General features: G+C 69.1%; 46 protein-coding genes (1 of these 46 only partly in view). 26 read left to right on the top strand and 20 right to left on the bottom strand.

The features are described from left to right. Window positions 1-937: helix-turn-helix domain-containing protein (locus tag OZ671_RS22895; protein ID WP_268862870.1), on the bottom strand; the 937-nt coding region annotated here is incomplete at its 3' end. A gap of 558 nt (window positions 938-1,495) precedes the next feature. Between OZ671_RS22895 and OZ671_RS22900 the strand changes: the two genes are divergently transcribed. From OZ671_RS22900 to OZ671_RS22910, 3 genes are read left to right on the top strand one after another with little or no spacing between them, the layout of a single operon-like run. After that, window positions 1,496-1,714, top strand: a complete 219-nt coding sequence (locus OZ671_RS22900; RefSeq protein WP_038314382.1) for a XapX domain-containing protein — start codon at window positions 1,496-1,498, stop codon at window positions 1,712-1,714. Then, a complete protein-coding gene (locus OZ671_RS22905; protein WP_038314381.1) occupies window positions 1,707-1,901 on the top strand; it encodes a DUF1427 family protein in 195 nt (64 codons plus the stop codon). Before OZ671_RS22900 ends, OZ671_RS22905 begins: the two co-directional genes overlap by 8 nt. Before the next feature lie 41 nt (window positions 1,902-1,942). Next, on the top strand, window positions 1,943-2,998 hold the full coding sequence (locus tag OZ671_RS22910) for an acetamidase/formamidase family protein (RefSeq protein WP_268862871.1): 1,056 nt from the start codon (window positions 1,943-1,945) through the stop codon (window positions 2,996-2,998). Between the two features lie 145 nt (window positions 2,999-3,143). Here OZ671_RS22910 and OZ671_RS22915 read toward each other — a convergent pair whose 3' ends face one another. From OZ671_RS22915 to OZ671_RS22935, 5 genes are all read right to left on the bottom strand, one after another. Next, window positions 3,144-3,914, bottom strand: coding sequence for a class I SAM-dependent methyltransferase (locus tag OZ671_RS22915; RefSeq protein ID WP_268862872.1), 771 nt, complete (start codon window positions 3,912-3,914; stop codon window positions 3,144-3,146). A gap of 283 nt (window positions 3,915-4,197) precedes the next feature. Next, entirely contained in the window at window positions 4,198-5,361 is a 1,164-nt protein-coding gene (locus OZ671_RS22920; RefSeq protein ID WP_442957119.1) for an ABC transporter substrate-binding protein, read from the bottom strand. Window positions 5,362-5,647: 286 nt separating this feature from the next. Next, complete coding sequence (locus tag OZ671_RS22925) at window positions 5,648-6,859, bottom strand: ABC transporter substrate-binding protein (protein ID WP_442957117.1); 1,212 nt, start codon at window positions 6,857-6,859, stop codon at window positions 5,648-5,650. A 121-nt stretch (window positions 6,860-6,980) separates the two neighbouring features. Then, window positions 6,981-9,407: a patatin-like protein gene (locus OZ671_RS22930; RefSeq protein ID WP_268862874.1), complete on the bottom strand. Its 2,427-nt coding sequence runs from the start codon at window positions 9,405-9,407 to the stop codon at window positions 6,981-6,983. Window positions 9,408-9,602: 195 nt separating this feature from the next. Then, a complete protein-coding gene (locus OZ671_RS22935; protein WP_268862875.1) occupies window positions 9,603-10,424 on the bottom strand; it encodes an AraC family ligand binding domain-containing protein in 822 nt (273 codons plus the stop codon). Window positions 10,425-10,540: 116 nt separating this feature from the next. Between OZ671_RS22935 and OZ671_RS22940 the strand changes: the two genes are divergently transcribed. Together OZ671_RS22940 and OZ671_RS22945 are read left to right on the top strand one after the other, a co-directional pair. Then, a complete protein-coding gene (locus tag OZ671_RS22940; protein WP_268862876.1) occupies window positions 10,541-11,731 on the top strand; it encodes an amidohydrolase in 1,191 nt (396 codons plus the stop codon). After that, window positions 11,728-12,846, top strand: a complete 1,119-nt coding sequence (locus OZ671_RS22945) for an aminotransferase class I/II-fold pyridoxal phosphate-dependent enzyme (RefSeq protein ID WP_268862877.1) — start codon at window positions 11,728-11,730, stop codon at window positions 12,844-12,846. Before OZ671_RS22940 ends, OZ671_RS22945 begins: the two co-directional genes overlap by 4 nt. 18 nt (window positions 12,847-12,864) lie before the next feature. Here the strand turns inward: OZ671_RS22945 and OZ671_RS22950 are convergent, their stop codons facing one another. Next, a complete protein-coding gene (locus OZ671_RS22950) occupies window positions 12,865-13,995 on the bottom strand; it encodes a mandelate racemase/muconate lactonizing enzyme family protein (RefSeq protein WP_268862878.1) in 1,131 nt (376 codons plus the stop codon). Between the two features lie 83 nt (window positions 13,996-14,078). Next, a complete protein-coding gene (locus OZ671_RS22955) occupies window positions 14,079-14,933 on the bottom strand; it encodes a LysR family transcriptional regulator (RefSeq protein ID WP_268862879.1) in 855 nt (284 codons plus the stop codon). Between the two features lie 105 nt (window positions 14,934-15,038). Here OZ671_RS22955 and OZ671_RS22960 point away from each other — a divergent pair, with 105 nt between their 5' ends. The 3 genes from OZ671_RS22960 to OZ671_RS22970 are packed head-to-tail and all read left to right on the top strand — an operon-like array spanning window position 15,039 to window position 17,475. Continuing rightward, window positions 15,039-15,716, top strand: coding sequence for an ankyrin repeat domain-containing protein (locus OZ671_RS22960; protein WP_442957118.1), 678 nt, complete (start codon window positions 15,039-15,041; stop codon window positions 15,714-15,716). A 12-nt stretch (window positions 15,717-15,728) separates the two neighbouring features. Continuing rightward, window positions 15,729-16,202, top strand: a complete 474-nt coding sequence (locus OZ671_RS22965; protein ID WP_268862880.1) for a nucleoside deaminase — start codon at window positions 15,729-15,731, stop codon at window positions 16,200-16,202. A 10-nt stretch (window positions 16,203-16,212) separates the two neighbouring features. Further along, window positions 16,213-17,475: a cyanate transporter gene (locus OZ671_RS22970; RefSeq protein ID WP_268862881.1), complete on the top strand. Its 1,263-nt coding sequence runs from the start codon at window positions 16,213-16,215 to the stop codon at window positions 17,473-17,475. On the opposite strand, the gene OZ671_RS22975 is transcribed toward OZ671_RS22970, so the two are convergent. Further along, window positions 17,459-18,022, bottom strand: a complete 564-nt coding sequence (locus OZ671_RS22975; protein ID WP_268862882.1) for a putative glycolipid-binding domain-containing protein — start codon at window positions 18,020-18,022, stop codon at window positions 17,459-17,461. The two genes, OZ671_RS22970 and OZ671_RS22975, sit on opposite strands and share 17 nt — an antisense overlap. A 197-nt stretch (window positions 18,023-18,219) precedes the next feature. Between OZ671_RS22975 and OZ671_RS22980 the strand changes: the two genes are divergently transcribed. The 3 genes from OZ671_RS22980 to OZ671_RS22990 all read left to right on the top strand — a co-directional run bounded on the left by OZ671_RS22980 (window position 18,220) and on the right by OZ671_RS22990 (window position 22,524). After that, window positions 18,220-19,416 carry an amidohydrolase family protein gene (locus tag OZ671_RS22980; RefSeq protein WP_268862883.1) on the top strand — a complete coding sequence of 399 codons (1,197 nt, stop codon included), beginning with the start codon at window positions 18,220-18,222 and terminating at the stop codon, window positions 19,414-19,416. A gap of 496 nt (window positions 19,417-19,912) precedes the next feature. After that, a complete protein-coding gene (locus OZ671_RS22985) occupies window positions 19,913-20,542 on the top strand; it encodes a TRAP transporter small permease subunit (protein WP_268862884.1) in 630 nt (209 codons plus the stop codon). Window positions 20,543-20,694: 152 nt separating this feature from the next. Next, window positions 20,695-22,524 (top strand): TRAP transporter large permease, encoded by a 1,830-nt coding sequence (locus OZ671_RS22990; protein WP_268862916.1) that lies wholly within the window; start codon window positions 20,695-20,697, stop codon window positions 22,522-22,524. A 73-nt stretch (window positions 22,525-22,597) separates the two neighbouring features. On the opposite strand, the gene OZ671_RS22995 is transcribed toward OZ671_RS22990, so the two are convergent. Next, window positions 22,598-22,843: a hypothetical protein gene (locus OZ671_RS22995; RefSeq protein ID WP_268862885.1), complete on the bottom strand. Its 246-nt coding sequence runs from the start codon at window positions 22,841-22,843 to the stop codon at window positions 22,598-22,600. Between the two features lie 155 nt (window positions 22,844-22,998). Further along, window positions 22,999-23,274 (bottom strand): Blp family class II bacteriocin, encoded by a 276-nt coding sequence (locus tag OZ671_RS23000; RefSeq protein ID WP_268862886.1) that lies wholly within the window; start codon window positions 23,272-23,274, stop codon window positions 22,999-23,001. A gap of 598 nt (window positions 23,275-23,872) precedes the next feature. On the opposite strand from OZ671_RS23000, the gene OZ671_RS23005 reads away from it, so the two are divergent. From OZ671_RS23005 to OZ671_RS23035, 7 genes are all read left to right on the top strand, one after another. Continuing rightward, entirely contained in the window at window positions 23,873-24,631 is a 759-nt protein-coding gene (locus OZ671_RS23005) for a LuxR C-terminal-related transcriptional regulator (RefSeq protein ID WP_268862887.1), read from the top strand. Between the two features lie 168 nt (window positions 24,632-24,799). Continuing rightward, window positions 24,800-26,014 (top strand): glycosyltransferase, encoded by a 1,215-nt coding sequence (locus OZ671_RS23010; protein WP_268862888.1) that lies wholly within the window; start codon window positions 24,800-24,802, stop codon window positions 26,012-26,014. After that, window positions 26,014-27,309, top strand: a complete 1,296-nt coding sequence (locus tag OZ671_RS23015) for an O-antigen ligase family protein (protein ID WP_268862889.1) — start codon at window positions 26,014-26,016, stop codon at window positions 27,307-27,309. The genes OZ671_RS23010 and OZ671_RS23015 overlap by 1 nt, the downstream gene beginning before the upstream one ends. After that, window positions 27,297-29,288, top strand: coding sequence for an asparagine synthase (glutamine-hydrolyzing) (gene asnB / locus OZ671_RS23020; RefSeq protein WP_268862890.1), 1,992 nt, complete (start codon window positions 27,297-27,299; stop codon window positions 29,286-29,288). Before OZ671_RS23015 ends, asnB (OZ671_RS23020) begins: the two co-directional genes overlap by 13 nt. A 2-nt stretch (window positions 29,289-29,290) precedes the next feature. After that, a complete protein-coding gene (locus tag OZ671_RS23025; protein ID WP_268862891.1) occupies window positions 29,291-31,450 on the top strand; it encodes a GumC family protein in 2,160 nt (719 codons plus the stop codon). Between the two features lies 1 nt (window position 31,451). Further along, the gene (locus OZ671_RS23030) at window positions 31,452-33,605 is read left to right on the top strand and encodes a polysaccharide biosynthesis C-terminal domain-containing protein (RefSeq protein ID WP_268862892.1); all 2,154 of its coding nucleotides are present in this window, start codon (window positions 31,452-31,454) and stop codon (window positions 33,603-33,605) included. 108 nt (window positions 33,606-33,713) lie between these two features. Further along, window positions 33,714-36,506 (top strand): non-ribosomal peptide synthetase, encoded by a 2,793-nt coding sequence (locus tag OZ671_RS23035; RefSeq protein WP_268862893.1) that lies wholly within the window; start codon window positions 33,714-33,716, stop codon window positions 36,504-36,506. A gap of 52 nt (window positions 36,507-36,558) precedes the next feature. On the opposite strand, the gene OZ671_RS23040 is transcribed toward OZ671_RS23035, so the two are convergent. Genes OZ671_RS23040 through OZ671_RS23065 form a run of 6 tightly spaced genes read right to left on the bottom strand, consistent with a single transcriptional unit; the run spans window position 36,559 to window position 42,734 of the window. After that, window positions 36,559-37,932: a polysaccharide biosynthesis/export family protein gene (locus OZ671_RS23040; protein ID WP_268862894.1), complete on the bottom strand. Its 1,374-nt coding sequence runs from the start codon at window positions 37,930-37,932 to the stop codon at window positions 36,559-36,561. Continuing rightward, on the bottom strand, window positions 37,821-39,110 hold the full coding sequence (locus OZ671_RS23045) for a hypothetical protein (protein WP_268862895.1): 1,290 nt from the start codon (window positions 39,108-39,110) through the stop codon (window positions 37,821-37,823). The genes OZ671_RS23040 and OZ671_RS23045 overlap by 112 nt, the downstream gene beginning before the upstream one ends. Continuing rightward, entirely contained in the window at window positions 39,107-40,114 is a 1,008-nt protein-coding gene (locus OZ671_RS23050; RefSeq protein ID WP_328286398.1) for an SDR family NAD(P)-dependent oxidoreductase, read from the bottom strand. Before OZ671_RS23050 ends, OZ671_RS23045 begins: the two co-directional genes overlap by 4 nt. Next, complete coding sequence (locus OZ671_RS23055; RefSeq protein ID WP_268862896.1) at window positions 40,111-40,857, bottom strand: sugar transferase; 747 nt, start codon at window positions 40,855-40,857, stop codon at window positions 40,111-40,113. Before OZ671_RS23055 ends, OZ671_RS23050 begins: the two co-directional genes overlap by 4 nt. Beyond that, window positions 40,854-41,990 carry a DegT/DnrJ/EryC1/StrS family aminotransferase gene (locus tag OZ671_RS23060; protein WP_268862897.1) on the bottom strand — a complete coding sequence of 379 codons (1,137 nt, stop codon included), beginning with the start codon at window positions 41,988-41,990 and terminating at the stop codon, window positions 40,854-40,856. The genes OZ671_RS23055 and OZ671_RS23060 overlap by 4 nt, the downstream gene beginning before the upstream one ends. Before the next feature lie 27 nt (window positions 41,991-42,017). Further along, window positions 42,018-42,734 (bottom strand): nucleotidyltransferase family protein, encoded by a 717-nt coding sequence (locus tag OZ671_RS23065; protein WP_268862898.1) that lies wholly within the window; start codon window positions 42,732-42,734, stop codon window positions 42,018-42,020. Between the two features lie 696 nt (window positions 42,735-43,430). Here OZ671_RS23065 and OZ671_RS23070 point away from each other — a divergent pair. The 3 genes from OZ671_RS23070 to OZ671_RS23080 are packed head-to-tail and all read left to right on the top strand — an operon-like array spanning window position 43,431 to window position 46,580. After that, complete coding sequence (locus OZ671_RS23070) at window positions 43,431-44,099, top strand: helix-turn-helix transcriptional regulator (RefSeq protein ID WP_268862899.1); 669 nt, start codon at window positions 43,431-43,433, stop codon at window positions 44,097-44,099. 37 nt (window positions 44,100-44,136) lie between these two features. Next, window positions 44,137-45,555, top strand: coding sequence for a UDP-glucose dehydrogenase family protein (locus OZ671_RS23075; RefSeq protein WP_268862900.1), 1,419 nt, complete (start codon window positions 44,137-44,139; stop codon window positions 45,553-45,555). After that, on the top strand, window positions 45,552-46,580 hold the full coding sequence (locus OZ671_RS23080; protein WP_268862901.1) for an NAD-dependent epimerase/dehydratase family protein: 1,029 nt from the start codon (window positions 45,552-45,554) through the stop codon (window positions 46,578-46,580). The genes OZ671_RS23075 and OZ671_RS23080 overlap by 4 nt, the downstream gene beginning before the upstream one ends. 28 nt (window positions 46,581-46,608) lie before the next feature. Here OZ671_RS23080 and OZ671_RS23085 read toward each other — a convergent pair whose 3' ends face one another. The 3 genes from OZ671_RS23085 to OZ671_RS23095 all read right to left on the bottom strand — a co-directional run bounded on the left by OZ671_RS23085 (window position 46,609) and on the right by OZ671_RS23095 (window position 51,279). Further along, window positions 46,609-48,009, bottom strand: a complete 1,401-nt coding sequence (locus OZ671_RS23085) for an HlyD family type I secretion periplasmic adaptor subunit (protein WP_268862902.1) — start codon at window positions 48,007-48,009, stop codon at window positions 46,609-46,611. Further along, window positions 48,006-49,736: a type I secretion system permease/ATPase gene (locus OZ671_RS23090; RefSeq protein ID WP_268862903.1), complete on the bottom strand. Its 1,731-nt coding sequence runs from the start codon at window positions 49,734-49,736 to the stop codon at window positions 48,006-48,008. Before OZ671_RS23090 ends, OZ671_RS23085 begins: the two co-directional genes overlap by 4 nt. Before the next feature lie 337 nt (window positions 49,737-50,073). Beyond that, window positions 50,074-51,279 (bottom strand): calcium-binding protein, encoded by a 1,206-nt coding sequence (locus tag OZ671_RS23095; protein ID WP_268862904.1) that lies wholly within the window; start codon window positions 51,277-51,279, stop codon window positions 50,074-50,076. Window positions 51,280-51,708: 429 nt separating this feature from the next. Between OZ671_RS23095 and OZ671_RS23100 the strand changes: the two genes are divergently transcribed. The 5 genes from OZ671_RS23100 to OZ671_RS23120 form a co-directional block, all read left to right on the top strand. After that, a complete protein-coding gene (locus OZ671_RS23100; RefSeq protein ID WP_268862905.1) occupies window positions 51,709-52,404 on the top strand; it encodes a N5-glutamine methyltransferase family protein in 696 nt (231 codons plus the stop codon). 218 nt (window positions 52,405-52,622) lie between these two features. Beyond that, the gene (locus OZ671_RS23105; RefSeq protein WP_268862906.1) at window positions 52,623-53,438 is read left to right on the top strand and encodes an alpha/beta fold hydrolase; all 816 of its coding nucleotides are present in this window, start codon (window positions 52,623-52,625) and stop codon (window positions 53,436-53,438) included. Continuing rightward, on the top strand, window positions 53,435-54,442 hold the full coding sequence (gene nadE / locus OZ671_RS23110) for an NAD(+) synthase (protein ID WP_268862907.1): 1,008 nt from the start codon (window positions 53,435-53,437) through the stop codon (window positions 54,440-54,442). The genes OZ671_RS23105 and nadE overlap by 4 nt, the downstream gene beginning before the upstream one ends. Before the next feature lie 4 nt (window positions 54,443-54,446). Beyond that, complete coding sequence (asnB, locus tag OZ671_RS23115) at window positions 54,447-56,462, top strand: asparagine synthase (glutamine-hydrolyzing) (protein WP_268862908.1); 2,016 nt, start codon at window positions 54,447-54,449, stop codon at window positions 56,460-56,462. Next, window positions 56,462-57,162: the 5' portion of a class I adenylate-forming enzyme family protein gene (locus OZ671_RS23120; protein ID WP_268862918.1), read on the top strand. The gene runs 850 nt beyond the window's last position; only the first 701 of its 1,551 coding nucleotides appear in the window; the start codon lies at window positions 56,462-56,464; the stop codon falls past the right edge of the window. The genes asnB (OZ671_RS23115) and OZ671_RS23120 overlap by 1 nt, the downstream gene beginning before the upstream one ends.

The following is a 57,162-nucleotide window of genomic DNA, read 5'->3' on the forward strand; positions in this document are numbered from 1 at the left end:
CCTCGGCCGCGCCCTGGCCGGCGCTGCGGCAGGCGCGCGGGGTCACGCCGAAGGCGAGACGGAAGGCCCGGCTGAAATGGCCCTGATCGCGGAAGCCCCAGCTATAGGCGATCTCGGCAATGCTGCGGCTGTCGTGCCAGGGCGCGGCAAGGTCGAGCCTTGCCCGGTCCAGGCGCCGGTTGCGCAGATAGTCGGAAAAGGTCGTGCGCTGCAGCTCGAACAGCTTCTGCAGGTAGCGCTGCGACATGGCTTCGCGCTGTGCGATGTCGCGCATCGACAGGTCGGGTTCCGACAGGCGCGCCTCGATCGCCGCCGTCACGCGCTGAAAATGCGCGGCCTGCACCTGGGTGACGCTGGAATGCTCGGCGCGGACCATCGCCGGCAGCGCCGCGGCGACGAGCTCGGCAATGGCTATTTCCGCCGACACCAGGTCGGCGCGGCTCAGATTGTCGAAATCGACCGCCAGCGTGCGCATCACGCCTTGCGCGGCGGTCGCCGAGATGGCGGGTCCCAGGACCAGTGGCAGCAGCAATCCGCCGCGACCGAGGCGCTCCACCAGCCGCTGGCGCGGCACCTCCAGGGCGAGCAGCTCGAAATCGTCGTCGAAATGCATCGTCCAGGCCGCGCCGCGGTCGCAGAGCGAAATGTCGCCTTCCTCGAACCGCGCGCCGCCGGCAAACCGACCCGCGCCGAAATGGTGGAACACGACGAGCAGCATGTCCGCGCCCGGCGTGCCCCTGCCGCGGGCATCCTGGGCGAGGGCCGGCGCGGCGGCGCGCAGGCGCATCAGGGCAGTGCCGCCCGGCGAGAGCAGGACGTCGATCGCGCTGGCGCGATCCCGTGCCATGGCCTCGCAGCGCAGTGAAAACGCGGCCAGCGTCTCGTCGGGGCGCCCGGCGTCCGGGGGCTGCGGAAGCGCATCGATGGAGGTCAGCATTCACCCGATTCCTTGTCGATGAGGGCGCAGAGCAACACTGAAACTCACGGCATCCATGGTGTGATCATAGGCCCTCGTCGCGCCAGAATTTTTGTTTCCCGGCGCACAAAAATTGGTCCGCAGGCGAACAGCAGCAGCCGGCGACGGCTGGGCGCCGCGCCCATATCGTTTTGGCTAACCGACTGGCATGACGCATGAATTCGTCGACCGGCTGCGGCGGCGAGGCACCCCTCGCGACGGGCCGTGCGGGTTCCTCATCCCATCTGCGCCATAGCCGAACGCGGCAAACGCAAGTTATCGTCGCAGCAATGACAACAACGGCCAGGGTGGAAACATGAAGACGGGATATCATATCGGATCTTAGGGCGCCAAAGCCCGAAGGGGCATGCGGTCGGAACCGCAGAAGCCCCGTCCATGACCGGAAAAAATGGAAGGTTCCCGGCCGAATACTTGCCGGAGGCCGCTGGCTGCGGGCGCGGGTGGACCTAGATAGGCCATTTGCGTTGCCGGTGGCATGCACCCCGAGTGCTTCATCGATCAATACTGCGGAGGAAGACCATGCAGCATGTCTATATCGGCAGAAACGAGATCGTCGCCCTGGTGGTCGGCCTGATCACCGGCTCGCTCTATTCCTGGCTCAGCCTGCCCATCCCCGCGCCCAACGTGCTGGGCGGAATTCTCGCGATCCTCTTCACCTATGCCGGCTATCTCATCGTGCAGAAGCTGCGTGGGACGATCGCCTTCGGCAATCCCGGCCGCGGAGGCGACCATGGTTGAGATCGGCATCGGCAGCACCGAGCTGCAGGCGGCGCTCGTCGGCCTCGTCACCGGGCTGATCTACACGACGGTGCGTGCGCCGATCCCGGCGCCCAATGTGCTCGGCGGCATCTTCGCCATTCTCGGCACCTTCATCGGTTTCGTCGCGGTCGCCGCGATCCGCGGCCAGTTGCACGTCGCGTTGTGAAGCGGTCGGCCGAACCAGAACCAGAGACGAGAGGAAACGACATGAACATGCAGCATCGCGGCGGCAGCATCAGCGGATCGCGCATCCACGAGATCAAGGCGGGTCTCGACACCGTCCAGTGGGGTGCCTTCGATGGCAGCACCAAGCCGGTCTGCCACGTCGCATCGGGCGACATCATCGATATCGAATGCCTCTGCCACCATGCCGGCGATGCCGCCGAGCTGCTGATGGACGAGGCGATCCGCGCCATCTACGACGGCATTCCCGAGGAGACGCGGGCGCCGGGCGTGCACATCATCACCGGGCCGATCTATGTCGAAGGCGCCGAACCCGGCGATACGCTGGAATGCCGTGTCCTGAACATGCGGCCGCGCCTGAAATACGGCGTCAACTTCGCCGGCAGCTGGGGCCTGCTGCACGAGGCCTTTGGCGCCAAGGAACATGTCATCGTCTACGAGGCGGACATCAATGCCGGTGTCGCCCGGGCCGTCTACCAGTACGAATATGACAGCCCGAAGCGGGCCATTCCCGGGCGCTACACGAAGGTGGATCCGGCGGCGCGCAAGCCGGCGCTCGAAGGTTTCGTGGTGCCGCTGCGCCTGCATTTCGGCACGGCCGGCGTCTGTCCCGCCGCCGACGGCCCGATCAGCACCGTGCCTCCTGGTCCGCACGGCGGCAATGTCGACAACCGTGAATTCGTCGCCGGTACCCGCATGTTCTATCCCGTTCAGCGCAAGGGCGCCCTGTTCTGGTGCGGCGATACCCATTTCGCCGAGGGCGATGGCGAGGTGAACGGCACGGCCATCGAGGCCCATGTCAACGCCACGATCCAGCTCGTCCTGCACAAGGGCGCGCGCGGCCGGAATCCGATCCTGGAGACGGCCGAGCACTGGATCTGCCACGGCTTCAACGAGGATCTCGACGAAGCCGTGCGCGAAGCAGTGCTCGAGATGATCGCGCTGCTCCAGACCGAGTGGGGCATCTCCCGGATGGAGGCCTATTCGCTGTGCAGCGTCGCCGGCGACGTCCGGGTGACCCAGGTCGTCGACGGCGTCAAGGGCGCGCATATCGCCATCCGGCGCGACATGAAGCGCTAGGACGGTCCTGGTCTCCCAGGGCAAGCCTGCCCCCGACTGGCCCGGGGCGTCTTCGACCGGCGACGGCGAAGGCGCTCCGGGCTTCTGTCGCGTGCAGCGCGGCCGGGATGCGCCGGCCTCGCGTGCGCCGGCACGGCCGCCGCCGTCAGGCGGTCCTGCGATAGGCGAACATGGCGGTGTCGTAGGGCAGGGCGACATCGCCGCTTCCCGCAAGTTCGGGCGTGGCGGCGATCAGCGCCCTGACCTTGTGCATGACCGCGGCCTTCTGGTCCGGTGGCAGCGACGCGATGAAGCTGACCGACATGGCGCGGTCGACGATCACCCGCTCGGCTGGGCCGACATGGTCGTGCCTGGCATGCCGCTCGCCGAGGAAGGCGAAGCCCTCGGCCGGAAAGGCCCGTCGCCAGGCGCCCGAGCGGTAGCGCGGCGCATCGCCCTCGTGGGCATCGAGGATTTCGGTCAGGGCGGCGACCCAGGGCACGCTCTCGTCCCGGACGTTCCAGATCAGGCCAAGGAGGCCGGCGGGCCTCAGCACGCGCCGGATCTCGGCGAGCGCCTCCGCCGTCGCGAACCAGTGGAAGGCCTGGGCGCAGACGACGGCATCGACCGAGGCGTCGGGGAGCGGGATCGCCGTCGCGGTTCCCGCCATGGCCGTGACATCGTGGTTTTCGCGCTCGATACGGCTGCGCATGGCGGCGACCGGCTCCACGGCGAGCAGCCTGGCGCCGGTGCGCCGGAGACAGGGCAGGAATTTGCCGGTCCCGGCGCCGAGGTCGAGGACCGCGCGGCCGGCGCCGAGCCCGACGACCTCGCGCAGCCATGTTTCGCATTCCGCCGGATAGCCTGGCCGGCCGGCGGCATAGGTTGCGGCCGCGGTCTGATATCCGGCCGCGGCGGCTTCGTGAATGGCTGGCATCGGGAAGCTCCGATCGGAATTGGCGCCGCGAAACGGCCCGCCCGTGCATGGCGCAACGAGCCTAGCCCCTGGCGGCGAGTGCCGCGAGCATGACGGCTTCAACTTGTGGCGAGCGCCAGGGGATCGCCGGCGTCACGGCTGCGCGACGAGAATGCCGGCCCCGGGATGGGCAGGGAGTTGAACCGTGCAGGCGCCGAAGCCTTTGGTCTGTTCCGGCATTCCCCGTGTCTCCAGGGCGGGAGGCCGGCCCCGGGGACGCGTGTCCCCGGAGCCGTCGAGCGCGTCAGGTGCGCACCAGCGGGCAGCCACCCTGGTTCAGCGGGCGGAAGGCTTCTTCGCCCGGCATCGTCGAGACCAGCTTGTAGTAGTCCCACGGGCCTTTCGATTCCGAGGGCTTCTTCACCTCGAAGAGATGGACCGGGCCGATCCTGCGGCCGTCGGGGCGTATCGTGCCCTTGCCGAACAGCGGGTCGTCGGTCGGATTGGCCTTCATCCACGCCATATTGGCTGCGGCATCGCGGGACCTGGTTGCTGCGACGGCCTTCAGGTAGTGCAGCGTGCCGGCATAGACGCCGGCCTGGACCATGGTCGGCATGGCGCCGCCGCGCAGCGCGCCGAAGCGCTTCGACCAGGCGCGCGTCTGGTCGTTGAGGTCCCAATAGAAGCTCTCGGTCAGGGTCAGACCCTGTGTCGTCTGCAGGCCGAGCGCATGGACGTCGGTGATGAAGACGAGCAGGCCGGCAAGCTTCTGGCCGCCCTGCACGATGCCGAACTCGGCCGCCTGCTTGATGGCGTTGATCGTGTCGCCGCCGGCATTGGCGAGGCCGATGACCTTGGCCTTGGAGGCCTGGGCCTGCAGCAGGAACGAGGAGAAGTCGTTGCAGGGGAAGGGCGTGCGCACCGCGCCGACGACCTTGCCGCCGGCCTTCTGGACGAAGGCGGCGGTGTCGCGCTCGAGCGCGTGGCCGAAGGCATAGTCGGCGGTCAGGAAGAACCAGGTGTCGCCGCCGGCCTTCACCATGGCGCCGCCGGTGCCCTGCGCGAGCGCATAGGTATCGAAGGTCCAGTGGACGGTGTTGGGCGAACATTGCGGACCGGTGAGGTCGGCCGTGCCCGCGCCCGAATCGATCAGGATCCGGTTCTTTTCGCGGGTGATCTGGTTCACGGCCAGGGCTACCGACGAGGTCGGCACGTCGAGAATGACGTCAACGCCGTCGTTGTCGTACCACTGACGCGCGATATTGGCGCCGACATCGGGCTTGTTCTGATGATCGGCTGCGACGACCTGGACATTGAGGCCCTTGGCCGCGGCCTGGAAATCCTCGACCGCCAGGCGCGCGGCCACCTCCGAGCCTTCGCCGGTGACGTCGGCATAGAGGCCGGACCGGTCGTTGAGCACGCCGAGCTTGATGGCGATGGGGGCCTGGGCCTGCGCCATGGCCTTCATCGAGAAGCCGGTCGCCAGCGCGCCGGCGAGCAGAGAGCGTCGATCCATCGGTGTGTTCCTCCCTGGACTGTGTCCGTTGTTGTCGTTCGAGCGATGACCGGGATCGCCGCGGCATGTCCGCGGTGCCGGTGGTCATGGCTCGCTGCAACGGTAATCGCGATGGAGGCGGATGCAACCATCGGCAGCGCGCGCCGATGAGGCGCGCCTGCTCGAAGGGGAAGCCGTCGATGGGGGAAAAATGATTGACGGGAGCGCCGCAGCGGCGCTCCCGTCAGCGGGGGGAGGATCAGGCGCGGACCAGCGGGCAGCCGCCCTCGCTCAGCGGGCGGAAGGCCTGCTCGGCCGGCAGGGTGGCGAGCAGCTTGTAGTAGTCCCACGGCCCCTTGGATTCGGACGGCTTCTTCACCTCAAAGAGGTAGGCCGGGCACATCTTGCGGCCGTCCTGGCGCACGCTGCCGGCGCCGAACAGCGGATCGTCCGTCGGGTTGGCCTTCATCCAGGCCATGTTGGCTGCGGCATCGCGCGACTTGGTCGCGGCGACGGCCTTCAGGTAGTGCAGCGTGCCGGAATAGACGCCGGCATGGGCCATGGTCGGCATGGCGCCGCGGCGCTGGGCGGCGAAGCGCTGCGACCAGGCGCGGGTACCGTCGTTGAGGTCCCAGTAGAAGGTCTCGGTCAGCACCAGGCCCTGCGCCGTCTGGGCGCCGAGCGCATGCACGTCGACAATGGTGACGAGCAGGCCGGCGAGCTTTTGGCCACCCTGGGTGATGCCGAACTCGGCCGCCTGCTTGATCGCGTTGATGGTGTCGCCGCCGGCATTGGCGAGGCCGATGACCTTGGCCTTGGAGGCCTGGGCCTGCAGCAGGAACGAGGAGAAATCGTTGCCCGGGAAGGGCGTCCGGACGGAGCCGAGCACCCGGCCGCCGGCCTTCGTCACCACCGCGCCGGTGTCGCGCTCCAGCGCATGGCCGAAGGCATAGTCGGCGGTCAGGAAGAACCAGGTGTCGCCACCCGCCTTCACCATGGCGCCGCCGGTCCCCTGCGCCAGCGCATAGGTGTCGTAGGTCCATTGGACCGTGTTGGGCGAGCACTGCGCGCCGGTGAGCTCGGTGCTGCCGGCGCCCGAGACGATGAAGATCTTGTTCTTCTCGCGGGTGATCTGGTTGATGCCGAGCGCGACCGAGGAGGTCGGCACGTCGAGGATCGCGTCGACGCCTTCGTTGTCGTACCACTGGCGGGCGACGTTGGCGCCGATATCGGGCTTGTTCTGATGGTCGGCCGAGACGATCTGGACATTGATGCCCTTGGCCGCGGCCTGGAAGTCCTCGACCGCCATGCGGGCTGCCACCACCGAGCCTTCACCGGTGAGATCGGCATAGACGCCCGAGCGGTCGTTGAGCACGCCGAGCTTGATGTTGAGCGAGCCTTGAGCTTGCGCTTTTGCCGTCATCGCAAAGCCGGTCGCCAGCGCGCCGGTGAGCAAAGAGCGTCGATCCATTCCAGTCGTCCTTCCTCGGCAGCTCCTGTGAGCCCGCCCTTCTGGCATTGACGAATGGGCAAGCGCAACACGCCGTGAGACGGAGGCGCCGCCCTCCGTGTCCTGGATGGTTTCCCGCGGCTCACAGGCCGTCGAGCTGGGCGCGCACGGCGGCGATCAGGTCCTGGTCGCGCAGATGTTTCGCCTCGGTGTCGAGAATGGCGCGGAAGGCCTTGATCTTCAGCGCCTTGACGTCGATCTCGCCGAGGGCGCCCTCGGCGGACGCGGCGTCGGCAACGATGTCGATCAGCCGCTCGGCGCCCTGCAGGCGGCCCCAGAGATAGTCGTGCTCGCGCCGCGTGCGGCTGAGGAAACCGGCAAAGTGCTTGAACTCGGCGCCTTTCAGGCGGGCCGCCTCGCCATTGCGCAGGATGCCGCCGTCGGCCGGGCTGATCCGGTCGATGCGGATCTCGCGGTGCTCCTCCAGCGTGCGCCATTCGGCCACGGGATAGGTCCAGACGTCCCAGAACGGAAAGCCGAGATAGAAGACGGTCAGCTCCCGCCGCAGGGCGTCGGGAATGCCGTCGGCCATCGACGAGGCGACGATGGCGTCGACATCGCGATCGATCTGGGCGAGGTCGAGCTCACGGTCGATCTGCTGCACCAATTCCTCCACCTCCGCTCCGAAGGCGGCCGGCGCGCCGATGCTCGCTTCATCCGTGCCGATCCCGCCGAGCCGGTCGGCGAGCTGCCGTGCCCGCAGCCGCAGATCGGCACTGGCGAAATGGCCGGTCTGCAGCGACCGCAGGCGGTCCAGGGCAAGCTGGAAGCGGTGCTTGAGCCGGTCGACATGGTCCGACGACACGCCGGCGAGGGCGGGTTCGCCGAGGCGGCCGTAGAGCAGGTTGAGACCGCGCATGACGAACAGCAGCCTGCGGCGGCGGAACGGCGCGTCCGCCCGCATCAGGAAGGCGATCCACGGACGCGGGCCCGCGCCGGCAGGAGCATGCAGTGCGCCCTCCGGCGGAATGGCGCCGAACCGGCCGGCCCAGGCCTTGAGCCGCGTGGCAAATTCCGCACCGGCCTCCGAGCTGCGCGCCGTGCCGGCGAGGCCGCAGATGAGGTCGGCGACGAAATCGACCGTCGCCATGGTCTTCAGCCGGGCATAGACCTGATAGGCATAGCCGGCTTCGCTGGCGGCCATGGCGTTGGCCGCCTCGCGCCAGGCCCGCACGGTGTCCTCGGCGTCGCCGGCCCGGTCCGTCTCCTGCGTGATCTTCGCCACGAAGCCGGCGAGCTCGGGATAGGCGGCGGTCAGGATGTCGCGCATCCGCCTGACCGCGTCGTTCGTCGCCTGAATCTGCGTCAGCTCGCGATAGATCGGAGCATGCATGGGGATTTCGAGGATCGCGCCCTCGAGCGTGCGGATGAAGGTCGGGACATGGCCTTCCAGCGGCGCGGCCGGCTCCGGATCCGGCTCGATATAGATCAGCCGCCTGTCGACGTCGCGATAGGCCGGGCGCTCGCGCACCATGTCGAGCACGGCCGCGAAAGGCTTGTTGTTGACGACGCTGCCGTCGACCAGGGTGACGTGGGCAGGATCGATGCCGGCGGCGAGATGGGCGTGGTAGTTCGCCGCGATGAAGGCGCTCCGGCTCGGCCATGGCCGGTTGCGCGCCGCCAGCAGGCGCTCGAGGTCGGCGAGCTGGGCCGGCGGGAATGCGCCGGGAAAGTTCGAGGTCGCACGCGCTGCGAAGGCCAGTCCCGGGACGCTGTCGTCGTCCAGTTCCGAGCCGCCATTGGCCGCGTCGCGATAGCGGAAGGTCCAGAACAGGGCATGGTCGCGCTCGGATATCACCGCCGGCGAATTGATCTTCAGCTTGCGCGGATGGCCGAAGAAATCGGTGACCGACACGGCGAGATCGAGATCATGGCCCTGCGGCAGCAGCGACGATCGGGTCTTGCCCTCGGGGCGCATGGCGCTGAGTCCGTCGAACAGCAGCCCGAGGAAATGGTTGCCGTCGAAAGGCGGCTCGAACCAGCGCGACCGGAGCACCATCGACAGGTTGTTCTGGATCTCCCGGTCGAGCCCCGGCCCGAGGCGCTGCAGGCGGAAGAGAAGCCAGAGGATCGGCCGCAGAAACAGCTTGCTCCAGGGCCGCGCGCGCTGCGCGGCGCCGATCAGGCGCATCACGTCGGCTTCGTCCAGCCACAGATCGCGCAGGTGGTCGATCGAAAGGTCGTGGGCCAGCGCCCGGGCGAGCACGATGCCGCTGATGCCGCCCGCCGAGGCCCCGGCAATGCTGTCGACGACGACGCGCAGGTTGAGCCTGGCGCCGATCGCCCGCATCAGTTCGAAATAGACATGTTCGGTATCGTGGATCCGTTCGGAGGGGCCGGTCGCGCTCCTGAAGTCGTGGGCCTGCCGCTCGACGCCCTCCGGCAGCGCGTGATAGGCCTTGGAGGCCCGCGACAGCTTGAGGATCTCCTTGATCGCGCCGTGCATGTAGAGCACCAGCGACACGCCGCCGTAGCAGACAAGCGCGATCCGCAGCTCCTTCTCCTTCATCGGCCGGCCTCCCTGCCGTGTCGATGCACCGGTGGCGGCCGGTCTGGGCCGGGTTCCGCATCACGCGGTTCTGCAATGGGCTGCACGGCGCATATCCCGCAACGGGTCGTCGGAGGATAGGCTTCGCCAGGATTTCGATGCGCCGCAAGTCGCGATTGCGTGTGTTCGGCTGGCCTTCGCCGGCCGCAGGGCTCGTCAGGATCTGTGCCAGCCGGCGCGGAACATGCCGGGAGTGATGCCGCGGGTCGCTCGGAAACCGCGCGACAGGTGGCTCTGGTCGGCGAAGCCGGCCGCAAGCGCCGCCTCGGCAAGGCTGGCACCGCCGGCGATCAGCGCATCGGCCCGCCGCAGCCGGCGGTCGCGGATGAAGGCGGCCGGCGTCAGCCCGGTCACCGCCTTGAAATCGCGGATGACCTGAAAGCGGGTGACGTCGGCCACCCGCGCCAGCTGGCCGAGGCTGAGGTCTCCGTCGAGCCCGGCATCGACGAGCGCGGCATAACGGGCAAAGCGCCGCCGCGCCCCGGCCCGGTCGGCGGATCTCGCCGGGCCGCCCCAGTCGGCATGGCGCAGCAGGAGATGGCGAAGCGCAACGAGCATGGTGGTCTCGGCCGTGACGCGATCGTCCTGCGCCGCGGCCGCGTGGGCGCGCGCGAGCAGCGCGGCAAGCCGGTCGTCGGTGAGAAGCCTGTGGTGGAACAGCGGCGCCCGGTCCCGGCCGAGCTCGCCGGCGATGCCGGTCATCAGCGCGACGGAGGGATAGAAGGTGCGATAGGCCCAGCCGCCCTCGGCGCCGGGCTCACCGTCGTGGCATTCTTCCGGATTGACCAGCGCCACCGTGCCGGCCGGAGCCAGGATGGTCCGGCCGTCGATGCGGATGCGCTCGCAGCCCTCCGTGATCAGCGCGATCACATAGGTCGGGTGCGTGTGCAGGTCGTAGCGATGACGGGTGAACCGCGCCGTCATGAGGCCGAGATCGCCGAAATGCGGATGGCGCCAGAATGTGCTCGTCTCGCCCAACGTGCGCCGCTCCGCCCTTGTCAATCCGGTTCAAGACCACGCTCCCTGCGCAGCCGCATTATCCGCGTCCGGGAACCGGCCGGCAATCCATGCCGGCTTTGAAAGGACGATCAGCCATGTTGCGCAACGATCTGGTCGCTGCGGTCACTCCCGATGTCGTCGCCTGGCGCCATCACATCCACGCCAATCCCGAACTGGGCTTCCAGGAACACGAAACCGCGCGGTTCGTCGCCGACAAGCTGCGCTCCTTCGGCCTCGATGCAGTGCATGAAGGCCTTGGCGGCACCGGCGTGGTCGGCGTCTTGAAGAGCGGCACGGGTGAGCGCGCCATCGCCCTCCGCGCCGAGCTCGACGCCCTGCCGGTCACGGAGAAGACCGGTCTAACCTATGCCTCGCTCAAACCCGGCGTGATGCATGCCTGCGGCCATGACGGCCACACCGCCATGCTGCTCGGCGCGGCGAAGCTGCTCGCCGACAGCCGCGCCTTCGACGGAACAGTCTATTTCATCTTCCAGCCGGCGGAGGAGAACGAGGGTGGCAGCCTCCGCATGATCGAGGACGGGCTGTTCCGCCGCTTCCCGGTCCAGGCGGTCTACGCCGTGCACAACTGGCCCGGCGTGCCTCTGGGCACCATCGCCGTGCGGCAGGGGCCGCAGATGGCGGCGGTCGACAATTTCGAGCTGAGCTTCGAGGGGCTCGGCGCCCATGCCGCCATGCCGCATCTCGGCGACGACCCGATCCTGGCCGCGGGTGCCTTTGCGCAGGGCGTGCAGCGTATCGTCAGCCGCACCGTCGATCCCCAGACGGCGCTGGTCGTCAGCCTCACCCAGATCCACGGCGGCAATGTCGGCAATATCGTGCCAGCCAGGGTCTGGCTGCAGGGCACCTGCCGCTTCTTCGAGCCCGGCTATTCCGACCATTGCGCGACGCTGATCGGCGCCATCGCCGACGGTGTTGCCGCGGCGCACGGGGTGCGGGCCAGGCTCGACTACCGCAAGGGCTATCCGCCCGTCATCAATACGCCGGAGGCAACCGCGCTCGCCGTGCGGGCGGCCGAGGCGGCCGTCGGAACGGACAAGGTCTCGACCGCGTTCCAGCCGAGCCTCGGCTGCGAGGATTTCGCTTATATGATCCGCGCGGCGAGCGGCTGCTATGCCTGGGTCGGGGCAGGCGAGGCTGGGCCTGGAGCGGGGCTTCACGGCGACCGCTACGTGTTCAACGATGCCATCGTGCCGACCGTCCTCGGCTATTTCGTCAGTCTGGTCGGCAAGGCCCTGCCGGCTGACGGTGCGGAGGCGGGACGATGAGCCGGGCGGGTGGCCGCAGCCTCGTCGGCCGTCGCGGCGGCGGCCGCGCAGTGGTCGACGGCACCGACATGATCATGCTCGGGTCGAACGACTATCTCGGCCTGTCGACCGATCCGCGGGTGATCGCCGCGAGCCATGCCGCTCTCGACGTCTACGGCACGGGGGCCTGCCTCTACCCGGTCTTTGCCGCGACGCCGCTGCACGAGGAACTCGCCGCGAGCCTTGCCGCCTTTCTCGGCACGGAAGCGGCCATGCTTTACGGTTCCGGCGGAGCCGCCAATGCCGGCGTGTTGACGGCGCTCGTCGGCGCGGGCGACGTCATCCTGTCGGACCGTCTCAACCATGCGAGCATCATCGACGGCTGCCGGCTCAGCCGCGCCGACGCCCTGGCCTATGGCAACCGCGACGTCGCCGATCTGACCGCCGCCCTCGCGCGCGCCGCGGGTGCTCGCCGACGGCTGATCATCACCGATGGCATTTTCAGCATGGAGGGCGGCGCGGCACCGCTCGATGCCATGCTCGTGCTTGCGCGCGCCCATGACGCCATGTTGGTCGTCGACGAGGCCCATGCCAGCGGCGTGGTCGGCCCCGACGGCACCGGCACCGCGTCGCTCTTCGGCATCGGCAACGATGCGCCGGGCCTCGTCCTCACCGGTTCCCTGTCCAAGGCCCTCGGCGGCGCCAGCGGCGGCTTCGTCGCCGGCCCACGCGACGTCATCGAAAGTCTGGAGCGGACGAGCCGCGGCTGGATCTTCTCCATGGGGATGACCACGGCGAATGCCGCAGCCGCGCGCGCAGCGATCGACATCGTCAGGTCGGACCAGGCGCCCCTGGCACGACTCAGGGCCAATGTCGAGATCCTGCGCACGGCGCTCGCGGCCCAAGGCCTTGGCGTTCATCCGAGCGACAGCGCGATCCTGGCGCTCGCCATCGGTGACGAGGACCGTACCCGCAGCCTCGCCGCCGCCCTGCGGGCGCGAGGTGTCTATGCGCCCGCCGTCGCCTATCCCATCGTCGCGCGTGGCGAGGCGCGCCTGCGCCTCCAGGTCAGCGCCGCGCATGAACCGGCCGATCTCGAACGCGCCGCCGGCATCCTTGCCGACCTGATGGCGTGACGGGCCGCCGCGCGGCCGTCAGAGAGGCGGTACGAGGCCTGGCGCGGCGCCGTGGCTCGACCGGTGCACGATGAGGCGTTCGAGCGCGGCAAAGTCCCAGTCGATGCCGAGCCCTGGGGCGTCGGAGGGGATCGCCCTGCCGTCGACGATGCGGATCGGCGCCGTCGTGACGAGGTCGAGCTGCGGGATATATTCGAGCCACCGGCTGTTCGGCACGGCGCAGGTGAGGCCGAGATGCAGTTCCATCAGGAAATGTGGCGCCACCGGCACGTTGAAGGCTTCGCATAGATGCGCGACTTTGAGCCAGGGCGTGATGCCGCCGATCCGCCCGACATCCACCTGCACGATCGAGCAGGCGCCGGCTTCCAGATAATCCTTGAACTGGGACAGGCTGTAGAGGGATTCGCCGATGGCGATCGGTATCGCCGTCGACCGGGCGAGGCGCCGGTGCGCGCCGACATCGTCGGCGTGGATGGGCTCCTCGAACCATGCGATGTCGAGGCTCTCGAAATGGCGGGCCCGGCGGACCGCCTCGTCCAGCGTCAGGCCCTGATTGGCGTCGGTCATGATCTCGAAGGCGGGGCCGACCGCATCGCGCACCAGGGCGAGGCGGCGCATGTCCTCGGCGACGTGGGGCCGGCCGACCTTGATCTTGGTGCCGCCGAATTTGGCCTCCTTGGCCTTGACGGCTTCCTCCACCAGCTCGGCCTCGTCCATGTGCAGCCAGCCGCCTTCGGTGGAGTAGAGGTCGATCGCCTCCTTGGCACCGCCGGCAAGCCGATGCAGCGGCAGGCCGGTCTTGCGGGCACGCAGATCCCAGAGCGCGGTGTCGATCGCCGCGAGCGCGATCGAGGTCAGCGCGCCGACCGTGGTGGCATGGACGCGGAAGAACAGGGCGCGCCAGATCGCCTCGATCGCCTCGGCCTCGCGCCCGATCAACAGGGGCGCCAGGTGATCGTCGATCAGCCGGCAGACCGACGAGCCGCCGGTGCCGATCGTATAGCTGTAGCCGGTGCCGGTCGCGCCGTCGGCGTCGGTGATGCGGACGATCGGCGTCTCCTGCGTCTCGAAGCTCTGGATCGCGTCGGTGCGCTTCACCTTCGGCTTCAGGTCGGCCTGCAGAACGTCGACGGATGTGATCTTGGCCATGTCAGGCGGCGCTCCCGGGATTGCGAGGAGGACAGAAGAGCACGGACGAGCCCGGCGGGGCAGGGGCCTGCCGCGCGACGAGGTCAGACCTGCTCCGGCATGTCGACGCGTCCGGCCAGCACCTCGCGCATGCCGGCGACGAGCTCGGCGACCGGGCCGGCATCCTCGAAGGCGTAGATCGAAACGACCATGGACGGTTCCATGCCGAAAGCGGCATGGGCCCTGAGGCGGCGGCCGGCCGCCGTGCCGATCGGCAGCAGCGACAGGCCGAGCCCGGCTTCGACCGCGACCAGCACATTGTGCAGGCTGCTGCCGGAAAAGGCGACGTACCAGCGCCGCCGCTCGCGCTCGATCCGCTCGAACATGGCTTCGCGATAGAGGCCGCCCGGTGGGAACGCGACCAGCGGCAGGGGGTCGGGCCAGGCCGGCGCGTCCAGCGCCTCGAACCAGCCCATCGCTTCCGGATAGGCGGCGCGATGGTCGGCGCTCGCCGCCTGTTCCTTGACGATGACGATGTCGAATTCGCCGGTCCGATAGCGGCGTGTCAGGTCCCGGCTCAGGCCGGCGACGACGTCCAGCCTGATCTCGCGGTGACGGGTGGCGAAATCGGCGAAGACCGCCGCCATCGCATCGCTGACGATATCCTCGGGCAGGCCGATCCGGACGGCGGCGGTGCCGGCCGGGTCGGCCAGCACCGCCTGCGCTTCCTGCTGCAGGGCGAGGATGCGCCGGGCATAGCCGATGAGGCGCTCGCCTGCGGCGGTCGGCCGGACCGGCCGGTCCGCCCGGTCGATCAGCCGTTGGCCGACCGCGTCCTCCAGCCGGCCGAGCTGCTGGCTGATGGTCGACTGCGTCATGTTCAGCCGCTCGGCCGCTTGCGTGAAGCTGCCGGTATCGGCGATCGCCGCGAAGGCGCGCAGCAGGCGTGGATCGAGCATGGGGCATTATGATCATGAATAAAGATAATTCATATATCCCATTTGCGAATGATGGGCGGGCTCGCTAGTGATCGGCCGATGCCCTGTGCCCGGGAGCCGAAGCCGATGCCATTGCCGCTTGCGGCCCTGGTGCTGTTCATGATGGCGATCCTGCCTGTCGCCGGCGGGGCGAACGTTTGGGGACGCGACATGACCGATACCCGACTGCATGCCGCCGCGGCGCGGGACGACGTCGCGGCGATCGGGAAGCTCATCGGCGAGGGTGCCGCCGTCGACGGCCGGGACGGCGAGGGGCGCACGGCGCTGCTGGTCGCCACCCATGCCAACCGGGTTGCCGCCGCCCGCGCGCTGATCGCGGCCGGCGCTGACGTCAATGCCAAGGATGCGATTCACGACAGCCCCTACCTCTATGCCGGCGCGCGCGGCCATCTCGACATCCTGAAACTGACACTGGAGCACGGCGCCGATTTGAGGAGCACCAACCGCTTCGGCGGAACGGCGCTGATCCCGGCGGCCGAGCGCGGCCATGTCGAAACGGTGCGTACCCTGATCCGGGCCGGCGTCGACGTCGACCATGTTAACCGGCTCGGCTGGACCGCCCTGATCGAGGCGATCATCCTCAGCGATGGCGGGCCGCGGCACCAGGAGATCGTCCGGCTGCTGATCGCTGCGGGGGCCGATGTGAACATTGCCGACAAGGATGGCGTCACGCCGCTCCAGCATGCGCGCCGGCACGGCTATCGGCCGATCGCCGAGATGCTGGCCGCGGCGGGAGCCCGCTGAAAGGGAGTGATCATGAGCGAGACGGAACGTTTCCTGTGCGAAGCGATCAGGCTGGCCGAGGACAATCTGGACAAGGGCGGCCGCCCCTTCGGAGCCGTCGTCGTGCGCGACGGCGCCTTGGTGGCGACAGGGGTCAATGAAATCCTCGCCACGGGCGATCCGACCGCTCATGCCGAGATGATGGCGCTGAGAGCCGCGAGCCGCGCTCTCGGTTCGCCGAGCCTCGAGGGCTGCGCCGTCTATGCCAGCGGCCATCCCTGTCCGATGTGCCTGGCGGCGATGCGGCTCACCGGCGTCAAGAACGTCTATTTCGCCTATTCCAACGACGATGCGGCGCCTTATGGCTTGTCCACGGCGGCCGTCTATGCCGATCTCGCCCGGCCGTTCGCCGAGCAGTCGATGACGATCCGCTACGTGCCGGTCCGGCGCCCGTCCGAGCCCGATCTCTACGCCCGATGGAAGCGGCGCCAGGCCGGGCAGGCCTGACGCGAAGTCCATGTCGATGCGTCCCGGGCTGCCGCCACCGTCGAAGCGGCTTCTGCTGCTTGTCGTCGTGCTGGTCGGCCTCAACCTGCGTCCGTTCCTCGCCGGCATCGGCCCGCTCGCGGGCGAGATCACGGCCGCGACCGGCCTCGATTATCGCAGCATGGCCCTGTTCACCCTGGTGCCCATGCTGCTGATGGGGCTCTGCGCCTTTGCGGGTCCGTCGCTGCAGCGTCTCGTCGGCGTGCGGCCGGCGGTGATCGGGGCGCTCGTTCTGCTCGGCCTCGGCTCGGCGCTGCGGCTGCTGTCGCTCGGCGGGGGCGCGCTGATCGGCACGGCCGCCGTGTGCGGCCTCGGCGTCGCCGTGGTCCAGGCGGTCTTTCCGGGTGTCGTCAAGGAGCATTTTCCCGGACGGGTCGCCTTCGTGATGGGGCTCTATTCCGCCGCGCTGATGGGCGGCGGCGCACTCGGCGCGCAGGCCGCGCCGCTCGTCGCAGACCTTTCGGCAAGCTGGCGGATCGGGCTCGGCTGGCTCGCGGCTCCGGCTGCGCTGGCCGCGGTCGCCGCGGCACTCGCCCTGCCTCGCGGCGCGGCGCCGGTGCCGGGGGCTCTGCGGCCGGCAGCTTTGCTGCGCCGGCCCCGGACCTGGTTGCTGATGGCCTGTTTCGGGCTGGTCAATGGCGGTTATTCCACGGTCATCGCCTGGCTCGCGCCATCCTATCAGGCGCTGGGCTGGACCGCCTCGGCGAGCGGCGGCCTCATTGCCGCAATGGCGGCCAGCCAGGCGGTCTCGGCCCTGGCCATGCCCGTCCTTGCCGCTGGCTCGCGCGACCGGCGGCCCTGGATGTGGCTCGCCCTGGCGCTGCAGATGGCCGCCTTCGCCGGGCTCGCATTCTGGCCGGCGGCCATGCCGCTCGGCTGGGCGATGCTCGCCGGCATCGGGCTCGGCGGCAGTTTCGCGCTCGCCATGGTGGTGGCGCTCGATCATCTCGACGATGCCGCCAGCGCCGGCGCGCTCTCCGCGCTGATGCAGGGCGGCGGTTTCCTGATCGCGGCGATACCGCCCTGGATCGTGGCGGTGCTGCACGACCTGACCGGCGGCTTCGCCGCAGGCTGGCTCATGCATCTTGGCTGCGCGGCGCTGGTCGGCCTTCTCGCCCTCCGCCTGTCGCCGCGCGGCTATGCGGCCGCGATGCGGATGCCCTCGCGCGGCGATCAGGGGGCGGCCGGCGATCCGGGCGGCGGCACGGAGGCGTCGGTCAGGCCGACGGCGTGAGGCGCTCGAACAGATGCTCGTAAGTGACGACGAGGCCGGCATCGTCGACGACGAGATTGGCTTCGAAGCCTTGCGACAGACCGAGATCGACATAGCGCAGCCGCCTCGGACCCAGGCGATCGTAGCGCTGGCGCGAGCGGGCGACGGTCAAGGCAGGGCCGTCGATGAAGGCGATGTCGAGCGCGAGGCACGCGTCCGTGGTTTCCGGAACGCGACGGATCGGAAAGGTATTGCAGAAGGGCGTGATCGACAGGTCGGGCTCCTCGGCGCCGTCGAGGTCCGGTCGTTCGGCGCCGTCGACGCGCCAGCCGCGGCCGTGCCGCTCGAGCCGGAGCGCGCCGTGGCCCGCGCCGTTCCAGCGCTCGATCTCGACCGAGAGCGCGTGCCAGTCGGGGCTCAGCAGCCAGCGGTGATCGAGGCGGAAGCCGCCGGCATCGAGCGAAACCACCGAGGAGGTGGCAGTGATGCGGTCGGCTTCGATGCCGAGCGCCATCCGTTCGAGGCCGTGCACGTCGGTGCGCCGCCAGAACAGGACCGTCTGCGTCATCGGGGCCTCCTCGTCGTGCCTGCCGGATGGGCCTTCGCCGGCTCGGCGCCAGCGAACCGCAAGGCCGGCTCTGGTGCAAGGCGCTTGCGGTGGGTGCAGGGTTCGTGGCCGCGCGGGGCATTTTGCGAGTCGCCGGCGCCGTGCCTAATGACGGAGCCACCGAAAACGGGACCGGAACGGAAAGGGAGCCGAGGGCCATGGCCGAGACGCTGATGATCCGCAATGCCAGGCCGTATGGCGGCGCGTCCGCCGATATCCTGATCCGCGACGGCCGCATCGCGGCAGTCGCGCCGCCCGGCCTTGCGGCCGAAGGGCAGGAGATCGACGCCGGCGGTGCCCTGGCCTTGCCGGGCTTCGTCGAGGCCCATACCCATCTCGACAAGACCTTGTGGGGCATGGGCTGGCACCCGCATTCCGCCGGGCCCGGGATCGCCGACAAGATCGACAACGAGCGCCGCGTCCGCCGCGAGATCGGCATCGAGCCCGACCGGCAGGCGACGCGGCTCGCCGCCCAGATGCTCGCCATGGGCACCACCCATATCCGCAGCCATGTCGACATCGACACCGAGGTCGGGCTGGCCGGTATCGAAGGCGTCATGGCGATGCGCGAGCGGCTGAAGCCGGTTGTCGATGTGGAGATCGTCGCCTTCCCCCAGTCCGGCCTGATGATCCGCCCGGGCACGCTGGAACTCGTCGACCGGGCGCTCGCGCTCGGCGCGGAGGTGGTCGGCGGCCTCGATCCCTGCGCCATCGACCGCGATCCCAAGGGCCATCTCGACGCGGTCTTCGGCCTTGCCGAAAAGCATGGTCGGCCGATCGACATCCACCTGCATGAGCGTGGCGAAATGGGCGCCTTCTCGCTCGACATGATCATCGAGCGGACCCGTGCCCTCGGCATGCAGGGCCGGGTGACGGTCAGCCATGCCTTCTGCCTCGGCATGCCCGACATCGACCATGTCCGCCGGCTGATCGCCGACCTCGCGCGCGAACGGATCGCGCTCGCGACCACCGCGCCCGCGAGTGCGCCGGCCCCGGCGGTCAGGACCTGCCTGGAGGCCGGCGTCGTGGTGTGCGGCGGCTCCGACGGCGTGCGCGACAGCTGGAACCCCTATGGCATCGGCGACATGCTGGAGCGGGCCATGCTCGTCGGCCTGCGCAACGATTTCCGCCGCGACGAGGACATTGCGCTGGCGGTCGACGTCTGCACCCATGGCGGCGCCAAGGTGATGGGCCTTGCCGACTACGGCCTCGAGGCCGGCTGCGCCGCCGACCTCGTCCTCGTCGCCGGCGAGAGCCTCGCCGAGGCCGTCGCGGTGCGCCCGCGCGAGCGCACGGTGATCAAGCGCGGGCGGCTGGTGGTCCGCGACGGCCGCCTGGCCGTCCCCATCGCCTGATCAGGCGGCGACGTCGGGCAGGGGATGGTGGCGGAACCGTTCGCGCAAGGTCACCTTCTGCACCTTGCCCGTGGCCGTCCGGTCCTGACGACCGGCCGCGGGACCGGTGCCGGCGTCGTCAGGCCCCTGCGCGGCTTTGTCGCGTGCCGGCGACCGCCCCCCGCCGGCCTCGCGCCCGGCGACACGAAAGCGTGATCAGCGAACCGCCGGACCAGGGCCGGCCCGCCATTGCAGGTGGCTTTGTGGCGAAAAAGTGGGCATCGTGCCTAAGTTCGGCGCCGCCAGCGATATTCCGCTGCGCGGCGCCGGGCCGCGTCTTAATCGATCGTCTTATGTGTCGAAAACTTGACCTGCCGGGTGAGCGGGATATTCACTGACCTCCCGATCGGGGTATCGGTGCCCTGTGTCGAACACTCCGAAAGGGCCAAAACCAGAGGCGGTTCACCGGGCACTGAAGTGCTCCGGCGGGGCCGAGGGGAGCACAGGAAGCCTCGTCATGAATTTTGCTTTGTCCATCAGCCGCGTGATCGATGCGGTCAACACGGCGATCGGCAAGGCGGCAAGCTGGCTGATCCTGCTGGCCGTCATCATTTCCGCGGTCAATGCCATCACCCGCAAGGTCTTCTCGCTTTCGTCCAATGCCTGGCTCGAGGCGCAGTGGTACCTGTTCGGCGCCGTCTTCCTGCTCTGCGCGGCCTGGACGCTCCTGTCGAACGAACACATCCGCATCGACATCGTGAACAGCGCGCTGCCGCGCACCGTCCGCAACATCATCGAACTGATCGGCCACACGCTGTTCCTGCTGCCGTTCTGTCTCTTGGTGCTGGTCGATTCCTGGCCGTTCTTCCTGCGCTCCTATCTGCAGAACGAACAGTCGATGAATGCCGGCGGCCTGCCGGTCTGGCCGGCCAAGGCCCTGGTCGTCGCCGGGTTTGCGCTGCTCGCTCTGCAGGGCATCAGCGAGTTGATCAAGCGCATCGCGATCATGACCGGAAGGCTCGAGGACACGATGGGCGGCGGCCATCACGACATGGCCGAGGCCGAGGCGGCGCGGCTTCTGGAGGCTGCCAAGGAGGATGGCGTCGCAGCCGACGCCCCCGTCATCGCCGGCACCGCCAAGAAATGATGCGCCCGAGGAGAACTGCCTTGTCGATCCGACGTCCCCTCGCGGCCGCCGCCGCCACCGCCATCCTCGGTCTCGCCTCGCTTCTCCTGTTTGCCGAACCGGCCTTGGCTGCCAACGGAGCGGGCGGCATCGGCGACTTCCTGCGCGCCAACATGGCGCCGGTCATGTTCGCCAGCCTGATCGTCTTCCTGCTGCTCGGCTATCCCGTCGCCTTCGCGCTCGCCGCCAACGGCCTCGTCTTTGCGCTGGTCGGCATCGAGCTCGGCCTGTTCCAGCCGAATTTCCTGCAGGCGCTGCCGGAACGCATCTACGGCACGATGAATAACGAGACGCTGCTCGCGGTGCCGTTCTTCACCTTCATGGGCCTCATCCTGGAGCGTTCGGGCATGGCCGAGGACCTGCTCGACACGATCGGCCAGCTCTTCGGCACCATTCGCGGCGGCCTTGCCTATGCGGTCATCTTCGTCGGCGCGCTGCTGGCGGCGACCACCGGCGTGGTGGCGGCCTCGGTCATTTCCATGGGCCTCATCTCGCTGCCGATCATGCTGCGTTACGGCTACGACCGGCGGCTCGCCACCGGCGTCATCGCGGCCTCCGGCACGCTCGCGCAGATCATCCCGCCCTCGCTGGTGCTGATCGTCATGGCCGACCAGCTCGGCCGCTCGGTCGGCGACATGTATGAGGGCGCCTTCGTGCCCGGCCTCGTTCTGTCGGGTCTCTATGCGCTCTACGTCTTCATCGTCTCGATGCTGGCGCCGAAGGCGGTTCCGGGCTTGCCGAAGGAAGCCTTGCTCTACATGCAGCCGGATGGCAGCCGCGGCACCTGGAAGCTCGGCATCCTCGTCGTCTTTTCTGGCCTCGTCGGCGTCTTTGTCATGAAGCAGACCGGCGTCAAGGCCGGCGCCGATTTCGTCATCCTGACCATGTCGCTCGCGGTGATGGTTGCCTTCATCGCCGCCGCCTGCAATCACTATTTCGGCGCCCGGCGGCTCGTCCTGACGCTCGCCTCGACCGCGCTGCTCGCCGCCGCCTACTATTTTCTCAAGCGCTACGAGCACGAGACCTTCGCGCTCGTCGCCGAGGCTGCCGCCTTCGGTTTCGCCTATGCGATCGTCGTCGGCCTGGTCGAGCGCTTTTCGGGGCTCAAGCTGATCTCGCCGATCGCCGAGCAGGTGACCTTCGTCATGGTGCCGCCGCTCGGCCTCATCTTCCTCGTGCTCGGCACCATCTTCATCGGGCTGGCGACGCCGACCGAGGGCGGCGCCATGGGCGCGGCCGGCGCCATGATCCTGGCGATCATGAAGCGGCGGCTGTCCTTCGGCCTGGTGCGCCAGGCGACCGAATCGACGGCCAAGCTCTCCGCTTTCGTTCTGTTCATCCTGGTTGGCGCGCGCGTCTTCTCGCTGACCTTCTACGGCGTCAACGGCCATGTCTGGGTCGAGCACCTGCTCGTCTCGCTGCCGGGCGGCCAGACCGGCTTCCTGATCGTCGTCAACCTCATGGTCTTCCTGCTGGCCTTCTTCCTCGATTTCTTCGAGCTGGCCTTCATCGTCGTGCCGCTGCTCGCGACTGCGGCGGACAAGCTCGGCATCGACCTCATCTGGTTCGGCGTCATGCTGGCGGTGAACATGCAGACGAGCTTCATGCACCCGCCGTTCGGCTTCGCGCTGTTCTTCCTGCGCTCCGTGGCGCCGAAGGACGCCTATACCGACAAGGTGACGGGCCGGCGGATGGAGCCGGTCACGACCATGCAGATCTACTGGGGCTCGGTGCCCTTCGTGGTGATCCAGCTGATCATGGTGGCGCTGGTCGTGCTGTTCCCGCAGATGGTGCTGCATTATCGCGGCAGCGGCCCGACGATCGACCCGAGCAAGGTGGAGATCCGCCTCGACATGCCCGGGCTCGGCGGCCTGCCGGGCCTCGACACGCCGCCCGATCTCGGCGGCGGCCTGCCGGGTCTCTCGCCGCCGCGCAGCCCGTAAGGCGCGCAGCGGAGCGCGGCCCGCGCGCGGGGTGCTGCGCGATGAAGCGGGACGCGCAGTCCATGGCGGGCCTTCAGGCCGCCGCGGCGGTCGTCGCGCGACGGGTCGTTAGGAACTGCCGGCCTTCGGCGGTCGGCACGATCCACGTCGTGCCGCCGCGCGCCTCGCGGCGGGCCAGGCCCTGGTCGATCGCGTCTTCCCAGACGGTCAGCCGCGGGCAGGAGGTTCGCCAGGCGTCCATGACCTCGGCATAGGATCTCGGCTCCCTGTCCAGCCAGACGAGCAGGTCGACGATGAGGGGCGCAAGCTGGTCGGTCACGATGGCACCGCGCAAAGGTCGCGAACGGCGCGGAGCGTAGCATCAAGGACGGGTCCGAGGCATCACGGCTTGGCGAGCGGAGCCTTGGGCGAACGTGGCCGCCTGTCTCGAGGCGGCCCGCTGTCGAGACGGGGATCGCCAGCGCCGCGGCAAGACTACTTCAGAAGGCTCTTCAGGCCGCCGATCGCCTCGTTCACGCCCTCGCCCACCGCGTTCTTGAGGCCGTTGAGGCCGCCGGCAAAGCCGCCTGCAGCGAGGCCGCCGAAGGCGAAGACGGGACCTCCGTAGATGCCGACCTTCGCGCCCGTCTTCGCGCCTTCCAGGGCGCTGTTGCCGATATTGGCCAGCTGCTGCAAGACGTCGAAGCCGCCGCTCACCGCTTCGAGGGCGGCATCATCCAATGCGATGGTGCGGTTGGTCTCAGTGTTCATCATAGTCTCCATCGATCGGGCCTTGCCCGGTGTTTCGATGGATTGACCCTATGGGGCGCCACTTACACCAACCTTACGCGGAGGCGCTGCGGTCGGTCGCGGAGCAGATCAGCCTCTTGCCGGCCAAGGGGCCGGCGCTGTCGCGAGGCGGTACGCCTTTTGGTTGTGTGTGGGGCCAAGGCCCGGCCGGCCCGCTCACCCATTTGATCTATGCATGGCCCCTATGTCGAATTAGAGGTATATTTGTATTAAATTTTATACATTCGGCTTCGCGCAGCCAAGTAGTTCGGGAACAAGTACCGGTGGTTCACCATCGCTGCCAGTCGCTCGCTATTTCGGCCATGAATAGTTATCATCGTCACTTCAAGCCGTTTGTTTGTGTATTTCATATAAACTGACCTACGGTCATATGGATAGAGCATAAGCTTATATTTTGATGATTATTTATATATGACAGAATTTTTCAATATTTTCAACCACAGGTCGCTGGAGTGCGCGTAATGATGGTGTAGTTTTTTGTCAAAATATGTGTGGGGCGGCTTCGTGACAAAAAAGAATAGGAAAATGTGACAATCGGCAGCAGGCAAGGCCGACTCTCATGCGTGGCGTGCCCATCGTTCTCATCGAAAAAAGCCGACTCGTCCGCGAAGGGCTCGAGAGGATTCTGTCAGGTACGATGTTCCGCGTGGTCGCGACCGCCGCTGCGCCTGGTGAGTTGAAGACCGCAATCACTGCGGGGCAGGGCGGCATTCTGATCGTTCTCGGTGTCAGCGACGAGGACGGCTCGCCGGCGGCGGAGATCGAAACTCTTCGGAGCAGGTTTCCGGACGCCCGCATCGTGATCCTCGCCGACCACTACGAACTGGAGCCGCTCGTGGAAGCGCTCCGCCTGTCGGTGAACGGCTATCTGAGCAAGTCCATCAGCTCGCAGGCCCTCATCAAGGCGCTCGAGCTCGTCGTGCTGGGCGAGGGAATATTTCCCTCGTCCGTCCTGGCCCGGCTCGGCAGTTCCCGTGGCGCGGCGGCCCCGCTGCTTCTGAAAGCGCCCGAAGAGCAGTCGTTCAGCCAGGCCGGCTCGATCCTGTCCGAACGCGAGACACAAATTCTGCGCGGCCTCATCGAGGGCCAATCCAACAAGACGATCGCGCGGACCTTGGACATCATGGAAGCGACGGTCAAAGTTCACGTGAAGGCGATCCTGCGCAAGACCGGCGTGCAGAACCGAACCCAGGCGGCGATCTGGGCACTGGGACATCTGTCGCCCGCGCAGTTCGCGGCGTCCGAGGCCGAGGACGCCCTGACGCCGGAAGAGAACGGCTGCAGCTGCCACAGGTCCGGCAAGCCCAACGGCCATTGAAGGTGGTCGGTGCGGAGCGTTTCGATGCTCCTCTCCTCGATGGGCGCGGCTTCTCATCCGATCGCATGACGACGCCCTTTGCTGCGCTTCCTAGTTTTCCAGCAGGACATTCCAGTGGTTCCCCGCATGGGCCGAAGAGGGCTTCCGGGGAGGGACGGAGGCGCCGCAATGGACTCGCATGTCCTGTGCCTCGGCGGAGAGGACCATGCCCTGCGCATCCCTTTCCTGCTGGCCTTGCGGGACCGGGGCTTTCGCGTCACGGCAGCCTCCAGCGGTGAAGCGGAGCCATTCCGGGCCGGCGGTCTGCCACATCTGTCCTGGCATTTCGATCGCTTCGACCGCCGCGGTGGCGATCTCGGTGCGATCGCGCGGATCGCCAGGCTGGCCGCCGATTGCCGGCCGGACCTGATCCAGACCTTCGACACCAAGCCGAATCTTCTGGCGCCCCTGGCCGTGCGCGGCGCGGTACCGGTGGTCCGGACCATCAATGGCATGGGCTGGACGTTTTCGCCGGGCGGGGGCCTGCGCGCGCGGCTGATCCGGCCGCTCTACCGCCTGCTCCAGCGGTCGACCGCGCGCTGGACGGCCGCCACCATTTTCCAGAACGCCGACGACAAGACCTATTTCGAGCGGCATGGCCTCGTCCACCGGGATGCGGCGCATCTCGTCCGCAGCTCAGGCATCGACGTGGCCGCCTTCCGGGCGGCTCTTGCGCGGAGCGGCGATCCGCGCGCCCTGCGGCGGCAGCTCGGCCTCGACGGTGCCAAGATCGTGGTGACGGTGAGCCGCCTGACCCGTCAGAAGGGAATCGGGACGTTGCTGGCGGCGGCCGGCATCGTCGCGCGCAGCCGCGCGGATACGAGGTTCCTGCTCGTCGGTCCGCGCGAGAGCGAGGGTCCCTTCGCCATCGGCGCGGCGGAGATCGAGGCGGCGTCGCCCCACGTCATCGCGCTCGGCCACCGGCGCGACGTGCCGGCGCTGCTGGCACTGGCCGATGTCTTCGTCCTGCCGACGCAATATCGCGAAGGCGTGCCGCGGGCGCTGCTGGAGGCGGGCCTTGCGGGCCTGCCCATGGTGGCGACGCGGATGCCCGGTTGCACCGATGTCGTCGCCGACGGCTGGAACGGCTACCTGGCCGAGCCGGGCGATGCTCCGGCCCTGGCACGGAACATTCTCAGGCTGCTCGACGCCCCCGACCAGGCACGGGCCATGGGCCGTCGTTCCGTCGCACTGGTGGCGCGCGACTTTACGCTCGACGGCGTCGCCGACCGCTATCGCGACATCTACCGGCATGTGCTTTGTGCGCCGCCCGTTCCGGCCCGCCCGATCCTGCCCGCCCGCGGCCTCACGGTCGTGCCCCGCGCCGATGGAGAATGGCCGTGATGCGCGATGCCATTCTCGCCGCCGGAACGGTTCTCGCGGCAGCCTCGACCCTGCGCCTGCCCGGCCTGCCGGTCGGCGCCGGCGAAATCCTGCTCGTCCTCTGGCTCGTTCTTTCCGCAGCGGACATGGCCGCGACCCGCCGCGCAACGCCGGGACCGGCATTCCTCCGAATGGCTGCATTCTGGATCGTTCTCGCGTTTGCTCTCGGCTTCGGCGCGTTCCTCGGCATTCTGTTCGATCCGGTGGTGGAGCAGCTCGGCATGAGCCACGACACCATGGCCTATGTGCTCATGGCGTCGATCTGCTGCCTTGCTCTCGCCCAGGCCGACCACGCGGCCCGCATGCGCCGCGCGGCATGGTTCCTCGCCGGCCTCGCCAATCTCGGCCTCGCGTTCCAGCTGGCGCTCGGCTGGCATCTGGTCTCCGCCGGCGGGATCGACCCCTGGTACTGGAACCGGTTCCGCGGCTGGTCGGAGAACCCGAACCAGCTGGCGCTCTACTGCGCCGTTTTCGCCGCCGTCGCGGTCCATCTCGGCATGACCGCCGGGAGCCGCGCCGCGCGCATCGCCGGATGGACCGGCGCCGTCCTTCCGCTCGTCGTCGGCCGACTGACGAAGAGCGACACCTTCCTGTTGACCATGCTCGGCCTCTTCGGCCTGCTGGCCGTGCTGCGACTGAGAGCCTGGCTGGCCGACCCGCTGGCGAGCGGCCGCCGCACCGCCACGGTGGCGCTGCTGCTCGTCGTCCCGCTGGGCCTGGCCAGCATCATGCCCTACCTCTGGGCCGACCGGTCCGATGCGAGCGCGCTTGCGCTCAGCCTCGCCAAGGATCAGGGCGGCGAAGCGACGATCCGTACCGCCAATCTGCGCCTCGATCTCTGGCGCAGCGCCGTCCGCAAGGGGTTGGAATCGGCATCCTTCGGTTTCGGGCCGGGGCCGCATCTGGACCGGCCGAACATCCCTGGCTCGTCGTCGCTGCCGCGTCCCTTCGAAGCGCACAGCACGATCCTCGATCTGTTCCTGCAGGGCGGCATCGTCGCGGTGGGCGCTTTCCTCTGGCTCAACATCAGCACCATGCTGCTGATGTTCCGCGCCAGGCTGGATGTGCTCGCGGCTCTCGTCGGCGCCATCATGATCTTCGGCGTCAGCCATTTCATCCTGCGCCATCCGATCGTCTGGTTCGGGCTGGTGCTGTGCCTGGCCGAGGGATGCGCGCGCCTGCCCGCTGTCGCGACGCGCCGGCGCGCGGCGCTGCGCGCCGGACCCCAGCGGGGGAGGCGGCCATGTGCGGCATAGCGGGCATCTTCCGGGCACCCGCCGCCGCGCCGGACCTGCATCTCGATGTGATCGGGCCGATGCTCTCGGCGATCGCTCATCGCGGTCCGGACGGCGAGGGGACATGGATCGACCGCGAGGCCGGCATCGCGCTCGGCCATCGGCGGCTCGCCATCGTCGACCTGTCGGAAGGCGGCCGGCAGCCCATGCATTCGGAGGACGGCCAGCTCGTCGTCACCTTCAACGGCGAGATCTACAACTTCCCCGAACTGCGCCGCGAGCTGGAGGCGGCCGGACACCGGTTCCGCAGCTCCAGCGACACGGAAGTGCTGATCCGTGCCGTCCAGGCCTGGGGGCTGCAACCGGCCCTGCGGCGTTTCTGCGGCATGTTCGCCTTCGCCCTCTGGGACCGGCGCGCGCGGGTGCTCCATCTCGCCCGCGACCGGATGGGCAAGAAGCCTCTGCATGTCGCCTGCCTGCCGGGCGCCGTGGCCTTCGCATCGGAGATCAAGGCGCTGCGGGCGGTTCCAGGCTTCGCGGCGCGGATCGATCGCGAGGCGGTGGCGGGCTTTCTCGCCCGCGGCGTCGTCGGCGGACATGCCTGCATCTACGAGCAGGTCTTCAAGCTGCCGCCGGGATCGAGCCTGTCGCTGGACGTCCGCGGGCTGGTCTGTGGCGCCGACGCCGCAACCTTTTCGGCCTCCTGCCGTCCGTGGTGGTCGCTCGCAGAGGCCGCCGAGCGCGGCCGTGCCGACCTGTTCGCGGCAGGCGACGACGAACTCGTCCTGGCGCTGGACGGCCTCCTGCGGACGGTGGTCGGCGAGCGGATGGTCGCCGATGTGCCGCTTGGAGCTTTCCTGTCCGGCGGGATCGACAGCACCGCCGTCGTCGCGCTGATGCAGGCGCAGTCCGCGCGGCCGGTGCGGACGTTCACGATAGCCTTCGACGAAAACGGCTATGACGAGTCGGCCGGCGCGTCGCGGGTCGCGCGTCACCTCGGCACCGACCATACCCAGTTCGCCCTCTCGCCCGAGGAGGCGATGCGGACCATTCCGGCGCTGCCGCGCATCTGGGACGAGCCCTTCGCGGACGAGTCGCAGATTCCGACCCTGCTGGTCTCGCGGCTGGCGCGTCGTGACGTGACGGTCGCGCTCACCGGCGACGGCGGCGACGAATGTTTCGGGGGCTATCACCGCCACTTCGTCGTGTCGCGTCTCGCCGGCCTGATCGCTGCCCCCGCACCGCTGCGGTCCGCGGCCATGGCGATCGTCCTTGGCCTGTCGGGTCGCGGTTCGCGGCGCATCGCCGCCGCGCTGCCGTTGCCGGGCCGCGTCCGGCGGATGCTGGAAGGCGACAGCCTCGTCCGGCTCGGCCGCTTGATGGAAGGCGGCGAAGACGGGCTCTACGAGCGGCTGACACGCCTGTCCGACATGTCTCCCGGGCGGGGCCAGGATCGAGCCGAGCCGGTACCGGCCCATCCCGGCGACCTCCTTTCGCGCATGATTTTTCGCGACATGGCCGGCTACCTGCCCGACGATATCCTCGTCAAGCTCGACCGCGCGACCATGGCCGTGGGCCTCGAGGGACGGAGCCCGTTGCTCGATCACCGGGTCGTCGAGTTCGCCTGGCGTCTTCCGAACCGCGTCAAGGTGCGCGGCCGGCGGGGCAAGTGGATCCTTCGCGAGGCGCTCGCGCGCTATGTGCCGCGCGCCCTGTTCGAGGGGCCGAAGCGCGGTTTCGACGTGCCGGTCGGGGCATGGCTGCGCGGTCCGCTGCGTCACTGGGCCGAGGACCTTCTGACGCCGGCCATGCTTGCGCGGCACGACCTGCTCGACGCGGCTGTCGTGCGCCGGTGCTGGTCCGGCCATATCGAGGGGCGAGGCGACCATTCCCGCATCCTCTGGGCCGTTCTGATGCTGCAGGCCTGGTTCGACGAACATGCGCGGGAGGCCGCCGCGGTCTCCGTTTCCGACCTTGAAACCGCTCAGCAGTGGAGTTGACCATGAGGGCGCTTCTCGACCACGAGGCACGGCTCCTTCACGCCGTCCGCGCGACAGGTGCAGGGCCCTACGATGGCGACCCCGGCTTTCCCGGGGCCCCCGGCGAACGTCCCCAACAGGCGCTCGGGCGCAGCCTGCGCACGATCCTGCGGCGCTGGCGGCTGATTGCGGCGATGACCGCTGCCGGCGCGATGGTCGCACTGGTCACGGCGCTCGTCGTGCAGCCGAAATATACCGCATCAGCCCAGATCATCGTGGATCAGCGGGGCAACGACGGTCCCGCTCCGGCGCCCGCGACCCAGCCGACCGAGGAGTCGGCGATCGAGACCCATGTGACGATTCTCGCGTCTGACGCGCATCTGCTCGCGGTCGCGTCGGCGTTGCTGGCGAACCAGCCGGAAGGCCATGTGGAGCCGCCCTCGCGGCTCTCGCGGATCCGCCGCGCCGCCAGCGTCATCCTGCAACGGCTGGGCCTCGTGGCCCCGAGCCCGGCGGCCGACACGTCGTCGGCCGCAGCCACGCACGCGCTCGCCCTGGATCTGAAGCGGCGCATCAAGGTCGACCAGGAGCGCCGCTCGCGCGTCATCACCGTCAGCTATTCATCGGCCGATCCGCAGGCTGCCGCCACGGTCGCCAACATGGTCGTGCAGGTCTATCTGGACGACCTCGCGCTGCGCCGGCGCGTCGAGGCGCGCCGCCTGATGGTCTGGCTCGGCAAGCGCATACCGGAAGCGCGCCTCGAGGTTGCGCGTGCCGAGCGGGAACTCGAAGCCTACCGTCTCTCCCACGCAGCGGCCAGCGCCGCGCCAGCCGATGAGACGGCGGTCCAGATCGCCCAGCTGTCGCGGCAGCTCGCGCTCGCGCGGTCGGAGATGCAGTCGGCCACCGATCGCCTGGCGCGTGCCAGGCTGCTCGGCGAGCGCCCGGGCAGCGAGATGGAGATGGCGCGCCTGCTCGGCTCGCCGCTCCTGCTCGAACTCGTGCGGCGCGATGCCGGCGACGCCATGACGCGGCCCGCCGTCCAGGAGGAGCTCGCCCGCGGCCTTCGCCGGCTGGAAAGCGAAGCCCAGGTCTATAGCGAGCAGGCCCGGTCGATCGAGCAGCGGCTCGCGCCCCTGCGCGCCGCCGCCAATTCTACCGCCGACGGGCTGTCCGGGCTGCGCGCGCTCGAGCGACAGGCGCTGGCGCTCGGCCAATTCTATGACGGGCTTCTGCGCCGCCAGCAGGAGGTCGACGAGCAGGTACAGCTCATCAGGCCCGATGCCCGGCTTCTCGCGGCCGCCTGGCCGCCGGAGCGGCCGAGTTCGCTGCACCCTGCCTTTCTGCTTCCTCCGATGGTCGTCGCCTCGACGATCCTCGGCATCCTCTTCGCCTTCGGTCTCGGCCTCGCCGAGCGCACGATCCGCGACAAGGACGATGCCGTCGAGGTTCTCGCGCTGCCTTGCCTCGGCACCGTGCCGCGCCTCGAGGCCCATCGGGCGGCGCTGCTGTCGCGCGAGGAGCCGCAATCCGGCTATGCGCGGATCGTGCGCTCGCTGCTCGTTTCGCTGATGCCGACGAGCGCGATCCGGCACGGGCCGCAGGTGCTGCTGCTGACATCGACGGGACCGGACGAGGGCAAGACCGCGCTCGCCTGGAGTCTTGCGGTCGTCGCGGCGCGCCTCGGCCTGAAGGTCCTGCTGGTCAGCCGGAGCCGGCATCCCGCCTGGCTGGAGGACGCGCCGCGAGCGGCCCCCCGCGCGGACGCCCCGAATGTCGCCGCCGCCGCGCGTCCGGCGGCCGCCGAGCGCATCGGCGACCTGCAGATCGACTTCGCGCCGGCGGCGCTGCTGGACAGCGCGCCTGGCCTGGACGCGGCCGAGACGGGCGGGCGGTGGAGCGACCGCTTCCGCAGCGCCTACGACATCATCATCGTCGATGACGACAGCGTCGGCGAACGGCCGGAGGTCGGGCTTGCGGCCATGGACGCCGACTGGATCCTGTTCCTCGTCCGCGCCGGCGTGACCGGGCGCGCCGCCGCCCGCGACGCGGTGCAGTTCCTCGTTCGTGCGTCGGGCGCAGAAGCGTCCGGCAGCCCGCGGATCGCCTCGATCCTGTCGGAGGCGCGAGCCCCCACATCGCAGAGTGCCGTCGCATTGACGGGTGCCGGCGTCGGAGAGTGACATGATCATCGAGCTGTTCGGCCCGCCCGGTTCCGGCAAGACGACTCTGGCTCAGGCACTCTGCCAGCGCCTACAGAGCCAGGGGCATCCGACATCCGTGGTCCTCTGCCACCGGCAAGGTGGCGCCGGGCGCTCGGCCGGCCTCGGCGGCAGCCTCGCTGCGCTCGCCCGGCTCGGCCGCGCATTCCTGCGGACGCTCGCGACCGTGTTCAAGCCGCGCAAGCATCGGCAGGAGCTGCGGCTGAGCACGGCGCTGATCAGGACACTGCCGCCGAGAAACCCCGTCTGGATGCTGCGCTTCTGGCAATATATCCTGCGCCTGTCGTGCTGCTGGAAGCGGAACGCGCAATCGAGCCGGGTCGTGATCTTCGACCAGGCCTACTTGCAGGCGGTATGTTCGCTGGCCGCATTCGCGCGCGCCGCCGACGACCATGCGCTGGCCGGCGCCCTCGAGGCCACCCCGCACGCGGACCTCGTCATCCGCCTCGATGCGCCGCGCGAACTGCTGGAGCGCCGCCTGCGCGAGCGTTCGATGCGCGAGCCGCGGATGGAACAGTTCTTCGATGCCGAGCTCGACACCAACCTGGCCACCGGCCCGATAGCGGATCGCGTTCAAAGTCTTCTGGAGAGCCGTGGTGGTTCCATCATCCAGGTGCGATCGCTCGACGGCGCCTCGCTGGGCGCGGCCGTGGACAGGATCGAGAGCGAAGTCGCAAGGCGCATCGGCCCGGGCGCGGAAGCCGCGAGCGGCGTCGTATCGCATGCCGGGCAGGTCGAGCAGGACGGGCAGCGCCAGGATGCGCAACAACAGGCCGAGCTCGGAAGGCGCATGGTCAGCACCAGCGCGCAGGCCTTCGCGCTCTATGTCGGCGGCGCCGTGCTGACCAGTCTTGTCCAGCTTCAGATCGCCCGGCTCATCGGCACCGACGGCTTCGGCCTGTTCTCCTACGTGCTCGCCTGGACCTCGTTTCTGTCCTACATCGCGACGCTCGGCTTCCACGTTGCGGTGCTGCGCTTCGTGCCGGTCCATGCGGCGCGCGACGAATGGGCGCTCGTGCGCGGCGTCGTTCTGTTCGCCATCGGCATTTCCACCGTGGCCTCGCTGATCCTTGCGGGCATCGGCACCATTGTCATCGTCGCGGTTGCCGATCATCTGCCCGATGCGAACGAGGTCGGTCTGCTCATCGGCATGGCGACCATCCCCGCCATGACCATGTACCTGATCTGCGCCGCGCTGGTCCGCGCCTTCGGCGGCGTGGTGACGGCCTTGCTGCCGGAGCGGATCGTCCGCGATGCGCTGCTCTCCGCGCTGGTCGCGGTGATGGCCGCCTTCGCCATCCAGCCAGTGGATGCCTCCGGCGTGCTGACCGCGCTGCTCGTTAGCTCGATGTTCACCGCTGCTCTCGCCTTCGGGCTCGTGCTGCGGATATTGCCGGCCCGCCTGAGGGGGATGCGTCCCGCCTTCAGCATCGCGCAGTGGTGCGTCACGCTCCTGCCGATGACCGTGCTGTCGCTTCTGGACATGCTCATGGTGCGCACGGGCGTCATCCTGCTCGGCTGGCTGGAACATATCCGCGAGGCCGGCATCTTCGCGCTCGGCTTCAGCATCGCGACGCTGATCCTGCTGCCGCGCGTCGCGGTCGGCAGCATGTTCGCGCCCGCCGCGGCCGATCTTCACGCCCGCGACGACCATGCCGGGCTGCAGCGGCTCTTCGCGCGCGCGGCACTCCTGTCCTTCGCGGTATCGGGACTGCTCGCAGCGCCGCTGCTCGTCTTCATGGGGCCGGTCCTGCGCTTCTTCGGCGACGACTTCGCGCAGGGCGCGCCGATCGCGCGGCTGCTCGTCCTCGGCCAGCTGATCGCCGCCGCCATGGGGCCGCAGCAGCATCTGATGACCATGACCGGCCAGGAACGGATGGCGGCCGTCGCGATGGGCGTCAGCGCCGCCCTGAACGTTGTCGGCTGCCTCGTCGGCATCGAGCTGTTCGGCGCCGTCGGCGCGGCTGTCGCGACCACTCTGGTCATCGTCATCTGGAACGCGATCATGGCGGTGAGCATCCATCGCCGGCTTCACCTCCTGCCCGGACTGGCCTGGGTGGTGTCCGAACGCCTGCTCGCGCGCGCCGCGCGGCAAGCCGAGGCGGGAGGCGGCTGAGCCTTGCAAAGGCGGCCGGCGGGCCTGGCAAGCGCCGGTTCCTTCGATCGGACGATGTCGCCGACCCGGCCGCCCCTTAAGGACCGGAAGAGACGAACGGAGCTGCCCATGCTCGATGTGAACCGCGGCCGGACGACGGGCGCCGTCCCGATGCGCGCCGGCTTCATGCAGCAGGCTCTTTCGCTGGCTGGCAGTGCGATGCCGGCGCCGTCCGTCGGCGAGCCTCCGACCGTCTGGTCCAAGCCGCCGCTCCGCGCGCTCGATGCCGGCGGCCCCGTCGACCATCCGTTCGAGGCGCTCGGCGCGTCCTTTGCCGACGTGCCGGTGATGCAGCATGTGCGGCGGATCGCGACCCGCTATCCCGACAAGCCGGCCATCGCGGATGACGTGGTCGAGCTGTCTTATGGCCAGCTCGTCGAAGCGGTCGCGTGGCTCGCCGGGCGCATGGCGGCGGTCACGGCCCAGGGCGAGGCGGTCGGACTGCTGCTCGGCAACTCCGCCTGGTTTCCCGTCGGGCTGCTCGCCGGCCTCGAATGTGACCGGCTGGTCGTGCCGCTCAACCCCCGAGACCCGCCGCAACGCATCCTCGACATCATCGCGGATGCGCATCTTCCGGTCGTCGTCGGCATCGGTGCCGCCGGGCCGCCCGGCTGGTCGGCTGCGTCGGACGTCCGCTGGATCGACGTGACGGAAGCCCTGGCGCCGGGCGTGCTGGCGCCGGCCGCGCCGCACAACACGGTGGGGCCGGGCACGATGGCCGCGGTCGGGCGGCCCGCAATCGTGCTTTACACGTCGGGCAGTACGGGGCGGCCCAAGGGCATCGTCAACAGCGAGCGAAGCCTGCTGCAGCGCGTCCACCAATATGTCGATGCCTGCCATATCGGCCCGAGCGACGTGCTCATGCCCCTGAGCGGCGCCGCGACGATTGCCGGCTGCCGCGAGGTTCTTTCGGCGCTGACGACCGGAGCGACCCTGGCGATCGTCGATGTCGAGGCCGCGGGTCTGCGCGGCGTCCGGCGAAGGTTTCGGTCGGCGGGCGTGACGGTCGTCTACATCGTGCCGGCACTCCTGCGCGCTCTCATGCGGCAGGGCGGCGACGACTTCGCCTCGCTGCGGATCGTCCGCATCGCAGGCGAGCGCATCCTTTGGGACGACGTCGCCGCGGTGCGGGCCGTCGTGCCGGCCGGCTGCCGGGTCCAGGTCAGCTATTCATCGACGGAAACGACCGGCTCGCAGTGGTTCCCAGGCGAGGCCGCGCCGGACGACGGGGTCGCCGTTCCGGCGGGCTACCTGCTGCCGGGGATCGAATACGCCGTGCTCGGCGAGGACGGCTGCGGCGTTGCGCCGGGCGAAGCCGGCGAGCTGGTGATCTGCGGCGACTATGTCGCGCTCGGGCACTGGTCCGATGGCGAGGTCGTGCCGCTCCCGACCGACGGGGCACATGCGGGCCGCCGCATCCTGCCGACCGGTGATCTGGTGACCGTCGCTCCGGACGGGCTGGTACGGATCGTCGGCCGGAAGGGGCGTCAGCTCAAGATCAACGGCCGGCGGGTCGAACCCGCGGAGCTGGAAGTGGCATTGCGCCAGTCGCAACTGGTGAGCGACGCGGCCGCGATCCCCACCGAAGCCGGCGAACTCGTCGCCTTCGTCGTTCCGAAGCCGGAGCGGGCGGACCCGACCAAGGCGCTCCGCGACATGGCGCGCCGCACCTTGCCGCCGTCGCTGCACCCGGCGCGCCTGCATGTTCTCGCCGATCTACCGCGGCTAGCCGGCGGCAAGCTGGACATGCAGGCGCTGCGTGACCTCGACCGCGACCGGCGATCCGCCGGCGAAGCCATCGTCGCGCCCTTGCCGCTCGGAACGGCGGCACAAGGCGAGCAGGCGGTTGTCGCGCGCCTGTGGGAGGCGGCGCTGAGGGTGCCGACGGCGAGCGGCCGCTGGGACGAGGCCGGCGGCGATTCCCTGAAGCTGCTGCAATGCGTGCTCGACATCGAGACCGCGCTCGGCCGCGAGTTGCACATGGATGCCTTTCGCGTCGACATGAGCTTCGAGGAGATGGTCGCGGCCGCCTCCATCCCGGCGGACGAGCCGTTCGCGGCCGCCGCGGCGGATGACGGCCGACCGATCCTGTTCCTGTTCCCTGGTTCGGTCGGCTACGGGCCGAGCATGGCCGCCTTCGGCAACGAGATGGGCCATGTCGTCCGTGTCGTGCCGATCCGCTATCCGAGCCTCGAAGCCATCCTCGACGGCCAGCAGACGGTCGCGGCCATGACCGACATGGCCTTCGCGCAGATCAATGCCGCCCAGCCGCGCGGCGATGTCCGTCTGCTCGGCTATTCGCTCGGGGGCGCCGTCGCTTTCGAGGCCGCCGCTCGGCTGCTGGCGGATGGGCGGCAGATCCGCTTCCTCGGCATCCTCGATACCAATGTCGGCGGCCGGCGCCATCGGCTCGGAGAGACGACGGCCCGGGCCTTCCAGCGCATCAGGGCCCATCGCGTCACCGCCTACCGCCTGCTCTGCCGCACCGCCGCGAAGGCCGCGGTGCGGCTGGGTGGCGAGGCCCGGTTCGCGCGATTTCTGGCGACCGCCTTGCCGGGCCGGCTGGCCGCGACCCGCTTCATGCTGCGGCTGGAGCTGGAGGAGATTCTGCGCATGCGCGCCATGGGGCGCTGGATCGGCGGCGCCTGCCGCGCGGGGGCGCTCGAGCCGCCGCTGCCGATCGCCGGCACGCTGTTCCGCTGCGAGCGGCGCGGGCTGACGGAAGATCTGGGCTGGCGCCGGCTGCTGCGCGAACTGGAGATCGTGCCGATCGCGGGCGGGCATCTCGATCTCGTCGTGGCGCCGCACCTGGCGCACAACCTGCCTCTCATCCTGTCGGCGCTGCAATTCTGCCGTTCATGACGGCGGAAGCCGGACGGCGGCCGAAGCCGGGGCGTCGGAAGGGGCCTGGCATTCAGTTCGCAACGACCGCGACGCTCGCCTCCGCGCGCAGGACGACTTCCACCACGTCGCCGGGCAGGACGTCGGTATCCTCGGCCACGGTGAGGCGCTGCCACTGGTCGCCTACCTTGCGCGTGACCACGAGGCTGATCGAGGGCGTCGCGCCCGGGCTCGGCACGGCGGGCGCGCCGCCGCTCGGCCGGAGCTTCTCGCCGACCGCCTGGATGCGCAGGGCCAGTTCGGCGAGGCGTGCGCCTGCATCGCGCAATTGCAGGAGAAGCGTGTTCTGGCGTTGATTGCCGAGCCGCTCGAGCTGGCGCGCGTAGTCGTCCGCCTGGCGGCGCGCGCGCATGAGCTGCACCGTGGTTTCGAGGCGGCGCGAGGAGGACAGCAGGACCGCGCGGCGGCTGTCGGTGACGCGCTGGCTGACCAGGGTGCCGCCGCCGAAGAGCCGGTTGACGCGTTCGAGCTCCGCGGTGTCCGCGTCGACGCCCTTTCCCTCCTCCTGCTCGCGCCGGGCGAGCACGACGACCTGTTCCTGCGTCTCCCGTGCGGCGCGCGCGAGATAGCTGCTCTCGAGCCGGAATTCGGCCTGCGAGACCTTCAGCGAGTCCTGTTCGGCTTTTGCGATCGTCTCCGCCACGGACGGGGGCAGGGGCGAGGCGCGCGGCGGCGTGAGATCGAACTCGTCATGGTCGGCGAGCTCGGCGCGGAGACGCAGCGTGCGGAAATATTCCCGCAGATAGTCCGTCCACAGCGTGTCGTGATCGCGGCGCAGGTCGGCCGGGTCCGCGCCGGCCTGGGTGGCGCGGGAGCGCAAAAGGCTGTAGCCGCCGGCGGCCGTCACCACCTGGCGCACGGTCGTCATCGGCCGATAGGCCTGCTGGCCGGGGGTCAGCACATCGCCGGTCACGTAGACCGGCCTGAACTCGGCCACCGAGACGAAGATGTCCTCCGGCCGGATGCTGATAATGTGCTCGCGCCCGTCCGGCGCGCGGCTGCGCAGTGTCCGGTTCGGCAGCAGCATCTCCATCCGTGTCTGCAACTCGGCTTCCGTCAGTCCGCCGACCATCACACGGCCGGTCCAGGGCAGGGCGATGGTGCCGTCGGCCTGAATCATCGCGCGCTGGCGCTGATCGCCGAGCACCGCTAATCCGATCTCGACCGTATCGCCCGGTGCCAGCCGGTACGGCCCGTCCGCGTACGCGGCCGGGGAGGCGGCGAGGCAGGCGCAGAATAGCGGGGCGCCAAGCAAAAGCGAATGCCGGATACGGGTCATCTCTGCGGCTCCGTGATGGATTCCAGGACGGCGGCGCGTTCCGGCCAGTCGAGCTGGGCGACGAAGGCATGGATGGGGCCGCCGGGCCAATCCCAGTTGCTCGCCCATATGACGCGCGTGCCGTCGGGCGAGGGGGATGCCTGTGCCTCGTTCCAATAGTCGTGCCGGACGCTGTGGGTATGGACGATCCGGCGAAACTCGCCGCTGCCGTCGATCTTCAGCGCGATCACCTCGCGGGCGAACGGGGCCCAGCCCGTCCGCCGCGCGACCGCGGCAGGATCGCCCGCATAGGTGACGAAGACCCAGCCCGGCCGCCGGATCGAGCGCAGCGAGGCATGCTGTCCCTCGCCGGTGGGCGCGAGCACGGTCACCGCCCCGTCGGCAAGCCGGCGCTTGATGATGAAATAGCGGTCCGGCGGGGCCTTGCTGATGCCCACATAGACCTCGCTGCCATCGGCATCGACCGTCATGTCGCCATGGCCCGGCCGATGGTGTTCGGGCCAGCGCTGCACCAGCCGGGCATCGATGGTGAAGACGAAGGCCTGGTCCGTGCCGTCCTCCAGATACTGGAAGCAGACCACGTGCAGGCCGAGCGGCGAGATGGTGCAGGAGTTGGTGCGCCCCGGCAGACCCTGCAGGGGGATGTCCGCGCCCTTGCGGCGCTCCACGAGATCGAGCGCGAAGGCGACCTCCTGGCCGTTGGCGGCGACCGCGCGCAGGGCGATCCAGCGGCCGTCATTCGAGGGATTGCCCTTGTTCGGCCCGAATTTGAGGTCGCGGTAGCCCTCGGCGCGATAGAGCACCTCCTCGCGCGCGCTCTTCGGTTCCCAGATCGTCACCGCGGAAGGGGCTACGCAGATCATTGCCTCGGGCCGGATCGGATGCCATTCGCATTCGCCGAACCGGGCGCGGCGGAACAGCGGCTCATAGGTGCGTCCGTCGAAGAAGCACAGGCCGCCGCAGCCGATCGGAATGAGAAGCAGGCTCTGGTCGGCATTCCAGGCCTGGGCGCTCGAATAGCGATGGCGGCACATGTCGCGCCCGCAGGCGATGCCCGCGCCGAGTGTCGTCCCGGGCTCGGTGATGCGCGTGAAGGACGTGCCGAAATCCGGATCGCGGCTGGGCTGGCGATAGCCCGGCAATGACACCTCTGGCGGCGGCACCACCCGCGCGCCGGAGAGCTGATCGGGGAACGCCGACGTCCATCCGAAAAAGGCCGCGATCGTGGCGGCGGCCGCGGCCCAGCCGGGCGGACGCCGGCGCCCGGCCCGCGCGGGCCGGTTCATGTGATGAAATCCTTCTGGCGGCGCACGCGGCCGGCGCCGATGCGGCCGCGCCACCATGCGATGGTCTTTTCCAGGCCCTCGCTGAGGGCGGTGCGCGGCCGCCATCCGGTCTCCCGTTGCAGGCGGGAGCTGTCGGCGAGCAAGGCGCGCACTTCGGAATTGGCGGGGCGCATGCGCAGCTCGTCGCGCCGCACCGGCTTCGTCGTGCCGGTGAGGCCGCGGATGATCTCGATGAGGTCGGCCACCGTGACGGCCTTGCCGCTGCCGGCATTGTACGGCCGTCCAAACTCGATGCCCGGAGCGCTGCCCGCGACCATGAACGCGGCCACCGTATCGTCCACATAGGTGAGGTCGCGCACAGGCGTCGTATCGCCCACCATGATCGCCTCGCAGGTCGGGTCCAGCGCCTGCCGGATGATGGTCGGGATGATCGCCCGCTCGCTCTGCCGCGGACCGAATGTGTTGAACGGCCGCAGCGTCACCACGGGTAGTCCGAACGACCGGGCAAAGGCCTCGGCCATCATGTCGGCGCCGATCTTCGAGGCGGAATAGGGCGACTGGCCCTGCAGCGGATGGGTTTCGGCGATCGGCATGGTCTGGGCCGTGCCGTAGACCTCGCTGGTGGAGGTGTGAACCACCCGCTCGGTGCCGTATTGCCGCGCGGCTTCCAGGACGTTGAGCGTGCCGAGGACGTTGGTCTCCACATAGGACTGGGCGGCCGCGTAGGAATGCGGGATGGCGATCAGCGCCGCCAGATGGAAGACGAGATGCTGCCCCTGCACGATGCGGGCGACGAAGGCCGCGTCGCGCACGTCGCCGCGGATGAGCATCAGCCTGCCGCGCGTCGGCTCCGGAAGGTCGTCGAGCCAGCCATGACTGTCGAAGGAATTGTAGAGTGCCAGCGCAGTCACCCTGGCGCCGGCATTGGCCAGCGCCTCTGTCAGATGCGAGCCGATGAAACCGTCCGCGCCGGTGACGAGGATCTTCATGCCGTCGTAGGTCATGGGGCACCTGTCTTCCTGTTCGCGGCGCCGAGGAGGTCCGGCAGCCGGTTATCGGCGGCGGCGGCCTGGTCATGGGTTGCCTGCCCGCCCGGCGTCCAGCCGAGCACCGCCAGCACGCCGCGGATGAGCATCGCGACGTCGGAGGCCCGCGTCCGGGTCGGGAAATAGGCGAGATCGAGCCTGGCCTTGGCGGGGAACAGCACCTCGCGGTAGAAGCGCGTCGGATCGGCGTCGGCAGGGTAGAAGCGGCATTCGTTGCGGAAGTGGATCTGGCTCGGCCCGAGCAGTCCCGGCTTGAAGTCGAGGACGGGTTCGAAGCCGCCGCGGAAGCAGTCGGCGAAGGCCATGGATTCCGGCCGCGGGCCGACGATCGCCATGTCGCCCCGCAGCACGTTCCACAGCTGCGGCAGTTCGTCGAGCTTGGTCGCCGCCAGGAAGGCGCCGACGCGCGTCAGCCGCCTGTCTCCCGCCACGGTGAGCGGACAGCCGCCGGTGCCGCTCGCGGCGCCGAACTTGCGGAACTTGTACATGACGAAGGGCCGGCCGCGGCGGCCGAGCCGCATCTGCGCGAAGAAGAGCGGCCTGCCGCCTTCGATCCAGACCGCCGCCATCGCGGCGAGGAAGAGGGGCGACAGCAGCACCAGCGCCGTGACGGCGATCATGAGGTCGAAGCAGCGGCTCGTCGCTTCGCCGAAATCGCGGGCCGCATGGCGGCGGCCGAGGTCGACGTCGGACGTGCTCATGCGACCGCCTCCGCCGATGCGTGGTTGCGCAGGGCTGCCCCGAGGCTGGCGGCGACCGTCTCGACCGCTTGCGCGTCCATGCGGGGATGGAGCGGCAGGGTGAGTTCGCGCCGCGCGAAGTCCTCGGTCCGCGGCAGGCTGACGTCCGGCCAGAGGCTGCTGTAGAGCGTCATGCGATGCACCGGCGAGTAGTGGATCGTCGTCTGGATGCCGTCGGCGCGCAGATGATCGATCACCGCTTGACGGTCGGCGTCGGCGGGCAGCAGCACCGGCATGATGTGGCAGGTGGTCGGCCGCGGTTGCGAGAAGGGCACCGTCAGGTCCGGGCAATGGGCGGCCAGCCGGCGGCGATATTCTGCCGTCAGCGCGCGGCGGGCCTCGTTCCAGTGCGCGAGATGACGGAGCTGGACGAGGCCGATCGCAGCCCGCAGTTCGTCGAGCCTGTAGTTGAACCCGATCATGGTGACGTCGTAGGTCGGGGTCCGCGCGTCGAGCCGCTGGCGCGTGCCGCTCGTCATCCCGTGACCGCGCGCCTGGCGGATCTGGGCCAGAAGAGCGCCGTCGCGGGCGATCACCGCGCCGCCTTCGCCGGTGGTCATGTTCTTGTTGCCGTAGAAGCTGAAGGCTGCGGCAACGCCGTACGTGCCGACCTCGCGCAGGCCCGGGGCGTGGGCGGCATCCTCGATGAGCATGAGGTTGCGGCGCCGCGCCAGGGCCTGCCAGGCGCCCCGATCGGGCAGGTAGCCGGCGAAGTGGACGAGGATGACGGCCTTGGTCCGCGGCGTGCAGCGGGCCTCGGCCTCCGCCAGCGACATCAGCGGCACGTCCGGCGACTGGATGTCGACGAAGACGGGTGTCGCGCCGACGTAAAGCACGCTGTTGGCCGTCGCCACGAAAGTGAGCGCGGGAACCAGCACCTCGTCGCCCGGCCCAAGGCCGAGCGCGTGCAGGATCAGGTGCAGCGCAGCGGTGCAGGAGTTCACCGCGACGCTGTCCTCGGCGCCATGGGCCTGGGCAAAGGCCTCTTCGAAGGCGCGGACCCTGTCCCCCATCGTCAGCCAGTTGCTGTCGATGACGTCGCACAGCGCATTCTTCTCTTCGTCGCCCAGAATGGGTTCGCCGACCAGCAGCATGGCGTCGATCCTTGCCGGTGAGGGGGGTCAGGCAGCCTTCGGCTCGGCGGCGGCGGACTGGTCGTCCCATGCGACGTCCTGGGCCCGGTGGAAATCCTCCACCCGTCCGATGTCGAGCCAAAGGCCGTGATGCTTGAAGACGTGCACCGACGTCCCGTTCTCCAGCATCTGGAGCATCAGGTCGTCGAAGCCGAATGGCACGCCGTCGGGGATGAACTCGAACACTTCGGGGTCCATGCAGTAGAGCCCCATGCTGACGAGATGCGGCAGCGAAGGCTTCTCGCGGAACTCGACGACGGTGTTGTCGACCTCCTCGATGACGCCGAAGTCCATCTTGATGGTCCGGACCGCCGTGGCAATGGTCACCGGGCCGGGCTGGCGGCGGTGGAAGTGGGCGAACTGGCTGAGGTTGAGGTCGGTCAGTACGTCGCCGTTCAGCACCAGGAACGTATCATCCAGGTGCTCACGCACCAGGGTCAGCGGGCCGATCGTCCCGAGCGGCTCGATCTCCTCGGTATAGACGATCTTCAGATTCCACTGCTCGCCATTGCCGCAGAAGCTGCGGATGAGGTGGCCGAGATAGCCCGTGGTGACGAACACCTCGCGGATGCCGTTGCGCCGAAGCCATTTCAGCAGCAGCTCGAGCACCGGCCGCGAACCGATCGGCATGAGCGGCTTCGGCAGTACCGCCGTATAGGGACGCAGCCTGGTGCCCTTGCCGCCACATTGGATCACTGCCTTCATGCGAACCTCCCCTTTTCCGCCAAGGGCGGCCATCACCGGCCGGTCAGCGCGACATTTCCGACTGCGGGCATGGTCGCCGAGGCTTGCTGGCCGGACGTCCTGTCCCGATGTGAGATCGATGCTAGGTCGCGTTCGGAAGGATCGTCTTCGTACGTTCGAAGGACGGCTGCCCGACAGGGGCCGCCCGGACCGGGCGCCGGGCACAGGCCCCCTCCTGTCGCGCCGAAGCGACGACGCATCCCGGCATGGCGTGCGCGGCCCGGAAGCCGTGCGTGGAAAGACCATGCGCACGAGCCCGCGCGAAGGGGGGAGCGCGGCGTGACGGGCTCGCCGAAAGGATTGCGCCGCTGGAGCTACTACCTTGGATGTAGAAAATCGAAGTTTCCCTTGGGGAAAGGGGCATTCGGAAAGCCCACTAATCCTTCGGAGCGCGGCCGATAGCTACAGCGAGCACGTGTAGATTAATGAAGCGTTGCTAAGCTTTCATCCTGGCTGGAATGCCGGGGAGCGGATCTTGCGATCTGCCGGGGGCTCCTGCCGAGTGCATGGAAGGCGCAATGACCGGCACCGCGCAATGGCGGGCCGTGGGGAACAATCGAAAGCACCATACAACGACGGCGTGATCAGCACGGTGGCGGCCTGGCCTGCCACCGGGGCCTGCGCTGCTGTGCGAACGCTCTCGTGGGGAGTAGTGTCATGACGTTTGTGAACTGCCGTGCAGAAGACTCTTACCGGACGATCACGCCGTTTCTCGATGGGCGTGCCCCGGCGCCGAGCCGCGACCTGTCCGCCGTCAGCGCGTCAGGCGGTCGGGACGCGGCCGATCATCCGGCGCTGACCGCGATGGATCGCCTGGGCTGCGGCTATCTCCTCTTGTCGGAGGGCCGCCGCGTCACGGAGGCCAATGCGACGGCCCGCACGCTGCTGCTCGGCGCTTCCGGTGCCACGCGAAGTCTCGACGAGGTTTCGCGCGCCTTCCGCCGTTTGATGGATCGCTCGCGCCCGCGGCCGATGCTCGGCGCCCTGTCCTGGGTCGCCGTATCCGGCCGCGACGAAGCCCCGCTCTTCGTCAACCAGACGTCCGAGCCGCCGCCCGACGGACGCTGCGTCGTCATGCTGCTCGACCTCGACGCCCATCTCCAGCCCAATCCCTACATGCTGCAGCGGATGTTCGGACTGACCGTCGCCGAAACGCGGCTCGCCATGCTGCTGGCGCAGGGGGAAGTGCCGATGGAGATCGCCCGCAGCCGGCATCTCAGCCGCACGACCGTGCGCTCCCAGCTCGCCGCCATCTTCGCCAAGACGCAGACACGGCGTCAGGCGCAGCTCGTCTCTCTTCTCACGCGGGTCGCCGTGCTGCCCTGACGGGGGCGCGCCGGCTTGTCAGGGAGGGAGACGCACCATGCATATCACGATGATCGGCTGCGGTTATGTGGGCCTCGTATCGGGCGCCTGCTTCGCCGATTTCGGCCATTCGGTCACCTGCGTCGACAGCGACCCGGCGCGGATCGAGGCCCTGCGCGGCGGCCAGGTTCCCATCTACGAACCCGGCCTCGCCGAACTGGTGGCAAGAAACGTGGAGGCGGGACGTCTTGCCTTCACCACGGCACTCGCGCCCGCGGTCGGGGCGGCGGATGCCGTGTTCATCGCGGTCGGCACGCCTTCGCGGCGCGGCGACGGCTTCGCCGACATCTCGCATGTCTTCGCCGCGGCGCGGGAGATCGCCGCGGCGCTGCGCGGCGTCACGGTGGTGGTCACGAAGTCGACCGTTCCGGTCGGCACCAGCGACGAGGTCGAGCGGATCATCCGCGCGACCAATCCGGCGGCCGACGTTGTCGTCGCCTCGAACCCGGAATTCCTGCGGGAAGGCGCGGCCATCGCCGATTTCAAGCGGCCGGATCGGATCGTCGTCGGCACCGGCGATGCGCGGGCGCGCGAGATGATGGCTGAGATCTACCGGCCGCTCTTCCTCAATGCGTCTCCGCTGCTGTTCGCCTCGCGGAGGGCAGCCGAACTGATCAAATATGCCGCCAACGCGTTCCTCGCGATGAAGATCACCTTCATCAACGAGATCGCGGACCTGTGCGAGAAGGTCGGAGCGGACGTGCAGGATGTCGCCCGCGGCATCGGCGCGGACAACCGCATCGGGCCGAAATTCCTCCACGCCGGCCCGGGCTTCGGCGGGTCGTGCTTCCCGAAGGACACGCTTGCCCTCGTCAAGACCGCACAGGACTACGACACGCCGCTGAGGCTCGTCGAGGCGACTGTCGCCGTCAACGACCAGCGCAAGCGCGCCATGGCGCGCCGGATCATCGTCGCGGCCGGCGGATCGGTGCGCGGCAAGGTGGTTGCGGTGCTGGGGCTGACCTTCAAGCCGAATACCGACGATATCCGGGAGGCGCCCGCGCTCGCCATCATCCGCGGCCTGCTCGACGCCGGCGCAACCGTCCGTGCCCACGACCCCGAGGGCATGGAGCAGGCGCGCGTCCTGCTGCCCGAGGTCGAGTTCTGCGAAAGCCCCTACGAGGCAGCGCGCGGCGCATCGGCTCTCGCCATCGTCACGGAATGGGACCAGTTCCGTGCGCTCGGGCTGCGGCAGTTGAAGGAGGCGATGGCCCAGGCGGTTCTGATCGACCTGCGGAACATCTATTCCGCACGCGAGGTCGTTCGCCACGGCTTCCGCTATGTCGGGGTCGGTCAAGGCGACCACGAGCAGCCTCCGGCGGTCAGGCTCCGCCGCGCGCGGCGTCTGGACATGACCGGGCCTGCGGCCGTGGATGGTGCGGCACCGGACCACGCCCGCGACCGGAGGCGGGCGTGACACGTTTCCTGGTCACCGGCACGGCCGGATTCATCGGCTTCCATCTCGCCCGGCGCCTGCTGGCCGATGGCCATGCCGTGGTCGGCTTCGACGCCATCACCGACTACTACGACCCGCGGCTGAAGCGGGCGCGCCATGCGCTTCTGGAACAGTTTGCCGGTTTCCGGCCGGTGATCGCCCGGCTGGAGGACGAGGCGGCCCTCCGGAAGGCGGCCGACCTTGCCGCGCCGGAAGTCGTCATCCACCTCGCCGCGCAGGCGGGCGTGCGCTACTCGATCGAGGCGCCGCATGCCTATATCGGCCACAATGTCGTCGGTTCGTTCAACCTTCTGGAGGTGGTGCGGGGCGTGCGGCCGCGCCATCTGCTGCTTGCCTCGACGAGTTCCGTCTATGGCGGCGGTCCAACCCCGTTTCGCGAGACCGACCGCGTCGACTGGCCGATCACACTCTATGCCGCGACCAAGAAGGCGATGGAGGCCATGGCGCACAGCTATGCCCATCTCTGGCGTATTCCCACCACCTGCTTCCGCTTCTTCACGGTCTACGGCCCATGGGGGCGGCCCGACATGGCCCTGTTCAAATTCGTCGATGCCATGCTGGCCGGCCGGCCCGTCGAGCTCTACGGGCAGGGCGACATGCGGCGCGACTTCACCTATGTCGACGATCTGGTCGAGGCGGTCGTGCGCCTCGTCGACCGGGCGCCGCGGCAGGGCGCGCCGGTCATGGTCGAAGACGGGGCTGACAGCCTGTCGCCGGTCGCCCCCTGGCGGGCGGTGAACATCGCCGGTGGCATGCCGGTCGGCCTGCAGGACTTCGTGGCTGCCATCGAACATGCGACCGGCAGGCGGGCCGAGCGCATTCTCCTGCCCATGCAGCCCGGCGACATCAGGGAAACCCATGCCGATCATCGCCTGCTGGCGGCGCTGACCGGCTACCGCCCCGCCACGCCCGTGGCGGAGGGCGTGCGTCACTTCGTGGACTGGTATCTCGACTATTCGGGCGCGCATGCCGCCAGGGCGTCCTGAGCGCGCGGCCGGTTCCGCCGTGCAAAGGCTATTTCTCGCGGAAGGCCCGCTTCAGCTGGTCGCCGATCGGCTTCATCAGATAGGCGAGGGCGGTGCGGTCTCCGGTGCGCACATAGACCTCGGCCGGCATGCCCTGCACGAGCCGGTGGTCGCCGAGCCGGGCAAGCTCGCCGTCGCGCAGCGCAACGCGCGCCGTGTAATAGGCGGTGCCGAGATTCGGGTCGCGGACCACGTCGGCGGACACCCGCAGAACCTTGGCCTCCACCTCGGGCGTCGTGCCGTGGGGCAGGGCCGTCAGGCGGACATGGGCGGCCCGTCCGACCACCACCTTTTCGATATCCTGCGGCTGGACGCGGATTTCGATCACCAGATCGTCGTCGCCCGGCACGATCTGCATGATCTGCTGGCCGGCCGGAATGACGCCGCCCACGGTATGGTGGGCGAGCTGGTGGACGATGCCGCTCTGCGGAGCGCGGATCTCGATCCGCTTCAGGGCGTCCTCCGCCTGGACGCGCCGCTCCACCAGTTCGCCGAGCTTGCCTTGCACGTCGCGCAGCTCGCTGGAGACTTCCCGACGCAGATCCTGGCCGATCTGGAGGATGAGCAGTTCGGTCTCGGTGATCCGCGCCTGCGCGCGGGCGCGCTCGGCGACGAACTGGCCGACATCGCCTTTCAGGCGGGCCTGCTCGCGTTCCAGTTCCACCAGGCGCGTGCGCGGGACCAGGTTGCGGCGGAACAGGTCGCCGATATCGGCCACCTCGCGGTCGATCAGCTCGGCCTGCCTGCGGCGGGCCTGCTCCTGGGCGGCGATGCCGGTGATCTCTTCGCGGATCTGGTCGATGCGTTCGCGGAACTGCCTGGTCTGGCCCTCCCGGGCTTCGAGCCTCGCCCGGAACAGGATCTTCTCGCTGTCGAAGGCGCGCACGACGTCGGGGAAGCCCACCCACGGCTCCAGGGTGCTGGGAATGGTCAGTTCGCGCAGGCCGTCGCGCTCGGCCTCCAGCCGTGCCATCCGCGCCTCGGCCTCGATGATCTGCTTGACCACGACCTGCAGGTTGGCGCGGATCACGGTGTCGTCGAGCCGCATGAGGACGTCGCCCTCCGTCACATGGGCCGTCTCGCGCACCCGTATCTCGCCGATGACGCCGCCGGTCGGATGCTGCACCGTCTTTACGTAGGTGTCCGCCACCACCGTGCCGCTGGCCACCACCGCGCCCGACAGCGGCACGGTCGCCGCCCAGACGCCCAGGCCGCCGACGAGGCCGGCGACGATGATCATGCCGTTCCGGATCAGCGCGTCCATGGCCGGGTCGGGGCCGGGCGCGAACAGCATGGAGCCGGCGCGTCTTGCGGCGTTGCCCGCAAGGCCGCGCGCGACCGGCAGGGCCGCCATGAGGAAGGCGAGCTTGTCGCGCACGTCGATCGTCATCGGCTTTCGCCCTCGGTGGACAGCACGCGGTCGAGGATGGCATCGCGCGGTCCGAAGGCGGCCAGCCGGCCCTCGCGCATCACCGCGACCGTATCGACCGCCGCGAGCGCGCTCGGCCGGTGGGCGATGACGATGGCGATGCCGTTGCGCTCGCGGATGCGGCGGATGGCTTCGGTGACGGCGTCCTCACCGTCCGTGTCCAGATTGGCGTTGGGCTCGTCGAGCAGCACCAGGAAAGGGTCGCCGAACACGGCGCGGGCCAGCGCGACGCGCTGGCGCTGCCCGCCGGAGAGAGCAAGGCCCCCTTCGCCGATACGGGTCTCGTAGCCTTCGGGCAGCGCGCGGATCATCCCGTCGCAGCCGGCGACGCGGGCCGCCGCGACCACCTGATCGAGGCGGGCGCCGGGGCGGAACCGCGCGATGTTCTCGGCGACGGTGCCGTCGAACAGGCCGATATCCTGGGGCAGGTAGCCGATGAAGTCGCCGCGCGTCTCGGGCGCCCATTGCGACAGTTCCGACCCGTCCAGCCGGACGGAGCCGCGCGCCGGCGTCCATACGCCGGCGAGAACGCGTGCCAGGGTCGACTTTCCCGATGCCGAGGGCCCGATAATGCCGAGCGCCTGACCGGCGATCAGCGACAGCGACACGCCGTGGAGGATCGGCGCCTGGCCGCCGGGCGCGGCGACCACCGCCTGTTCGAGCGTCAGCATCCGCTTCGGCGCCGGCAGCCGCTGCCGCGGCGGAGCTTCCGGCATCGCCCGTGCCGCGAGGCGCAGCCGGTCCCAGGCCTGCCGCATGGCGATGAAGCCTTTCCAATGGGCTACCGCCGTTTCGATGGGCGCCAACGCGCGGCCCATGAGGATGGAGGCCGCGATCATCACGCCGGGGGAAGCCTGGTCGATCAGCACCAGATAGGCTCCGAGGCCGAGAATGGCCGACTGCATCGCCATGCGGAACACGCGCGAAATCGTGCCGAAGGTGGAAGAGGCATCGGTCGACGCCTCATGGGCCGCCAGATAGCGCTCATTGACCGCCAGATAGCGGCCGACCAGCGCCTGCTGCATGCCCATGGCCGCGATCGCCTCGGCATTGCGTCGCGACGTCTCGGTCATGGCGAGGCGCGTGCCGATCTCCTGCGAGAGCGCCCGGCTCGGCCCACGCACGGCATATTCGGTGAAATAGGTGATGGCGAACAGCATGAGGCCGCCCGCCAGCACAGCCCAGCCGATCAGCGGATGCAGGACGAAGCAGAGAAGGACGAAGAGCGGCGTCCAGGGCAGGTCGAAGAAGGCCGTCGGCCCGAGGCCCGAGACGAAGGCGCGGACCGTGTCGAGGTCACGGCTCGGCTGGAGCGGATCGGCCGTGCGGCCCGCCTGGAGCGGGATCTCGAGCACCAGCCGGTACACGCGCGCGGCCAGGCGTCGATCCACCGACAGCCCGATGCGGGTCAGGAGCCTCTGACGGATGATGTCGAGCAGCGCCAGCACCACGAAGACGCCCGCGAGCAGGGCGGTCAATCCGACCAGCGTCTGGATGGAGCGGCTGACCAGCACCCGGTCATAGACCTGGAGCATGTAGATGGCTCCGGACAGCATCAGCACATTGAGGACGCCGGAGAATACGGCTGCTGCCTTGAGGGGGCCGCGGCAGGCCTTCAGGGCCGCCGCCACCGGGTCTTCCTGCGCCGCGGCGACATGCGCGCGGGCGCCGTTCGAATTGCCGTTCACTTTCAGCCCTTCCGAAATCGGTTGGCGGGACGTGGCCGGAGCGGCCTGCGGCAGGGATCGGCGATCCGCGCGACGGCCGGGCTGCACTGGCTTCGACATCGCAGCGAGGCTGTGGGGGAAGGAGCCTCGAAGCCGATGCATCGGAGCCCGCCAGCTCCGTCGTGCGGCGGCGGAAGCGCCGCCCCGCAAGTCCGAGAGGATCACGGCACAGGCGTCGCGCGCGCTGCACGATCCTCATTTGCCGAACGCCGCCGGAGCTCGCTCCGGCGGCGCCTGCCGTCAGGCCCTCGCCGCGACGGCGCTCCCGCCCGCCGCTGCGAGGATGGCGATCAGGGCCTCAGCCCCACAGATGGTCCCAGGCGGAATGGTGATGGCCCGGCATCTTGCCGGCCGGCGAGGCGCCATCGGCATGGCCCTGGCCGGAGACATCGGCGCCCGCGCCCGCGTCGGCGGAGACACGGCTTCCATCGCGATTTTCCAGGAATGCGAACTGGCCGCCGGTGCCGGCCTTGCCGACAAGGCCCGCGTCGTGGGCGCTGGTCGTCGCGTCCGCCATCTTGGATCCCGCATCCGAAAACCGGAAGGCATCCACGCCCGCGAATTTCTGGCCGAACTTCTGTCCGCTGCCGGCCCAGTCGGCACGATCGCCGAGGCTCCAATGGCCGCCGCGGCCGCCGTCGCCGGTTGCGATCGCCGGCGAGGTCGGCTCGCTCACATCGGGCGTGCCGCCATTGCCCGAACCCGCGCTCGAGCCGGTGCCCGGATCGGTCGGATGGGGCGCGGTCGGGAGTGCGCCTGCGTCGGCGCCGCCGGCATCGGCCGGCGGGGCCGGCGGCTCGGTCACGGCCGGAGCCGTCGGCGTGGTGGTCGCGGCATTGTGCTCGCGGAACACGTCGAGCAGTCCGGCATGGGTCGACAGGGCCTGATCGCCGTTCTGCGACTGCCAGTGATAGGCATAGTCGAAGGCCGGGTTGGGCACGACACCGGCCCAGTGGTCGATCATCGCCTTCATCTGCGTGGAGGTCGGCATGACATAGGCGTCGCCGGTATCGGTCGACCAGTCGCCGCCGCCGAAGGCCTGATAGACCGGCACGATGCTCGAGAGCGGAATGCCCGCCTTGATCGCGGCGTCGACGTTTTTGTCGATCGCGGACAGATCGAGCTGGCCGCCGGACCGCACCGGATAGGGATCGAGGCCGTAATAGTCGATGCCGGTATTGGCCGGATTATAGGTGTTCATGTAGGTTGGGCTGGTCGTCATGCCCATGTTCATCATGACGATGAACGTCTTGGCGCCGGGCACATTGGCATGGATCCAGTCGGATTCGGCCTTCAGGTCCGCGGCCGAGACCTTGGGCCCCCACAGGCCGGTCGGATCCGGTTCGTCCGCGAGATAGAAGCCGAATAGTTTATCGTTTCCAATATATTGGGAGACGGTGTTTATGAATTCGCTGGTGACGCCTTCGGCCTTGTCGAGCCAGACGAGTCCTTTGGTTCCTTCCGGTAGCGAATTGAGCTGTTCAACTGATTGTACGTCAGCCAAATTGAAGCCAAAAGAACCAGCGGAATACGTTCCATTGCTCTCAATTCCACCGCCGGCAACGTAATGCAATGTCATAATATGCTCCTGAAATATGATTCAGCTTGCCCAAATGGTCTCGCGGTCTTTGGTGGCGAGAATGTGGTTAACGGGTGCTCATTTTCCCCACAATCGGCGACCTGCGCGTGTGATTTTCGATTCGGTCAGATCTCCGATGGTGGCGGGCGGCGGCCGATATTTGCGGAAAAAGTAGACATTACATGGTATTGTTATAGATATGCCCATTTGCGCCTGCCGATACGTCAGGATGTCTGACGGGACTACTCCTTAAGAGGTAGAGCTAATCCCATTGCGCTCTGGTTGCAGACGCTTCCGTCAGGGCAGGTTTGGCAGCCGGCTGCTGGTCCGGTGACCGGAAACTTCGAGGCTGGAATGCGCGTGACCGGGAGCGGCGAGGTGGCGGCGGCCTATGCTTGCGGCCACACCAGGTTCATGGGGTTGGATCTTCTGGTCGCGCCCGGCGCCCTTGTGCCGCGGCCGGAGACGGAGCTTCTCGGCGCGACGGCGGTCGATGCCTTGCACGGCATGGGGCTCACCGCGCCGCGGGTCATCGACATGTGTTGCGGCACCGGCAATCTCGCCTGCGCCATCGCCGCGCGCGTCCGGCAGGCCCGCCTGTGGGCCTGCGACCTGACGGAAGAATGTGTCGCCGTCGCGCGGCGCAACATCGCGGCCCTCGGCTTCGCGGACCGTGCCGCGGCGTTCCAGGGCGATCTGTTCGCGCCCCTCTCCGGCGAGGGCCTGGAGCGGACGATCGACATGGTCGTCTGCAACCCGCCCTACATTTCCGAGAAGCGGCTCATGGGCGAGCGCGCGCATCTGCTCGCCCATGAGCCGCGCGAGGCCTTCGCTGCCGGGCCCTATGGGCTGAGCATCCATATGAGAGTGCTGAAGGAAGCGCTGCCGTATTTGCGGCCGGGGGGTGCCCTGCTGTTCGAGGTGGGGCTTGGCCAGGCCCGTCAGGTCGCGGGCCTGTTCGCGCGCAGCGGCGCCTATGACGCCGTCTCGGTGATCGCCGATGCCGCCGGCGCAGGTCGTGTCGTGCTCGGATTTGCGCAGCCGTCCTGAGCGGGAGGCAGCCCTTGTGATGGAGCGCATGGGCGCCGATGGGGGATGCTTCGTCCGATCGGATGATGAAGCGCCGGGGCGGGAAGGCGACAAAGCAGTCTGGACATTGGGCGAGGTACGACATGGGTCCGGCGCATCCGCGATCGGCATGGGGTGAGCGACGTCCCGAGCCCCTATCGGCGCCGCCGCGCGATTGCGGCGTGCGGGCCATGCGGGTCATGGCGCGGGACAGCGGCCTTCCGATCGTTTTCCTCCTGCCGGGATCGGTCGGGTACGGCCGCAGCCTCGCCGGCCTCGCGGCCGCCATGGCCGGCGCGGCCCGGATCGTCCCGATCCGCTACCCGGACCTGCGGACGATGCTGGCCGGGGGCGAGTCGCTGGCGGCCATGGCCGATGATGCCATGGAGCAGATCCGTCGGAAGCAGCCGAGCGGTCCCGTCCGGCTTCTCGGACATTCGCTCGGGGGAGCGGTGGCCTTCGAGGTGGCTGGCCGGCTTCTGGCCAGCGGGCGCTCGGTGCGGTTTCTCGGCATCCTCGACACGAGCATCCTCGGGGAGCGTTCCGAATATCGCGAGACCGTCTTCCGCACGCTGCAGCGCATCCGGGCCAGTCAGGTAAGTGCCGCCCGGATGGCGTGCCGGGCCCTCGCCAAGGTCGCGACGGCGCTCGGCTGCGAGGCGCTGCTCGCGCGCATCGTCGATCGCAAGGGCGCAAGCCAGTTCAACGCCACGCGGTTCCGCATCACGCTCGAACTGCAGGAGGTGCTGCGCGCGCGCGCCTTCTTCCGTTGGCTCGACCAGCCGAAGGCTTCGCTGCCGCTCGCCGCAACGCTGTTCCGCTGCGCGCGCAAGGACATGCCCCAGCATCTCGGCTGGGAGGGCATGTTCGCCCGGCTGGAGGTGACGGCCATCGACGGCGGCCATATCGACCTCATCATGGAACCGCACCTGACCCGGAACCATCCTCTGATCGAGGCCGCGATCGTCGGCTCCTACGCGCCGGCCGAGATCGCGCCGCGGGGACTGGCATCATGAGCAGCCTGGCGCCGATCGCCCGCCGCGACGCCTTCGACAGGGAGGTGCTGAAACTCGACGCCGAGAAAGAGACCGACCGCATCGCCGCGGCGCTGAGTGATCAGGTGGTTGCGGTGCTCGGCCGCCGGGGCGCGGTCGTCGGCCTGTCGGGCGGCATCGACAGCTCGGTCGTCGCCGCGCTCTGCGTGCGGGCATTCGGTCGCGAAAAGGTTCTCGGCCTGCTGATGCCCGAGCACCATTCCTCGAGCGAGTCCCTGAGGCTGGGGCGCCGCATCGCGGCCGAGCTTGGCATCGAGGCGATCGTCGAGGATATCGGGCCGGCGCTCGGGGTGCTTGGCGCCTACCGCCGACAGGAGGACGCGATCCGTGCCGTCGTGCCGGACTATGGCGAGGGCTGGAAGTGCAAGCTCGTCCTGCCGCCGATCCGCGAGAGCACCGGCATCAACGTCACCCGTCTGACGGTGCAGGATCCGCGAGGGGCGGTGGCGACCGTCCGACTGCCGCCGGACAGCTACCTGCAGCTCGTCGCCGCGACGAACTACAAGCAGCGCCTGCGCAAGATGACCGAGTATTACCACGCCGACCGGCTGAGATATGCGGTCGTCGGCACGCCCAACAGGCTCGAGCACGACCAGGGCTTCTTCGTCAAACAAGGCGACGGCACGGCCGACGTGATGCCGATCGCGCACCTCTACAAGACCCAGGTCTACCAGCTCGCCGCATATCTGGGCGTGCCGGAGGAGATCCGGCAGCGCCCGCCGACCACGGACACGTTCTCCATGCCGCAGAGCCAGGAGGAGTTCTACTTCGCGCTGCCTTACGACCTGATGGACCTCTGCCTCTATGCGGCCGATCACGGCATTGCCGCCGAGACCGCGGCTGGGGTCACCGGCCTGACGGTCGATCAGGTGCGCCGGGCCTTCAGGGATATCGGGGCCAAGCGCCGTGCGTCCCGCTATCTTCACGCGCGGTCGCTGCTCGTCACACCGGTCGCCATGGAGTGAAACGATGTGCGGCGTGGCAGGCATCGTGTCCCTCGGCGCCGCGATTCCACCGCCTTCGCGCGCGGCGCTGGCGCGCATGGCCGGGGCGCTCGTTCATCGTGGCCCGGACGAGCAGGGCCTCTATCGCGATGCACGGGCGGGCCTCGCCCATGCCCGCCTGTCGATCATCGACAGAGATGGCGGCCGGCAGCCTCTGGCCGACATCGACGGCACCGCGTGGATCGTCTTCAACGGCGAGATCTTCAACTATGTCGAACTGCGCGCCGAGTTGATGGCGCTCGGCCATCGCTTCCGCACGCGCAGCGACACCGAAGTGGTCGTGCAGGCCTGGCTCGCCTGGGGCGAGGCCGCCTTCGAGCGCATGAAGGGCCAGTGGGCGCTGGCGCTGTGGGTGCCCGCCGAACGGTGCCTGGTCCTCTCGCGCGACAGGACCGGCATCTGCCCACTCTATCTTTGCGAGCATGGCGGCCGCCTTCTGTTCGCAAGCGAGGTGAAGGCGATCTTCGCGGCCGATCCGGCGATCCCGCGCGCTCTCGATGCCGCCGGCCTCGACCAGACCTTCACGCTGTGGACGGCCGTCGCCCCGCAGGGCGTGTTCGCCGGCATCCGCGAACTCGCCCCCGGCCACACGCGCGTCTATCGCGACGGCGTCATGCGCGAGCTTTGCTTCTGGGAGCCGCGGTTTGCCCTGGGCGACGATGGTTTCAAGGGCTCGCTGGACGAGGCCGTGGAGATGGTGCGCGCGGCGCTCGATAAGGCCGTCTCGCTGCGGATGGTTCGCTCCGACGTGCCGGTCGGAAGCTATCTGTCGGGCGGCCTCGACAGTTCTCTCGTCGCGGCGATGGGGCGACGCTTCGCCGGCGACCGCTTCCAGACCTTCTCGCTGCGCTTCGCCGATGCCGAGTACGACGAGACCGCGTATCAGCGCCTGATGGTGCGCCGGACGGGCAGCGAGCATCACGAGCTCGTCGTCGCGCGCGCCGACATCGCTGAGGTCTTTCCCGCCGTCGTCAGCCATGGCGAGCGGCCGATCCTGCGCACGTCGCCCGCGCCGCTGTTCCTGCTCTCGCGGATGGTGCGCGAGGCCGGGATCAAGGTCGTGCTCACGGGCGAGGGGGCCGACGAGGTGTTCGCCGGCTATGACCTGTTCCGCGAGGCGAAGGTGCGGCGCTTCTGGGCGCGCCAGCCCGCGTCCGCCTGGCGGTGGCGGCTGATCGAGCGGCTCTATCCCTACCTGTCCCGGTCGCCCGTCCAGCATCAGGCGATGGCGCGGCAATTCTTCGGCCACGGCCTTGCCGGCAGCGCCATGCCGGGCTTCGGCCTGGAGCCGCGCTGGCGGACGACCGCCGCGCTCAGGCGGCTGTTTTCCGCCGACATGCGCGCGGCGGTCGCCGGCCGGGACGCCGTGTCGGAACTTGTCCGCAGCCTGCCTTCGGCCTTCGCGCAGTGGGCCCCGCTGGCGCAGGACCAATATCTGGAGATGCGGACCCTGCTTTCGGGCTACCTGCTGTCGGCCCAGGGCGACAGGATGCTGATGGCCCATTCGATCGAGGGCCGCTTTCCCTTCCTGGACGAGGAGGTCATGGCGGTCGCCAATGCGCTGCCGGCCCGCCACAAGCTGCGCGTGCTCGACGAGAAGCACGTCCTGAAGCGTGTTGCGGAGCCGTTGGTCCCGCCGGAGATCGTGGCGCGGAAGAAGCAGCCTTATCGCTCGCCCAACGCCCTCTGCTTCTTCGGCGCGGATGCGCCGGACTATGTCGACGACCTTCTGTCGGAAACCAGCCTGCGCGATGCGAACCTCTTCGATCCGGCGGCCGTTGCGCGGCTCGTCGCGAAATGCCGGACCCATGCGGACAGGCGCGGTGGCGACCTGTCCAACTCCGACAACATGGCGCTGGTCGGCGTCCTGTCCACCCAGCTCCTGCACCATCGGTTCGTCGCGGGCCGGCCGGAGGCGGAGCCGCTGGCGGCTCCGGCGACCGACATCGACCGTCTGCAGCATGCGGAGGTGTTTGCGTGATGGACAATGCCGTACCGCTGCTGAACGACCATCTGATCCGATCGGCCTGCCGCAGCCCCGAGAAGGTCGCGCTCGTCTGCGGCAAGCGGCGCGTCACCTATGACGAGATCGATGCCGGTTCCGACGCGCTCGCCGCTCATCTGGCGTCGGCGGGCGTCGCCCGCGGCGACCGCGTCATGATCTTCGCCGACAACACCGTCGAGACCGTCGTCAGCTTCTGGGCGGCGCTGAAGGCCAATGCGGTGGCCTGCCTGATCAACCCGCTGACCAAGGCCGACAAGCTCGACTATCTCCTGCAGGATTGCCGGCCGGCGGCGTTCATCACCGACGCGCACCTGGCCGCCGCCTTCGGCGCGCCCCTGCGCCGTGCGGCCTTCGTGAGGCGCGTGGTGGTCAGCGGCGAGGTCAGGGATGCCGATCTCGCCGGCCTGCCCTGCGCGGTGACATGGGAGGCGGCGTCGGTGGCCCATGGCGCGCCGCCGGTGCGGCGCTGCATCGACATCGATCTGGCGGCGATCGTCTATACGTCGGGATCGACCGGCGACCCGAAGGGCGTGATGCTGACCCATCGCAACATGCTGACGGCCTGCGCCTCGATCGCCTCCTATCTCGAGCTGCGCGAGGACGAGGTGATCCTCAATGTCCTGCCGCTCGCCTTCGACTACGGTCTCTATCAGATGATCCTGGCGTTCAGCGTCGG

It is taken from the genome of Phreatobacter sp. AB_2022a, assembly GCF_026847585.1.
Lineage (GTDB): Bacteria > Pseudomonadota > Alphaproteobacteria > Rhizobiales > Phreatobacteraceae > Phreatobacter.

Bases quoted from the DNA above. Each gene is read 5' to 3' on its own strand.
- OZ671_RS22900 (WP_038314382.1), top strand. From the start codon at position 1,496: ATGCAGCATGTCTATATCGGCAGAAACGAGATCGTCGCCCTGGTGGTC.
- OZ671_RS22905 (WP_038314381.1), top strand. From the start codon at position 1,707: ATGGTTGAGATCGGCATCGGCAGCACCGAGCTGCAGGCGGCGCTCGTC.
- OZ671_RS22910 (WP_268862871.1), top strand. From the start codon at position 1,943: ATGAACATGCAGCATCGCGGCGGCAGCATCAGCGGATCGCGCATCCAC.
- OZ671_RS22915 (WP_268862872.1), bottom strand. From the start codon at position 3,914: ATGCCAGCCATTCACGAAGCCGCCGCGGCCGGATATCAGACCGCGGCC.
- OZ671_RS22920 (WP_442957119.1), bottom strand. From the start codon at position 5,361: ATGAAGGCCATGGCGCAGGCCCAGGCCCCCATCGCCATCAAGCTCGGC.
- OZ671_RS22925 (WP_442957117.1), bottom strand. From the start codon at position 6,859: ATGGATCGACGCTCTTTGCTCACCGGCGCGCTGGCGACCGGCTTTGCG.
- OZ671_RS22930 (WP_268862874.1), bottom strand. From the start codon at position 9,407: ATGAAGGAGAAGGAGCTGCGGATCGCGCTTGTCTGCTACGGCGGCGTG.
- OZ671_RS22940 (WP_268862876.1), top strand. From the start codon at position 10,541: ATGTTGCGCAACGATCTGGTCGCTGCGGTCACTCCCGATGTCGTCGCC.
- OZ671_RS22945 (WP_268862877.1), top strand. From the start codon at position 11,728: ATGAGCCGGGCGGGTGGCCGCAGCCTCGTCGGCCGTCGCGGCGGCGGC.
- OZ671_RS22950 (WP_268862878.1), bottom strand. From the start codon at position 13,995: ATGGCCAAGATCACATCCGTCGACGTTCTGCAGGCCGACCTGAAGCCG.
- OZ671_RS22955 (WP_268862879.1), bottom strand. From the start codon at position 14,933: ATGCTCGATCCACGCCTGCTGCGCGCCTTCGCGGCGATCGCCGATACC.
- OZ671_RS22960 (WP_442957118.1), top strand. From the start codon at position 15,039: ATGCCATTGCCGCTTGCGGCCCTGGTGCTGTTCATGATGGCGATCCTG.
- OZ671_RS22965 (WP_268862880.1), top strand. From the start codon at position 15,729: ATGAGCGAGACGGAACGTTTCCTGTGCGAAGCGATCAGGCTGGCCGAG.
- OZ671_RS22970 (WP_268862881.1), top strand. From the start codon at position 16,213: ATGTCGATGCGTCCCGGGCTGCCGCCACCGTCGAAGCGGCTTCTGCTG.
- OZ671_RS22975 (WP_268862882.1), bottom strand. From the start codon at position 18,022: ATGACGCAGACGGTCCTGTTCTGGCGGCGCACCGACGTGCACGGCCTC.
- OZ671_RS22980 (WP_268862883.1), top strand. From the start codon at position 18,220: ATGGCCGAGACGCTGATGATCCGCAATGCCAGGCCGTATGGCGGCGCG.
- OZ671_RS22985 (WP_268862884.1), top strand. From the start codon at position 19,913: ATGAATTTTGCTTTGTCCATCAGCCGCGTGATCGATGCGGTCAACACG.
- OZ671_RS22990 (WP_268862916.1), top strand. From the start codon at position 20,695: ATGGCGCCGGTCATGTTCGCCAGCCTGATCGTCTTCCTGCTGCTCGGC.
- OZ671_RS23000 (WP_268862886.1), bottom strand. From the start codon at position 23,274: ATGAACACTGAGACCAACCGCACCATCGCATTGGATGATGCCGCCCTC.
- OZ671_RS23005 (WP_268862887.1), top strand. From the start codon at position 23,873: ATGCGTGGCGTGCCCATCGTTCTCATCGAAAAAAGCCGACTCGTCCGC.
- OZ671_RS23010 (WP_268862888.1), top strand. From the start codon at position 24,800: ATGGACTCGCATGTCCTGTGCCTCGGCGGAGAGGACCATGCCCTGCGC.
- OZ671_RS23015 (WP_268862889.1), top strand. From the start codon at position 26,014: ATGCGCGATGCCATTCTCGCCGCCGGAACGGTTCTCGCGGCAGCCTCG.
- asnB (WP_268862890.1), top strand. From the start codon at position 27,297: ATGTGCGGCATAGCGGGCATCTTCCGGGCACCCGCCGCCGCGCCGGAC.
- OZ671_RS23025 (WP_268862891.1), top strand. From the start codon at position 29,291: ATGAGGGCGCTTCTCGACCACGAGGCACGGCTCCTTCACGCCGTCCGC.
- OZ671_RS23030 (WP_268862892.1), top strand. From the start codon at position 31,452: ATGATCATCGAGCTGTTCGGCCCGCCCGGTTCCGGCAAGACGACTCTG.
- OZ671_RS23035 (WP_268862893.1), top strand. From the start codon at position 33,714: ATGCTCGATGTGAACCGCGGCCGGACGACGGGCGCCGTCCCGATGCGC.
- OZ671_RS23040 (WP_268862894.1), bottom strand. From the start codon at position 37,932: ATGGGCGAGCAACTGGGATTGGCCCGGCGGCCCCATCCATGCCTTCGT.
- OZ671_RS23045 (WP_268862895.1), bottom strand. From the start codon at position 39,110: ATGAACCGGCCCGCGCGGGCCGGGCGCCGGCGTCCGCCCGGCTGGGCC.
- OZ671_RS23050 (WP_328286398.1), bottom strand. From the start codon at position 40,114: ATGACCTACGACGGCATGAAGATCCTCGTCACCGGCGCGGACGGTTTC.
- OZ671_RS23055 (WP_268862896.1), bottom strand. From the start codon at position 40,857: ATGAGCACGTCCGACGTCGACCTCGGCCGCCGCCATGCGGCCCGCGAT.
- OZ671_RS23060 (WP_268862897.1), bottom strand. From the start codon at position 41,990: ATGCTGCTGGTCGGCGAACCCATTCTGGGCGACGAAGAGAAGAATGCG.
- OZ671_RS23065 (WP_268862898.1), bottom strand. From the start codon at position 42,734: ATGAAGGCAGTGATCCAATGTGGCGGCAAGGGCACCAGGCTGCGTCCC.
- OZ671_RS23070 (WP_268862899.1), top strand. From the start codon at position 43,431: ATGACGTTTGTGAACTGCCGTGCAGAAGACTCTTACCGGACGATCACG.
- OZ671_RS23075 (WP_268862900.1), top strand. From the start codon at position 44,137: ATGCATATCACGATGATCGGCTGCGGTTATGTGGGCCTCGTATCGGGC.
- OZ671_RS23085 (WP_268862902.1), bottom strand. From the start codon at position 48,009: ATGACGATCGACGTGCGCGACAAGCTCGCCTTCCTCATGGCGGCCCTG.
- OZ671_RS23100 (WP_268862905.1), top strand. From the start codon at position 51,709: ATGCGCGTGACCGGGAGCGGCGAGGTGGCGGCGGCCTATGCTTGCGGC.
- OZ671_RS23105 (WP_268862906.1), top strand. From the start codon at position 52,623: ATGGCGCGGGACAGCGGCCTTCCGATCGTTTTCCTCCTGCCGGGATCG.
- nadE (WP_268862907.1), top strand. From the start codon at position 53,435: ATGAGCAGCCTGGCGCCGATCGCCCGCCGCGACGCCTTCGACAGGGAG.
- asnB (WP_268862908.1), top strand. From the start codon at position 54,447: ATGTGCGGCGTGGCAGGCATCGTGTCCCTCGGCGCCGCGATTCCACCG.